Origin of the sequence: Parvibaculum sp. (assembly GCF_049671045.1) — a bacterium.
Lineage (GTDB): Bacteria > Pseudomonadota > Alphaproteobacteria > Parvibaculales > Parvibaculaceae > Parvibaculum.
Genome location: NZ_JBATUH010000001.1, coordinates 1 through 45,637 on the forward strand (window position 1 = coordinate 1; position 45,637 = coordinate 45,637).

Genomic DNA, 45,637 nt, shown 5'->3' on the forward strand with positions numbered 1-45,637 from the left:
GTGAGCGCGGGCACGGGCGCGAAGGCGATGATGTTGATGCCGCCGAACCAGCGCTCCGCGACCGCTGGCGACATGAGTGGCGTGAGGATGCTGACCGCGCCCATCGCCACGATGACGCCGCCGCCCGTCACCATCGCCGCGCGCCGCGCCCATGTCTGCGTCGCATTCTCCGTCTTCAGCACGAGCCATGTCGCGCCGAGCAGCGCATAGCCGCAGACGACGCCGATGCCCGTCAGGACCGAGAAGGGCGTGAGCCAGTCGAAAAGACCGCCCACGAAGCGCTGGTCCTCGACGCGCACGCCCTGAATGAGCCCGCCGAGCAGCAGCCCCTGCATGAAGGCCGAAACGATCGAGCCGCCGAAGAAGGCGCGGTCCCATATGTATTTGCTCGTCGTCGCGCCATGCCGGAACTCGAAGGCGACGCCCCGGAAGATGAGGGCGAAGAGAAGTCCCATGATCGGCATGTAGAAGGCGGGGAGCGCCACCGCATAGGCGGTGGGGAAGAAGACCATGAGCCCGCCGCCGCCGAGCACGAGCCATGTCTCGTTGCCGTCCCAGACGGGGGCGACGGAATTCATCATGGTCGAGCGCGCCGTGTCGTCGGGCGCGAAGGGAAAGAGGATGCCGACGCCGAGATCGAAGCCGTCGAGCACCACGTAGAAAAGGATGGCGAGCGCCATCACGCCGGCGGCGATGAGAGGCAGGTCGATCATGGCGTCACCTCCGCGCCCGTTCTTTCCGCTGGCGGCAGGACGAGGCCGGGCCGCGCGCCCTGAATGGCCTCGGGTTCGTTCTCCGGCCGCTCGGGCGGACGCGGGCCGATGCGGACCAGCTTGGTGAAGTAGTAGAGATAGGCGCCGAAAAGCCCGCCATAGACGATGAGGAAGATGGCGAGGCTCGTTGTCACCGCGCCCGCATCGACCACGGGCGACACGCTGTCGGATGTGCGAAGGAAGCCATAGACGGTGTAGGGCTGGCGGCCAATTTCGGCGACGAACCATCCCGCGAGAATGGCGACGACACCCAGCGGCGTCGCTGCTGCCGAAAGCCGCATCAGCCATTTGTCCGTATCGAGACGGCCACGCGAGCGCGCCACGGCGCTCCAGAGGCCGACCAGCAGGAAGAGAAGGCCGAGCGCCACCATGACGCGGAACGACCAGAACACGATGCCGACCGGCGGCCGGTCTTCTCTCGGCACGTCGCGCAGGCCCGGCACGATGCCGTCCATGTCATGAGTGAGGATGAGGCTCGCTATGCCCGGAATGCCGACTTCGAGATGGTTCATCTCCCGCTTCGCGTCGGGAATGGCGAAGAAGAGGATGGGCGCGCGCGCCTGCCGCTCCCAGTTTCCTTCCATCGCCGCGACCTTGGTCGGCTGGTGTTCGAGCACATCGAGCCCGTGCTGGTCGCCGATGAGGATTTGCAGCGGGGCGAGCACGAGCACGGCCCAGAGCGCGATCGAATAGCTCGTGCGCGCGAGCAATGTGTGCTTGCCGCCAAGGAGATAGATGGCCGAGATGCCGGCGATGAAAAGCGCAGACGCGAGATAGGCCGCCGCCACCATGTGCAGGAAGCGATAGGCGAAGGACGGATTGAAGATGATCTCAGCCCAGTCGTCGGGCACGAAATGTCCGGCGGCCATGTCGAGATGCGCGCCCGCGGGCGTCTGCATCCAGCTATTGGCGGAGATGATCCAGAAGGCCGAGACGACCGTGCCCGCGCCGACGAGGCAGGTGGCGAGGAAGTGCAGGCGCGGCCCCACCTTGTCCCAGCCGAAAAGCATGATGCCGAGAAAGCCCGCTTCCATGAAGAAGGCGGTGAGCACCTCATAGGCCATGAGGGGGCCGATGACCGGCCCGACGATGCGCGAGAATGTCGCCCAGTTGGTGCCGAACTCATAGGAAAGCATGATGCCCGAGACGACGCCCATGCCGAAGGTAAGGGCGAAGAGGCGCACCCAGAACTGGTAGAGCCGCTTGTAGATGTCCTCTCCCGTCCTGAGCCAGAGCGCCTCGACGAGAATGAGGAACCCTGAAACGCCGATCGTCAGGGAAGGGAAAATAATGTGGAACGAGATGGTGAAGGCGAACTGAAGGCGCGAAAGGACGACGACGTCGAGTTCCGGCATGGCCTGTCTCCGAACCCACTTCGAGCCTCATGAATATACATGAGGCAGGTCCGCAAGTCACAGCGCCAATCGCCTGTTTTTAAACGCCGACTATTCGGGTTCAGCGGATCACGCGGTCGGCCGGGAAGCTCAGCATGATCGTCATTGGCTGGGCGGCGCTTCCGATATCGAGTGTGCCGCCATGAAGCTCCATCACCTTGCGGGTGAGGGAGAGGGCGAGCCCTTCCTCGCGGGCGGCGCCGCTGTCCTCCGAGCTCACGAAGGGATCGTCATGGCGCTCCAGCGCATAGGGGAGCGGCGTCTGGGCGTCGGTTTCGTCTTTCTGCGGAACTTCCGCGACGGTGAGGACGAGGCGTCCGTCTTCCTCGCGCGCTGAAAGCCGCAGCGTGGCGCCCCGGCGCGCGCAATGGATCGCCTCGGAGATCAGCCGGAAAAGCCCCTGTCGCAGCCGCCGCGCATCGCCGCGAAGGCCGGGCAGCCTCGGCGGGCAGTCGATCTCGAGCCGCACGCCCTCCTTGCCTGCGAGGAATTTCTGGCTGGCGGCGGCGATCTCGACGAGCTGGCCGATATTGCAGATCTCGTTGGTGAGATCGAGTTCTTCCGTCTCCGCCTCCGCGATGCCGAGCAGATCCTCGATCATGTCGAGAAGCATGGCGCCGCTCGAATGAATGTCGCGCGCATAGTCGCGATAGCGCGGCTGGCCGATGGGGCCGAACTGCTCGTTCTTCATCAGCTCCGAAAAGCCGATGATATGCGTGAGCGGCGTTCTGAGATCGTGATTGACGTTGGAAAAGAAGCTGCGGCTGCGCTTCAAGGTCTCGCGGCTCTGCGCTTCTGCGGCCTGCATCGTTCGCTCGAGCTTGCGGCGCACCGTCGTGTCGTTGAGTGCGGCGACGCGCGCGGGCACGCCGCCCCATTGCGTGTCGACGATCCGCATCTCCGCGAAGCGATTGTCGCCATCGGGCCTGATGACCGCGACTTCGTGCTCGCCGGGCTCGGTCGGCAGGCCGAAGGGCTTGCCGAGGATGTCCGATGCCCTGCGGCCGAGAAGCTCCTCGGCGCCGCCATTGACGAAGCGGACATTGCCCTGGCTGTCGAGGATGACGATGGCCTCGGGTGTCTCCTGGACGAGCGTGACCTGGGGTTCCGCTGCCGGGCGGACGCTTGCCGTGCACTGCGCTTCCCGCGCCGCGCGCCGCACGGCGGCCCTGCGAATGGCGAGGGTGAGGCCGCGCAGCGAGCTGCCGTCGCACTCGATGCAATCCTCCGCTCCCGCCTCGATCGCGGCCGTTTGAAGGCTGGCATCGTCATTGCCGATGGCGACGACCGGCGCATCGGGGCCAAGCGCGATGGCGCGCTTGAGGAAGCCCATTTCCTTCGATCCGCCCGCGCCGACATCGATCAGCACGACATCGAGGCCGGGCGAGAGCAGCGGGTCGATGCCCTCGCAGGGGCGCGAGAAACTGAAAGTGATGGGGCCGGCGAGGTTCGCCGAATCGAGGCCGCGCAGAGCCTCGCGCAACGGCACATCGTCGCTCACGACGTGTGCGGAAAGCGGCTGCAGGCGCTCTTCGCCTTGATATTGACGCGTTGCTGGCGCGGAAGCGGCTGCTGACGTCTCCTTGGGTTGGCGCATCATAGGCTAGCCCTTCGCCCCCCGCCCTGGATCGATACGATCACTGTTCCACCCGTCACGCGATCGATCCCGCCCCCGGTTAAGCTTCCTTTCCGGCCCGGCCGGAAAGCTCTTCGGAAGCCGTCAGCCGGATGCGGCCCGTCTTCCGAATCGATCTGTCCCCACGATCCGCCCAATTGGTAAATGCTTGGTAAAGATACCGCGTATCTGGTGGACGGGCTGTGGGTAAGCCACAAGTGGTACGTCGCCCCGTGGCGGAAAAACCAGGAATTTCAAGTCTCTGGGCGACCTTCGGCAGGGCGCGGCAGGGTAAATGGAATTGCCGTTTCCGGCTGCCCGGCGCCCGGATCCGGGCGTGGCGCGGCGGTCAGGGGCCCCGGTCCGCCGTCATCGTTAAAAATGTGCTGATTCGCGGCCACGCGCCGGCGCGGGCAACCTTGTTCCCGTGGATGCAATGGGTTAGGTATGCGCCCGCGCTTTTCCGAAGCGCTTCCAGGGCTCCGGACGATCATGGCCAAGCAGGAAAAGACCTTTCGCCCCAAGGCGCGCGTGCCGAAGGGGCTGCGCGATGTCGCCGCGCCGCTCGTGCGGGCGGAGGCGCGCATGATCGCGCGCATTCGCGAGGTCTATGAGCGCTATGGCTTCGATCCGCTCGAAACCTCGGCTCTCGAATATGCCGATGCGCTCGGCAAGTTCCTGCCCGATGAGGACCGGCCGAACGAGGGCGTCTTTTCCTTTCAGGACGATGACGAGCAGTGGCTCGCGCTGCGCTACGATCTGACGGCGCCGCTCGCCCGCTATGTCGCGGAGCATTTCGACGCCCTGCCGAAGCCCTTCCGCCGCTACCAGACGGGTCCCGTCTGGCGCAACGAGAAGCCGGGGCCGGGCCGCTTCCGCCAGTTCACCCAGTTCGACGCCGATACGGTCGGCGCGCCCGGCGTCGCGGCCGATGCCGAGATGTGCATGATGGCCTGCGACACGATGGAGGCGCTGGGCCTTGCGCGCGGGCAGTATCGTCTCCGCGTCAACAATCGCAAGGTGCTCGACGGTCTCCTTGAGCAGATCGGCCTCGGTAGCGATGCGGGCGACCGCACGCATATGACCGTGCTGCGCTCGATCGACAAGTTCGACAAGCTCGGCCGCAAGGGCGTCGAGCTTCTGCTTGGCGCGGGCCGCAAGGATGAATCCGGCGACTTCACCAAGGGTGCGGGCCTCGCGCCGGAGCAGATCGCGCGCGTGCTCGACTATGTGGAATCGGGCCTCAACGAAGCCTCCGCCGATCGCGGGCTCGTGCTTGAGGGCTGGCGCAAGGTCGTCGGCGACAGCGCCATCGGCCGCGAGGGGATCGACGAGCTTGCCGACATGGACGCGCTCTTCACCGCCGCGGGCTATGGCGCAGATCGCATCGAGTTCAACAGCTGGATCGTGCGCGGCCTCGGCTACTACACGGGCCCTGTCTTCGAGTCGGAGCTTCTCTTCGACGTGAAGGATGAGGACGGCAACACAGTCCGCTTCGGCTCGGTGGGCTCGGGCGGGCGCTATGACGGCCTTGTCGAGCGCTTCAAGGGCGTGAAGGTTCCGGCGACGGGCTTTTCCGTCGGTGTGAGCCGCCTTCAGGCGGCGCTAGAGGCGCTGGGCCGCGTCGAGGAGGATGCCATCGCCGCGCCGGTCGTCGTGCTGACGCTCGATGCCGCGAACATGGCCGGCTATCAGGCCATGGTGAGCGATCTTCGCGCGGCGGGCCTGCGCGCGGAAATGTATCTCGGCGGCTCCGGCATGCGCGCTCAGATGAAATATGCCGACAAGCGCGGCGCGCCTGTTGCCGTGATCGAGGGCGAGGACGAGCGCGCCAGGGGCGTCATCACGCTCAAGGATCTGATCCTCGGCGCGGAAGTCTCGCGCGAGATTACGGACAATGCCGAGTGGCGTCAGGGCGCCGCCGCCCAGATCGAGGTCGAGCGGGCGGGGCTCGTCGAGGGCGTGCGCGAAATTCTTGCCCGGCACGGTCTGCATTCGGGGCCGCATCGCCGCTAGGCGATCCTTCTCAGCATTCCCGAAATTAACGAAATTCATGCTAAACAGGGCGCGTCCGGAGGATAGGGCGCGCGAAAGGTCAAATCCATGTCATCGACGCCAGCCACCATGAGCGAGCCGCGCCGCGCCCGCGAGGGCATGGCGGCGGCCATGCGCGCCGTCTTCGAGAAGTCGGGCTTCGCCTATGTCGAGCCGCCGCTTCTGCAGCCTGCGGAGGTTTTTCTCGATCGCTCGGGCGAAGATATCCGCCGCCGCCTCTATGTCTTCAGCGATCCGGGCGGCCGCGAGCTTTGCCTGCGGCCCGACCTCACCATCCCGACCTGCCGCCTCTATCTCGAGGATGGGGGCGCGGGCGAGGCGAGGCTGTGCTATTCCGGCCCGGTCTTCCGCTTCGAGCCGAGCGCCTCGTCGAAATCGGCCGAATTCGTGCAGACGGGAGCCGAATTCTTCGGCGGCGCGGACGCCGAAGCGGCGGACGCCGAGATGCTGGCGCTGACGGCGGACGCCGTTCGCGCGGGCGGGCTTGGCGACTTCGACATCGAGATGGGCGATCTTGCGCTTTTCGATGCGCTGGTCGACGCGCTCGACATTCCCGCGGGCTGGCGCTCGCGCCTCAAGCGGCACTTCTGGCGGCCCGCCTATTTCAAGGAATTGGTGACGCGGCTCACGACCAATGGCGCCTCGTCGGCCGGCGATGCGCAGGCCGGGCTCCTTGCCGCGCTGGGCGCGCTCGACGAGGCGAGCGCCAAGAGGGTCATTGCCGATGTGCTCGACCTTGCAGGTATCGCGCCGGTGGGCGGCCGCAGCATCGCCGAAATCGCCGAGCGGTTTCTGGAGCGCGCGGCCGACGCCAATACCGCGCCGCTCTCAAGGGAGACGGCCGATCTCATCGGCGCCTTCCTTTCGCTCTCTCTCGCGCCGAAGGATGCGGCGAAAGCGATCCGTGATCTGACGGAAGCGGCGGGCATTTCGATCGGCCGGGAACTTGCGGCTCTCGAACGGCGCTTCGAACTCATCGAGAAGAAGGGCGTCGATCTTTCGCGCGCCCGCTTCCAGACGGGCTTCGGCCGCACGCTCGAATATTACACGGGCTTCGTCTTCGAGCTGCGCGCGGCCGGAAAGGGTCCCGAGGGCGCAGTTGCGGGCGGCGGGCGCTATGACGGCTTGCTGCAAAGCCTCGGCGCATCCGCGCGCATTCCGGCGGTCGGCTGCGCCATCACGCTCGAGCGGCTGGCGGGCGCAACGGGGGAGGTTCGCTGATGGACGACGCATTGATCATCGGCATTCCCTCCAAGGGCCGCCTGCAGGAGAACGCCAACGCCTTCTTCGCCCGTGCGGGGCTCGCCGTGAAGCAGGCGGGCGGGGGACGCGAATATGTGGGCCGCATTTCCGGCGTGAAGGATGTTGGCGTCGCCTTTCTGTCGGCGTCCGAGATCGCAAGCCGGCTCGAAGACGGCTCCATCCATTTTGGCGTGACGGGCGAGGACCTCATCCGCGAACAGCTCGCCGATGCCGACAGTTCCGTCGAGCTTCTGCTGCCGCTCGGCTTCGGCCATGCCGATGTCGTCGTCGCCGTGCCGCAGAGCTGGATCGACGTTTCCACCATGGCCGATCTCGACGATGTGGCGCTCGCCTTTCATCGCCGGCACGGCCGCAGGCTCCGCATCGCCACCAAATACCTCAATCTCACGCGCGAATTCTTCGCCGCGCATGGGCTTGTCGATTACCGCATCGTCGAAAGCAGCGGCGCGACCGAAGGCGCGCCCGCGGCCGGAACGGCGGAAGCCATCGTCGATATCACGACGACGGGTTCGACGCTCGCCGCGAACAATCTCAAGGTTCTCGACGATGGCGTGATGCTGAAGAGCCAGGCGAATCTCGTGGCGAGCCTTCGTGCGGATTGGGGTGAGCGCGCGCTTGCCGCCGCGAGCGCCATACTCGACCGGATCGACGCCAAGCGCTTCGCCGACAGCCATGCAGTCGTGACGGCGGGAGGCGGCCTCTCCGATGCGGCAGCGGCACTCGCCATGCTCGGGCGCGATTTCGGCTGCCTGGACGGCGGAAAGGAGAATTCCGTTCTCTGTCCGCGCGAGCACATTCACGCCGCCGCGACGAAGCTGCGCGAGCTTGGCTGCGAAACGGTCACCGTGTCGGCGGCGGAATATATATTCCGTGCAAGGAGCGATCTTCTGCCCCGGCTCAAGGCGCGTCTTGTCAAGGTGCGGCCGGGGCTCTGATGCCCCGGGCCGGTTGCCGCGCCAGGGCCCGGCGCGGAGTCGTGCCTCATAATTTTACAATCATCACAATCGGACAGATCGGGTCCGGCGCAAGCTGTCAATAACTGACATTAATAAAATCAATGGGTTATTGATCGAGCAGCCGTTCGAGCGCAGATATGTGTCAATGAAGTAAATGTCTTCGTCAGCCCCTCTGGCCGGAGATGCCTCCTATGACGCCTCTGCTTGCCGCCGCCATCGGCGCCGTCGTTTTTCTCACTTCGGCCATTTCCGGCATCTTCGGCATGTCGGGCGGCATGATCCTGATGGGCTTTCTGGCCTGGGTTCTGCCGGTGAGCGCGGCCATGATGCTGCATGGCGCGACGCAGGCCGCCGCCAATGGCTATCGCGCCGTGCTCAACCGGACCGATATCGACTGGCGCATTTTCGGCCGTTACATCGTCGGCTCCATGCTCGGCCTCGCGCTGCTGACGGCCGTCGCCTATGTGCCGGACAAGGTGACGATGTATCTCCTTCTTGGTCTGGTGCCGTTTGCTGCCGCCGCCGTGCCCCAGCGCTGGGCGCTCGATGTGACGAAGCGCGGCGCTGCCGAGATCTGCGGCTTTCTCGTCACGCTTCTCAACCTGTCGGCGGGCGTCGCGGGCGCGCTGCTCGATGTGTTCTTCGTCCGCACCACGCTCACGCGCCATCAGGTCGTCGCAACCAAGGCGGTGACGCAGACGCTGAGCCATATCCTGAAGCTCGTCTATTTCGGTCTCATCCTGCGCATGGCGGCGGATGACGCGGCCGGCGCCGGCGCGGCCAGCGTTCTGCCCTGGTGGATCTTCCTTGCCGTCATCCCGCTTTCCATGGCCGGCACGACGGCGGGCAAGAAGGTGCTCGATCGCATGACCGACAGCAATTTCCGCGTCTGGAGCCAGCGCATCACGCTCGCCATAGGCGCCGTGCTGCTCTGGCGGGGCCTCAGCCTCCTTGTCGCCTGAGCGTCAGCGCTCGATCGTGAGATTGCGCTCGGCGAGGAATTTGATCCGTCCCTTCTCGCCCGAAGCCTCGAAGCACGGCAGCACCTTCTCGATCGCCCAGGGAATGGCCGCCATCACGCGGGCCATCACGCTGTCGCTGTAGGGCACATAGGTTTCGAGGCGTCCGCTGTCGAGCGCCGCCATGCAGGCGTCCGCGACTTCGGCGGCGGTGAGCACCTTGCCCATGAAATTGAGCGGCGAGCCGCCATGCGTCGCTTCGTAGCGCAGCATCGGCGTGTCGACGCCGCTCGGAAAGACGCCCATCACGCGAACGCCATCGCCCGCGAGTTCCGCCCGCACCGAGGTGAGGAAACCGCGCAGGCCGAATTTCGACGCGGCATAGGCGGCGCTGCCCTTGAGAGCCATGATCCCGCCCATGGAGACGATGGAAACCATGTCGCCCGATCCGCGGAGACGCATGACCCGCGCCGCCGCGCTTGTGAGCTGCATGGGAGCGATGAGGTTGATGAAGATATGCCGGTCGAGCACCTCGGGCGCCAGCCGGTCGGCATGGCCGGGCTCGATGAAGCCCGCATTGTTGACGAGGAGATCGAGGTCGGGATGTTCCGCCTCGATGGCAGCCGCGAGCGCAGCGATACCTTCGGTCGTCGAAAGATCGGCGCGGAGGGCGAGCGCGGGGCGGGAGAGGCGCTTCGCCACCGCGCCCATGCGCGCCTCGTCGATATCGGCGAGGATGAGGCTGTAGCCGCGCTTGTCGAGACGAAGCGCGATTTCCTCCGCGATGGCGCCGCCGCCGCCCGTAATGAGTGCCTTCTTCATCATGCGGCCTCCCTGGCGGAGGTGTTGCGCAGCCGCTCGAAGCAGCCGTCCGCGAGAGCGGGCCAGCCGAGACGCCTGCGCAGGCGCTTCATCTGCTTGCGATAGGCATTGATCTCCACATAGGTCGCGTGCCGCGCGGAACCGACGAAGCGGATGCCGCCGCTGAGATCGGGCCGGTCGTTCGTGATGAGCCTGTTTATGCCGTCGGCCTCCGCGCCACCATTCGCCCGGGCGAGGATCGTGCGCGCGATGAGATCGGCCATCTCGTCGAAGAGCTTGTAGGCGCCGCCATTCGTCTCCATGAAGCCGAGCGCGTAGAGCGCGCCGTCCTCGCGGCTGAAGAGGTTCATGTAGAGGTCCGGCCGCCCGTGCTTCCAGACAAAGGCGTCCGGTTGAAGATAGGGCACTTTCCACTGATAGCCCGTCGCGCAGAGCACGAGGTCGATTTCCTCCGCGCTTCCATCGATGAAATGCACGGTCCTGCCCTCGAAGCGCGCCACATCGGGCTTCGCCTTGATGTCGCCATGGGCGAGGAAATGCAGAAGCTGGGTGTTGACGATCGGATGCGTCTCGAAGACGCGATGATCGGGCTTCCTGAGGCCGAGGCGCGTGAGATCGCCATTGAGGACGCGCAGCACCGCGCCGAAGACGCGCTGTTCGAGCCACATCGGAAGCTGCGGGCCCGATGCGGCGAAGGCGTCGGCCGGAATGCCGAAAATATGCTTCGGGATGAAATGATAGCCGCGCCTCATGCTGATGAAGGCCTTGTCCGCGCTCTGCGCCGCGTCGCAGGCGATGTCGCAGCCCGAATTGCCGGCGCCGATCACGAGCACGCGCTTGCCCTTGAACCCGTCCATGGAGCGATAGCTCTGCGCGTGGCGCATCTCGCCCGCAAAGCTGCCCGGATATTGGGGCAGCGAGGCGTGCCAGTTGGTGCCGTTGGCGCAGACGAGCGAGGCGTAATCCTTCGTCTCGCCGGTCGAGAGCGTGACGCGCCATCCCGCCTTCTCGCGGCGCGCCTCCTTCACCTCCGTGTTGAAGCGGATATGCGGCCGAAGTCCATAGGCATCGGCGAAGGCATGCATATAAGCGAGGATCTGCCGGTTGGAAGGATAGTCCGGATAGTCCTCCGGCATGTCGAAGTCGTGATAATGCGATTGCGTTTTCGACGAGATGAAATGCGCGGAATTGTAAACGGGCGAGCCCGGATTGGATGGGTCCCACAATCCGCCCACATCGGCGTGCCGCTCATAGACATCGAATGGAATGCCGAGGGCGAGAAAGCTCCTCGCCAGCGCCAGCCCCGCCGGTCCTCCGCCCACCACACAGACACGCCCCGCTTGCGTCATCGATCGGCTCCTTGCAAAATGTGAGGAATCCTCATATTATGAAAATGATAATCCCTCACATTCTATCGGCGCAAGAGGATTCGAGATGACGGTCGAGACGGCCCGCCGGAAGCCCACACAGGCCCGCGCCCGCGAAAGGGTGGAGCGCATCCTCGCGGCGGCGGCGGACATCATTTCGGAAACGGGCAGCGAGCCCATGCGCATGTCGGAGATCGCCGAGCGCGCGGGCGTGCCGATAGGGTCGCTCTATCAGTATTTTCCGGACAAGGCGGCGATCCTGCGGACGCTTGCGATCCGCGTCATGGAGCGTGTGCGGCAGGGCCTCGTCGCGGGCTTTGCCGAGATCCGCTCGGCGGGAGACGCGATTGCGCGCGTCGACGCATCGCTCATGGATTATTACCGGCTTTTCCTCGACGAGCCGGTCGTGCGTGACATCTGGTCGGGCACGCAGTCCGACAAGACGCTTCAGGATCTCGACATCGAGGACAGCCGCGAGAATGCGCGCATCTTCTTTGCCTCCTTGAAGCATCTGGTGGCGAAGCGCGATCAGGCGCGGTTCGAGGCGGCGGCCTTTCTGCTCATGCAGCTCACGGGCACGGCCGTCCGCCTCGCCATCGCCGTCGACCGCAGGGAAGGCGACAGGCTCATGAAGGAATATCGCGCGCTGATGCGCCGTGAACTCGAAAGCCTGCTTCATCCGCGTGGCTGACCGGCCCCACGCCCCGATGGGCGCAGAGCCGGGCGGAACGGTGCGGGATCAGAGCCCCGGCACGGGGAAGCGCGCGGTGAGGGCGCGGGTGCGGCTCGCGAACTCCGCCTCCGCTGCGCTGTCGCCCCTTGCGGCGAGCGTGCCTGCGATGATGGCAGCGATTTCCTCCATCTCATCCGCACCCATGCCGCGCGCCGTCGCGGCGGGCGTGCCAAGGCGCAGGCCGGAAGGCCGCATCGGCGGATTGGGGTCGTCGGGGATCACCTGCTTGTTGCTGGTGAGGCCGACGCGGTCGAGCGCCTCCTGCGCCTCGGCGCCGTTGAGGCTGAAACTTGCCACCGTGTCGATGACCATGAGGTGATTGTCGGTGCCGCCGGTGACGAGCTTCGTCTGCCGCTTCACGAGCGCCGCGGCGAGCGCCTTCGCATTGGCGAGCACGGTCCTCGCGTAATCCTGAAAGGCGGGCATGGCGGCGAGGCGGAAGGTCGTTGCCGCCGCCGCAACCTGGTTCATATGCGGCCCGCCCTGAAGCCCCGGAAAGACCGAGGCGTCGATCTTCTTCGCGAAACGCTCCTTGCACAGAATGAGTCCGCCGCGCGGGCCCCGCAGCGATTTGTGCGTCGTCGTCGTCATGATGTCGAAGCCGGCATCGAGCGGATTTCGCATGACATTGGCGGCGATGAGCCCACCGATATGGCTCACATCGGCCATGGTGAGCGCGTCCACCTCGTCGGCCACGCGCTTGAAGTCGGCATAGTCATAGTCGCGCGGATAGGAGGAATAGCCGCAGACGACGAGCTTCGGTCTCGTCTCGCGTGCCACCTTTCGGAGCGCCTCGAAGTCGATCGCGCCCGTCGCCGGATCGGTTTTGTAGCGCACGAAATTGAAGAGCCGCCCCATATGCGAGACGGGCGCGCCATGGGTGAGATGCCCGCCATGGCTGAGGTCCATGGCGAGGATCGTCTCGCCTGGCTCGAGAAGGCCGAGATAGACCGCCTGATTCATGGGCGAGCCCGAAAGCGGCTGCACATTCGCATGTTCGGCGCGGAATAGCGCCCTGGCGCGGTCGCGCGCCAGCGTCTCGATGCGGTCGGTATATTCCTGCCCGCCATAGTAGCGACGGCCCGGATAGCCCTCCGCATATTTGTTGGTGAAGGCGGAGCCGAGCAGTGTCAGCACTTCGGGGAAGGCGTAATTCTCAGATGGTATGAGTTCGAGCCCGGCGCGCTGGCGCGCTTCCTCGCCCTTGAGCGCGAGGAAAATGTCTGGATCGGATTGGGCGAGGCGGGTTCGGCCTGCGGTGTCGGTCATCTGTCGTCCTTTCGATGCCAAAACAAAAAACGCCCGGCCAGCATTCTCAAGTGCTGCCCAGGCGATCGGCTCGAAATCCAGTCTCCGCGCTCCCCGATGGTTGCCCATCTCATATCGCCAGTCGCGCGGAGGATATGTGCGACCGGTAACGCGGTGACGTTAGGCTGGGCCTCTTCGCGGGTCAAATGGAGTCTCGGCCGGGCGGGTGAATGCCTTGCCACAAGCTCCGCTGTCACCCCGGGCTCGACCCGGAGTCCAGCTTTGTCGCCGCGTAGCGCCATTGCGGGCATCCACCTGTGCGAAATCCGCGAAAAGACGCTGGATCGTTGCCACGCCGAGGCCAGTGAGCGAGGTCTTCGTGAACTGAACCGTCATGGCGTTCTCAGCGTTGCCTCGATCTCGGCATTTGTCATCGGGTGTGCGATCTTTCCGGCCATATAGGCGAGAGAGACACGGGCGTGTTCCTCATCATAGGAGTCGATGCAGTCGGTCGCCAGAATGACCTTGAGGTCCCTCTGATATGCGTCGATCGCCGCCATTCGTATGCAGGCATGTGTGTTGACGCCGCTGAGGACCAACTCGTCGCTGCCGATCTCTTTGAGGGTGATGTCGAGATTCGTCCCGAAGAATGCGCTGTACCGCTTCTTGACGATCACCCGGTCGCGGGCCTGCCGGTCGAGATCGTCGTGAATTTGCGCACCCCGCGTGCCTTCGATCGTAATCGACACGCATTTTTCGCGCATTTCGGCGAACGCGTCGGAGAGATCGGCCTTGAAGGCCTGCCGAACCCAGATGATCGGAAACCCTGCGCCGCGGAAGGCGCCGATCAGCTCGTTCGTGTTCCGAATGAGCCGCGCTCTCCGTTCCGCCTCCATCGTATCGAGAAAGTCATTGAGCAGATCGATGACGATGAGGCAGCGTTTGGTCATGGGCCGAAGCCTTGTTTGAGGGAAGAGATGCGCGGCTAAGTTTGAACTCCGCTCAAGGCAGGCCGAGCACGCGCTTTGCCAGAATGTTCTTCTGGATCTCGTTCGAGCCGCCATAGATCGACTGCGCCCGCGCGCCGAGATAGCGCGCGACGGCCGGTGCCGCATCGGCAGGGAGCGGCGTGTTGCCCGCCCATCCGGGCGCCACCGAATCCGGGAAGGCAGGCATGGCATAGGGGCCATGGGCTTCCATGCCGAGTTCGGTGATGTCTTGCGCGAGTTCGGTCGCGATCACTTTCAGGATCGAGGCTTCGTGGCCCGGCGCGCCTCCTTCGGCGACGGTTGCGAGCACGCGCAGCACGGTGAGTTCGAGCGCGTCGAGCCGCGCCTCGAGGCTTGCGAGCTTCGCGCGGAAGGCCGCGTCGTCGATGAGCCGCGCGCCGCCAGCATCGGCCGCCTCCGCCGTCGCGCGGATATCCGCAAGCTGCTTCCGCTTGCCCGCGACATGGGCATAGGACGTGCGCTCATGGCCGAGGAGGTAGTTGGCATAGGTCCAGCCCTTGCCTTCCTCGCCGATGCGGTTTTCGACCGGCACGCGGACATTCTCGAATGTGACGCTGTTCAGCGAGTGCTTGCCGTCGATGGTGATGATCGGCTGCACGGTGATGCCGGGCGAGGTCATGTCGATGCAGAGGAAGGTGATGCCTTCCTGCTTTCTGCCGGAATTGTCGGTGCGCAGGAGGCAGAAGATCCAGTCCGCATGCTGCGCGAGGCTCGTCCAGATCTTCGTGCCGTTGACGACATATTCGTCGCCGTCCCGCGCGGCGGCGCATTGGAGAGAGGCAAGGTCCGAGCCCGATCCCGGCTCCGAATAGCCCTGCGCCCAGAAGACAGTGCTGTCGAGAATGCCGGGGAGCCAACGCTTCTTCTGCTCCTCCGTGCCGAATGTGTAGATGACGGGCCCGACATAGAGGAGGCCCATCGGTACGACATTGAGCGCGCCCGCGCGTTCAAGCTCCTCGTCGAAGATGTATTTCTGGTTGGCCGTCCAGCCCGTGCCGCCATCCGCCTTCGGCCAGTTGACGGCGAGCCAGCCCTTCGCGGCAAGCGCGCGTTCCGAGTGCTGATAATCCTCCTTCGCGGGCGAGTGGCCGCGCGCCATCTTCTCCACGATCTCGCGAGGGTACTCGTTCTCGAAGAAGTCCCGCACCATCATGCGGAACTTTTCGTCAGCCTCCGAAAAGGAAAAATCCATCGTCCCGTCCCCATCGAATATGTCGTTGGCACGAGACTATCGGCTCGGCGCCCGGCCTTGCACCTCAATTCGCCGTGACGGTCATGCAAAAGGGCCGGTGTTTCCACCGGCCCTTCCGTTTCCGTAGCGTCGGGTGTGGGCTTCTTAGAAGTCCATTCCACCCATGCCGCCCATGCCGCCCATGCCGCCGGGCATGGCAGGCGCGCCGGTGTCCTTCTTCGGCGCATCGGCGATCATGGCTTCCGTCGTGATCAGGAGGCTCGCGACCGAAGCTGCGTTCTGCAGCGCGGTGCGCACGACCTTGGTCGGGTCGACGATGCCGGTGGCGACGAGGTCGCAGTACTCTTCGTTCTGCGCATCGAAGCCCCAGTTGGGCTGCTTCGCTTCGAGAACCTTCTGCACCACGATCGAGCCTTCGATCCCCGCATTCTCGACGACCTGACGGATCGGCGCCTCGAGAGCCTTGCGGATGATGTTGATGCCCGCCTGGATGTCGGTGTTGTCGCTCGTGAGCTTCGCGACAGCCTTGGTGGCCATGAGAAGCGCCGTGCCGCCACCCGGGACGATGCCTTCCTCGACGGCAGCGCGGGTCGCGTTGAGCGCGTCGTCGACGCGGTCCTTGCGCTCCTTCACTTCGACTTCCGTCGAGCCGCCGACCTTGATCACCGCAACGCCGCCCGCGAGCTTCGCCAGGCGCTCCTGCAGCTTCTCCTTGTCGTAGTCGGACGTCGTCTCTTCGATCTGCCGCTTGATCTGCGTGACGCGAGCCTCGATGTCCTTCTTCTTGCCGACGCCGTCGATGATCGTCGTGTCGTCCTTCGTGATGTGGACGCGCTTGGCCTTGCCGAGCATGTCGGGCGTCACGTTCTCGAGCTTGATGCCCAGTTCTTCGGAGATGACCTGGCCGCCCGTGAGGATCGCGATGTCCTCGAGCATGGCCTTGCGGCGGTCACCGAAGCCCGGCGCCTTGACGGCCGCGACCTTGAGGCCGCCACGGAGCTTGTTGACGACGAGCGTGGCCAGCGCCTCGCCCTCGATGTCCTCGGCGATGATGAGGAGCGGACGGCCCGACTGCACAACCGCTTCGAGGATCGGCAGCATCGGCTGCAGGCTCGTCAGCTTCTTCTCGTGCAGGAGGATGAGCGGCTCTTCAAGCTCGGCCACCATCTTGTCGGCATTGGTGATGAAATAGGGCGAGAGATAGCCGCGGTCGAACTGCATGCCCTCGACGACTTCGAGTTCGCTGTCGAGCGACTTGGCTTCCTCGACCGTGATCACGCCTTCATTGCCGACCTTCGACATCGCTTCGGCGATCATGTCGCCGATGGCGCGCTCGCCATTGGCCGAAATCGTGCCGACCTGCGCGATCTCGTCGTTCGACTTGACCTTCTTGGAGCGCTTGTTGAGGTCCTCGATGGCGGTGCGGACGGCAAGCTCGACGCCGCGCTTCAGGTCCATCGGGTTGAGGCCGGCGGCCACCGCCTTGGCGCCTTCGCGCACGATCGCCTGGGTGAGAACGGTCGCCGTCGTGGTGCCGTCGCCAGCGACGTCGTTCGTCTTCGAGGCGACTTCCTTCACCATCTGGGCGCCCATGTTCTCGAACTTGTCTTCAAGCTCGATCTCCTTGGCCACCGTCACGCCGTCCTTCGTGGTGCGGGGGGCACCGAAGGACTTGTCGATCACGACGTTGCGGCCCTTCGGGCCGAGCGTCACCTTCACCGCATCGGCGAGAATGTCGACGCCACGCAGCATCTTCTCGCGTGCGGTACGGCCGAATTTGACTTCCTTAGCCATGGTCTCTTGTTCCTCTTGAGTTCAGATCTGATCGCGGTGCGGGCACGAAAAAAGCCCGCCAACCGTTCGCCGGTTTGCGAGCCTTACTCGGCGGCTGCCTTCTTCTTGGCGCCTTCGACGATGCCCATGATGTCGGACTCTTTCATGATCAGCAGCTCCTGGCCGTCGATCTTGACCTCCGTGCCCGACCACTTGCCGAAGATGACCCGGTCGCCGACCTTGACGTCGAGCGGGAGGATCTTGCCTTCGTCCGTGCGGGCGCCCGGGCCGACCGCGAGCACTTCACCCTGGGAGGGCTTCTCCTGGGCCGTCTCGGGAATGATGATGCCACCGGCGGTCTTGGTGTCTTCCTCGACGCGCTTGACGACAACGCGGTCATGCAGAGGACGGAATTTCATTTCTGTCTGCTCCTGTTTCGGAACCGCGAATTTCGCGGGAAACTTTTGTGGATTATGGATTGTTAGCACTCGCTAGGGGTGAGTGCTAACAACCGGGAAAACAGATAGGCGTGCCCCTGGGGCATGTCAAGATTGCGAGACCGGCTTAGAGGCAGATCGCGGGGGCTATTTTCGCTCGCGCGGGAGCGGGCGCAGGCCCCGGAGGGCGAGCCGGACGATGCGCTGCAGCCGGTCGCGGAAATCGGCCTCGTCCCGCGCCCCCCATTCGGCGCCATGGGCGGCCGCCACGAGCGTGTCGACGGCGGCATCGAGGCTGAAACCGGCGGCTTTGGGGTCGAACTCGCCCCACCTGACCCCTTCCTTCAGGGCCTTGGCCAGCGCGGAGCGGAAGCTGCGGTCCACCGGTTCGAAGACGTCGCCGGAGAGCTTGTGCTTCGAATCGATGAATTCCGCCGCATGAGGGCTCGACAGCACCCAGCGGTAGATGAAGCCGAGCTTGGCGTCGAGAAGGGCGAAAATCTTGTCCTCTGCGCCCGTGTCGCGCGTCGCCGCCGCCTTCAGATTCGCCTCGATGCGCTCGCCGAGCTGGCGAGCCAGCGCTTCGAAAAGCTCGTCCTTGCTCTTGAAATAGAGATAGAGCGTGCCCTTGGCGACATTCGCGGCCTGGGCGATGTCCTCCATCGAGGTGCGCCTGTAGCCGTAATGGCGAAAGAGGTCGAAGGCGGAATCGAGAATGAGCGTCCGCTTGTCCGCGGCCGGGCCCTTCTGCTGCGACGCTTCGTTTACCTTCGCTGCCATTCCGAGCGGGCCGGGTGGTGTGTTTCGCCCGGCCGTCCCCCTGTCCGGTCGACGATCCCTATTCGCATACACCAGGCCCGGCGCAAAGTCATGGCCGCCGCTGTCGCACCGTTTGCGTAACTCGCGCCGCCCGCTAGGATGACGCCTCTTTCGCAGATGGGCAGGGGGAGGATGATCATGGCCGGCCGTTTCGTGAATGAAGGGCTGATCGGCAAACCGGGCTCGCGCGACAGGCTTCAGACGCCCGCACTCGTCCTCGATCTCGACCGCTTCGAGCGAAATGTCGCGGCCATGGCCGAGCATTGCCGCCGCAACGGGCTGGCGCTCCGTCCGCATGCGAAGACGCACAAGAGCGTGGCGATCGCGAAGGCGCAGATGAAGGCCGGTGCCGTCGGCCAGTGCTGCGCCAAGCTCGGCGAGGCCGAGTCGATGGCCGAAGGGGGCATCGGGAGCCTTCTCCTCACCTCGCCGGTGGTGAGCGAGGGCGGCATCGCCCGCCTCATGGCGCTGAACGCGAAGGTCTCCGACCTGATGGTGGCGGTGGACAATCCGCTCAATGCCGAAGCGCTCGCTGCCGCGGCCGCCGCTGCCGGCAGAAAGCTCAAGGTGCTCGTCGATCTCGATCCGGGCCTGCACCGCACGGGCATCGCGCCCGGCGCGCCCGCTCTCGCGCTTGGCGAGCAGATCCATGGCTCGGAATGGCTCGAGCTTCGCGGCATCCAGTGCTATGCGGGCCATGTCATGCATATCGAGGATTTCGCCGACCGCCGCGAAAAGTCGCTCGCCGCGATGAAGCTCCTCGCCGAAACGCGCGATGCCTTTCGCGCCAGGGGGCTGCCGGTCGATATCGTCTCGGGCGGCGGCACGGGGAGCTACAATATCGACCCCGAGGCGCACGTCCTCACCGAGCTTCAGGGCGGCTCCTATGTCTTCATGGACAAGCAGTATAATGACGTGCCGATAGCGAACGGCGCGCCCATGCCCTTCGAGACATCGCTCTTTGTACAGATGAGCGTCGTTTCCAACAACACGCCGAACCTCGCGACGACCGATGCGGGCTTCAAGGCGTTCTCGACCGACGCCGCGCCGCCCGTGCTTTCATCCGGCGCGCCGGAAGGTTCGGTCTATTTCTTCTTCGGCGACGAGCAGGGCGGCATCGCGCTGCCCAAGGGCGCATCCCTGCCGCTCGGCGCGGCCCTGACCGCGATCACGCCGCATTGCGACCCCACGGTCAATCTCTACGATTGCTACCATGTCGTGCGCGGCGACACGCTCGTTGACATCTGGCCGATCGAGGCGCGCGGGAAAAGCGCCTGAGGCTGCCCTAGCGTCCCATCTCCCGGTCGAGCCGTTCCCAGAGCGGGCGGCAATCGACGACCGAGCCTTCCCGCATCGCCCGGTCGATCGCCATGACGGTGAGGCCGGCCACCATCGCGTCATGCGCGTTGACGGGGAAGGGCTTGCCCTCGAGGAGATGGGCGGCGAGGTCGCGGCCCATGGCGGGGTCCATGCCGGCATGGCCGCCCGAGCCCTCTTCGACGGCGATCGTCTCGGCGGGGGCAAGGCCCAGCGCGTCGCGATACTGCACCCGGTCGCTCACGAGGTCGGCTTCGAGCGCGCCATTGGTGCCCATGAAGAGCCATCGCCGCTGCGGCAGCCCCGCATGCGTGTTCGCGCTGAAGGAAAGCCGCACGCCATTCTCATATTCGACGATGGCGACCTGATGGTCGGTGACGTCGGCATCGGAGGAGAAGGTCTCTGCCGATGTGTTCCAGCCCGGCCGCCACACCGAATAGGCCGAAGCGCCGTCGGCGTATCGCCGTTCCGTCATTTCCTCATGGCCCGGCGTGAAGATCGCGCGCCCGCCGAAACTTGCGACGCGCGCCGGATTGGCGCCGATGAACATGCGGTAGATGTCGAAGTCGTGGCAGCATTTGTCGAGAAGGAACGAGCCGCCATATTGCTGCCGCCGCCGCCAGTCGCGCATGAGGAAGGCCCCATGCTCGGGGTGCAGATGTTCGTTTCCTTCCATGCTGATGAGCGTGCCGAGCCGGCCGTCGGCGAGCGCCGCCGCGACGGCGCGGGTAAGGGGCGATGAGCGCATGACGAGGCCGACGAGTATGGCCTCCTCGCCATGGGCGCGCAGAAGCCGCGCCAGCGCCCAGCTTTCCTCCTCGGTACGCACGATGGGCTTTTCGGTGAAGACGCGCACGCCCGCCGCGAGCCCGGCCGAAATATGCCCGAGATGAAGGTGATTGGGCGAGCCCACCATAAGGAGGTCGGGCTTCGTCCGTGCAAGCATCGTCTCGACATCGGCGAATTGCGGCCCGGCCTCGATGCCGCGCTTCGCGAGCGAGGGCAGGCCGTAGGGCTCCGGATCCACATAGCCGACAAGGCGCGCTCCCGGCGCCGCGGCGAGGAGGTTGCGGATGACGACCGAAATGCGCTGGCCGAGGCCCGCGACCGCGATTCTGATTTCGCCTGAAGTGTTCATGACCGGATGCGCATGGCGGATGGAAGATAGGCGATCCGAAGTCTAGCCGACGGGCGGCGCCATGTCGCCCATGCTCGTGAAGGGGAGGGGCCTCGGCCCCTCACCGCAGAAGCTGCATCGTCGCCGCCGCTTCCTCGCCCTGGAGCGTGGTGAAGCCGATCCGCTCGTAAAGGACCTGAGCGTCCCTCGTGTTGAGCATGATCCGGCGGACCTTCTCTATGGCGGGGTCGGCGAGGACGGTGTCGACGAGCCATTTGCCAAGGCCCCGCCCGCGATGGACGGGCAGCACATAGACGTCGCTCAGCCAGGCAAATCGCGTCGTGTCGGTGACGAGCCTTGCGAATCCGGCCTGCTCGCCATCGGGGGAATACATGCCATAGGCGCGCGAATTCACGATGCTCGTCCACAGATCCTCGGGCGGAACTTCGCTTGCCCAATAGGTGGCGCGGAGCATTCGCAAGATCGACTCTCGGTCCAGCTTCGATTTGTCCGTGTTGATCTCGAAGCCATGACGCAACCAACTCATCTTTGTACTGATCCTTTACTGCTACCGGGCGCCCGCGCGCTGGGCGTATTTCCATGCTTCCTGCGCAAGGGGACGGACATTCTGCGACATCTGCTTTGCGTGCTCGCTCGATGCCGTGCCGTCGCGAACGCGTCCGGCAATGCCTTGCAGAATTCCCGCGAGGCGGAAGAAATTATAGGCGAAGTAGAAATCGAGATTGTCGATGCCCGAACGGTTCGTCCGCTCGCAATACATGCGGATATATTCCTCGAGCGTCGGAATGCCGAGGCTCTTGAGGTCGGCAGTGGCGATGGAGCCCGTGCCGCCGCCCGTGCCCTGGCCGGGCATCACCCATTGCATGCAGCTATAGGTGAAATCGCCGAGCGGATGGCCGAGCGTCGAAAGCTCCCAGTCGAGCACGGCGATGACGCGCGGCTCCGTCGGATGCAGGATCGTGTTGTCGAGCCGATAGTCGCCATGAACGATGGAGGTCGAATCGTCCTGTGGCACGTTCTCCGGCAGCCATTCCATCAGCCGGTTCATCTCGACGATGGTTTCCGTCTCGGATGCGACATATTGCTTCGACCAGCGCGAAATCTGGCGCATGAAGTAATTGCCGGGCTTGCCGAAGTCGCCAAGGCCGATGGCCTCGTAATCGACCATGTGAAGACGCGCCATCGTCTCGTTGAGCGAATCGTAGATCTTCCAGCGCGTCGCCGGGTCCTGAGCGGGGAGCAGCGGCTCCCAGAGCACGCGGCCCTCCACCATGTCCATGATGTAGAAGGCCGTGCCGATGACGCTGTCATCCTCGCAGAGGCAATAGGTGCGCGGAACCGGGAAGCCGACGCTGTTGAGCGCCGTGATGACCTTGTATTCGCGATCGACCGCATGGGCGGAGGGCAGGAGCTTGCCCGGCGGCTTGCGGCGCAGCACATATTTGCGCGCAGGCGTCACGAGCTGATAGGTCGGGTTGGACTGGCCGCCCTTGAACTGGTTGACCGTCAGCGGGCCCTTGAAGCCCTCGACATGCGCGGCCATGTAGGCTTCGAGCCGGGCGACGTCGAAGCGGTGACTTTCGGCCACTTCCTTCGTGCCGGAAAACTGTTCCTGCCGGCTCGGCTGTGCGCCATTGTCGCTGGCGGCCCCGTTACTCATGGCCTCATCCTCCCTGTCAGTGACATTATTCGTATGCTGAATGCAATTCAAGAATCCATCGTCAGGCCGTCTGCCGTTCGCGTTCTATCGCGCGCCAGCCGATGTCGCTGCGGCAAAAGCCGTCCGGCCACTGAATGAGGGCGATGGCCCGGTAGGCTGATTCCTGCGCCGCCGCCACCGTCGCGCCCGTCGCGGTGACATTGAGGACGCGTCCGCCGGTCGAAAGTATGCGCCCGTTCTCGACGCACGTGCCCGCATGGAAGATATTCACATTCGGCACCCGGCCCGCGGCATCGAGGCCGCCGATCTCGGTATTCTTCCGATAATCGCCCGGATAGCCGTTCGCCGCCATGACGACGGTGAGCGCCGCGTCGTCCTTCCATTCGAGAGCGACCCTGTCGAGCGTGCCGTCATGCGTGGCGATGAGCGCGGGCAGAATGTCGGAGTTGAGCCGCGTCATCAGCACCTGCGTCTCGGGGTCGCCGAAGCGCGCATTATATTCGATCAGCTGCGGGCCCTTTTCCGTAATCATCAGCCCGGCGAAGAGGACGCCCTTGAAGGGCGTGCCGCGCTTCTTCATGGCCTGGACGGTGGGCTCGATGATCTCGCGCATGACGCGCTCGACGAGATCGGGCGTGAGAACCGGTGCTGGCGAATAAGCGCCCATGCCGCCCGTATTCGGCCCCTGATCCCCGTCATGGACGCGCTTGTGATCCTGTGCGGTGGCAAGCGCCAGCGCATGTTCCCCGTCGCAGAGCGCGAAGAAGCTCGCTTCCTCGCCTTCGAGGAATTCCTCGATCACGACCTCGGCGCCCGCCGCGCCGAAGCGCCCGCTGAAAATCTCGTCGATCGCGGCTTCGGCATCGGCCGCCGTCTCCGCGATGATGACGCCCTTGCCGGCGGCGAGCCCGTCCGCCTTGACGACGATGGGCGCGCCCTTCTCGCGCGCAAAGGCCTTCGCGGCCGCGGCATCCGAAAAGCGGCCATAGGCGGCGGTCGGAATCCCGAACTCCGCGCAGAGATCCTTGGTGAAGCCCTTCGAGCCTTCAAGCCGCGCGGCGGCCGCGCTCGGCCCGAAGGACTTGATTCCCTCCCGCTCCAGCCGGTCCACAAGGCCGTTGACGAGCGGGTCTTCCGGCCCGACGACCACGAAATCGATCTTCGCCTCGCGGCAGAAGCGGACGATGGCGTCGAAGTCGAGAGGCTTCAGGTCGATACATTCCGCGATTTCGGCGATGCCGCCATTTCCCGGCGCGCAGTAAAGGCGCGATACGAGCGGGCTTGCCGCGATCTTCCAGGCCAGCGCGTGTTCGCGGCCCCCGGAGCCGATAACGAGTACATTCATCGAGCGCTTCGGACCTCTTGCCTGCCGGAAACGAGCCGCCCCGTCCAGGGTGGGCTTTGAGGGTTTTCCTTGTAACATGTGCGCGGGGTGAGGCAACCCTGACCCATGTTGCAAACCCAGATCAGAACGAGTCCAGAAAAGAGCATGGCCGGAACGGCAAAAGGCAGAACCAGAACGTCGCAATCCGGCGAGGAGGGCGGCAATGTGCATGAGTTCTCGGTCAGCGAGATTTCCTTCGCGCTGAAGCGGACGGTCGAGGAAACCTTCGGACATGTGCGCGTGCGCGGCGAGATCACGGGCTTTCGCGGGGTTCATTCCTCGGGCCATGCCTATTTCGCGCTCAAGGACGAGGGCGCGCGCCTCGAGGCGGTGATCTGGAAGGGCGTCTATGGGAAACTCCGCTTCAAGCCCGCCGAAGGGCTCGAAGTGATCGCGATCGGCAAGCTCACCACCTATCCCGGCAGTTCCAAATATCAGATCGTCATCGAGCAGCTCGAGCCAGCCGGCATCGGCGCGCTGATGGCGCTTCTGGAAGAGCGCAAGAAGAAGCTCGCGGCCGAAGGGCTCTTCGCCGCCGAGCGCAAGCGGCCGCTGCCCTATCTTCCCGATGTCATCGGCGTCATCACGAGCCCGACGGGCGCGGTCATCCGCGACATATTGCACAGGCTCTCGGATCGCTTTCCGCGCCGCGTCATCGTCTGGCCAGTGCGCGTGCAGGGGGAGACGGCCGCCGCCGAGGTCGCGAATGCGATTGCGGGCTTCAACCGGCTTGCGCCGGGCGGGCCGATCCCGCGTCCCGATCTTCTGATCGTCGCGCGCGGCGGCGGCTCGATCGAGGATCTCTGGTCCTTCAACGAGGAAATCGTCGTGCGCGCGGCGGCGGCAAGCGAGATTCCGCTGATCGCCGCGGTGGGCCACGAAACGGATGTGACGCTGATCGACCATGCCGCCGACAGGCGCGCGCCGACGCCGACAGCGGCCGCCGAGATGGCGGTCCCCGTGCGCGCCGAATGTCTCGCATCGGTCTATGACCTTGCGCGCAGGCTCATCCGCGCCGAAGGACGACTTGTCGAGGAAAGCCGCGCCGGCTTGAAAGGCGTCGCGCGCGGTCTGCCGCGCCTCCAGGATCTCATCGCGCTGCCCCGCCAGCGCTTCGACCATATCGGCGAAAGGCTCGCGCTGGCGCTCCGCCGCGCGGCCGAGGTCAAGCGCGCCGCTCTTCACCGCATCGAGGGCAGGCTTTCCATGCATGTCCTGCGGTTCCGGATGGAGGAGGGCCGCAAGCGCCTCGAACAGCTCGACGCGCGCGCCCGCGTGGCGGAGCGGCGGCAACTCGTCGATCTGGCGAGGCGGCTGGAGAGCGCAGGAAAACTCCTCGATTCCTATTCCTATGAGCGTGTGCTCGATCGCGGCTTCGCGCTCGTCCGCACCGCCGAGGGCGTGCCCGTCCGCGGTTCCGCTGGCCGCAAGCCCGGCGAGGCGCTGGAGATCGAATTCTCGGGCAAGGATCGCCTCGGCGTCGTAGTCGGTGGCGCCGGCGCGCCCGAAGCGCCGAAGCCCGCTCCGCGCCGGAAAGCGCATGCGGGCGAAGACCCGCAAGGCAGCCTTCTCTAGAGCCGCTTTGAAAGCACGGCCGGGCGCGCTAAAGTGCGCCGCATGAACAGGATCGACAGGATGAACAGCGGTGGCGAGGCTGAAATCGTCTATGGCGACGGCGAATATCATGTCGTGCGCCCCGGCGCCTATGTGACTTGCGCCGTGACCGGCAATCGCATTCTGCTCGACGATCTGCGCTACTGGAGCGTCGACCTGCAGGAGGCTTACGAAAGTCCCGAGGCTTCGCTCACGCGCTACCGCCAGAAGCATCCGGACAAATGAGGCTCGGCCGCGCCCTTCTGCTCGTCTCGGCAATTCTCGCCGCGGCCTCGTCGGCGCGCGCCGAAACAACGTTGAAGGGAGCGATCGAGCAGGGCTCGCTCGTGATCGGCCGGACGGAGCCCGGCGCCAGGGTCGCGCTCGACGGCAAGGCGCTACCGGTATCGTCGGGCGGGCTCTTCGCCATCGGCTTCGACCGGGATCATGGGCCGCGCGCGACGCTCGCCGTCACCGCGCCCGGCGGCAAGACCGAGACGATGGAACTCGCGGTCGCGCCGCGTGACTGGAACATCCAGCGCATCGAGGGCATCGCGCCCGCGCTGGTCACGCCGCCGCCGGAGGCCATGGCGCGCATCAGGCGCGAGGTCGCGCTCAAGGCGGCTTCGCGGCCGGTCGATACCGACGAGGAATGGTTTGCCGGAAGTTTCATCTGGCCCGCAAAGGGCACGATCTCCGGCGTTTTCGGCAGCCAGCGCGTCTATAACGGCCAACCGAAAAATCCGCATTACGGCGTCGATGTCGCGGCACCGACAGGCGCTGCCATCGTGGCGCCCGCCGATGGCATCGTGCGCCTTGCCGAACCGGACATGTATTTCGAGGGCGGCCTCGTCTTCATCGACCACGGGCAGGGCGTCATCAGCATGATGATGCACATGTCGCGCATCGATGTGAAACAGGGCGAGCATGTGCGGCAGGGCCAGACCATCGGCGCCGTCGGCAAGACGGGAAGGGCGACGGGCCCGCATCTTCACTGGGGCATGGTGTGGCGCGACGCGCGCGTCGATCCCTCGCTGCTCGTGAAGGGCGTGGCCGCGCGGGGCGCCGTACCTGGAACCGCCGTCGGCGGCGATTGAGCCTCGCCTCTCCGCCCGGGCGCGGCCTCAGTTCGTCCAGCGATTATGCAGCCAGAACCAGTTTTCCGGCTTTTCGCGGATGCGGGCCTCCAGAAAATCATTGAGCGCCTGCGTGATCCGCACGACCTCCGAATTCATCTCGGCGTCCTGCTTCACCTCGATCCGGTCGAAGACGGTGAGGCGGAAATTGGCGCCATGCATGCGCTCGATGATGGCGGGAAAGATCGGCGTGCCATAGCGCACAGCGAGGCCCGCGGGCGAGGGCGTCGTCATGGCGGGAAGGCCGAACAGCCGTACCTCGATGCCATCATTGAGCTTCTGGTCGATGAGCATGCCGATGAAGCGATGTTCGCGCACAGCCTTGATGAGTTGCCTCGTGCCCTTCGGGCCCTTGGCGATCTGCTCCGGCACGATGAGTTCGCGCCGCATGGCGACCATCCACTCGTTGACATAAGGATTGTTCGCGGCGCGGTAGACCCCGCTTCCATCGAGGCCCTTGAGCCGCATGGCGAGCGGCATCAGCTCCCAATTGCCGAAATGGCCGGAAACGACGAGCGCGCCCTGACCGGCCCTGGCCAGTTCGAGCAGCGGTTCGGCGCCGATGATCTCTATCCGCGCGCGCTCCTCAGGCCGGCTGAACTTGTCGAGATGCGCATATTCGAAGGCCGTGCGTCCGAGATTGTCCCACATGCCGACGACGATGCGCTCGATCGCCTCGGGCGAAAGCTCCGGCATGGCGCGCGCGATATTGCCCCTGGCGCGCCGCGAGATGCCGAGCCGCGGCCCCAGCGTGCGCCCGAGCCAGCCGCCGAGTGCGGATGATCGATCTAGACCGAGGATGCGGCAGAAGGCGAGCATCACCCGCAGCGCCACCGCTTCGAGGCGGTATTGAATGTTCTTGTTCATGCCAGTGTCGGCGCCGGTCTTTTCTATGCGTTTGCCTGCTTATATCAGGCGGTCCGCCGCCGTGCGATCCTGATCTGTTCAGCAAGCAACGCCTCGAGGCTCTGGAAGTCATCGATCAGCGCACCGATGGTAACGGTTTTCACCGCATCGCGAAGCTGCGCCCTTGCGCTGCCTTCCGGCGCGCCGAGAAGCCGGACGCGGTCCTTCTCCGTGGTGACGAGGGCGGCCTTGAGGTCGCGCGCGCGTTGCAGCAGGGCCGCCGCCTCCCGCTCGCTATACATGTGATGGTCGGCATGGCTTTCGCTTGCGACGATCTCGGCGTGAAGTTCGCGCAGCGTCGCGAAGAATTTCTCCGGCCGCCCGATGCCCGCAAAGGCGACCACCGGCAAGCCGTCGAGTTCCGGCGCCGGCGCGGGCCGCAGGATGGCCTTGAAGACCGGGATCGCGTGAGCGCGGGCGCGCGCGGCAAGACCGTCCGCGGCATGGCCGCGCCCGATCTTGATGACCGCATTGGCGCGCGCAAGCGCATCGTCCATTCGCTCGCGCAAGGGGCCGGCCGGAATGAGCCTGCCATTGCCGAGCCCGGTCGCCGCGTCGACGATGAGGATCGAGAAATCCTTTTCGAGCGCCGGGTTCTGGAACCCGTCATCCATGATGATGAGCTTGGCACCGGCCTTCACAGCGGCGGCTGCGCCCTGAACGCGGTCGGCCGAAACCCATGTGGGCGCGACGGCGGCAAGGAGCAGGGGCTCGTCGCCCACCCGCGCGGCACCGTCCGTCAACGGATCGACGCGATGCGGCCCCTTCTCGCGCCCGCCATAGCCGCGCGTCAGAAAGTGGACAGCCTCGCCCTTCGCGATGAGATGGGTTGCGAGCGCGAGCGCGACCGGCGTTTTTCCCGTGCCGCCCGCCGAGATATTGCCGATGCAGATGACGGGCGCGCCCGCGCGTTCGGCGCGGGTGAACTGGCGGCGCATGCGCCCGGCAAGCCCGTAGACATAGGCCGCGGGTGCAAGAAGGCGCGGCAATATCGGAAGGGTGCCGGCAGGTGCGTGCCGCCAGAAGCGCGGTTCATGCATGGGCGAGTGCGCCTCCGCTCCGCGCGGGCGCCTGCGGAGGAAGGAGCGAAAGCAGCGCCTCCGCCGTCCGCTCGACCGCGCCATTGGAACGGGCCGCGATGCGCTCGGCCGCCGCGGCGCGGCGCTCGCATTCCTCCTCATCGGTGAGGAGCCTTTCCACGGCGCTGGCGAGCATGGGCGCATCGGCGGCGCGGATCATCGCGTCGGCCTGCTCGAAGGCCGAATAGGCTTCGTCGAAATTGAAGCTCACCGGCCCGGCGATGAGCGCGCAATGGAGCCTCGCCGCCTCGAAGGGGTTGTGCCCGCCAATATCGGCCATGGTTCCGCCGATGAAGGCGATCCGGGCGAGGCGGTAGAAAAGCCCGAGTTCGCCCAGCGTGTCGGCGATGTAGACATGCGTCGATGCCGTGATCGCGTCGCCTTCGGCGCGGCGCGCGACATTGAGCCCGCGTTTTTTCAGCATCGCCGCGATGGCGCCGCCGCGCGCCGGGTGACGCGGCACGACGAGGGTGAGGAGATCGGGCCGCGCAAGAGAGAGGCGCTCATGGACTTCGGCGGCAATCGCTTCCTCGCCGTCATGCGTGTTCGAGGCAAGCCAGAGCGGGCGGGTGCCGATGGCGGCGCGGAGGCGCTGCAACTCCGTCTCGTCGGCGGCGAGCGGCGCGGCATCGTGCTTCAGATTGCCGGGGGTACCGATTTCGGCCGCGCCGAGGGCGCGGAGCCGCCTGGCGCTCGCGGCATCCTGCGCGAGGACGAGGGAGAAGCGGCCGAGGAGATCGGCGATCATGGCGGGGAAACGCTGCCAGCCCCGAAAGGATTTCTCCGTGATGCGCGCATTGACGAGCGCGAGCGGAATGTGGCGCTCATGCGTGGCGACGATGAGATTGGGCCAGAACTCGGACTCGACCCAGACCGCGAGGTCGGGCTTCCAGTAATCGAGGAAACGGGCCGTGTATTCCGGGTGATCGAGCACGGCGAACTGGTGCAGCACCTCTTCCGGCAGGCGCTCGGCCATGAGGCGGGCGGATGTGACCGTGCCCGTGGTCAGCAGCACATGAAGATCGTCGCGCGCTGTCGTGAGCTTCCCGATGAGCGGCAGCACGGAAAGGGATTCGCCGACGCTTGCCGCATGAATCCAGACGAGCCTGCCATGCGGCCGCTCGCGCGAGGCGATGCCGCAGCGTTCAGCGAGGCGGTGCGCATCCTCCTTGCCGCGCCGCATGCGCGCCGCAAGGAGCAGCGGAATCGCGGGGCGCACCGCGCGCGTCACGAGCCTGTATGCGGCAAGGCCGAACGAGGCGTGGCGGGAGGAACTGCGCGGCGCCGGGGACGTCAATGCACTGCCGCTCCGTTGGCTGTCCTTCGCGGCGCGCGGCCGACGATCTGATCGGCCTCCGCCGTGACGGCGTTGAGCCCTTCCTCGACGCGGCGGCGCGCCTCTTCGAGCGTTTCGGGATCGGCGTCGCGCGCGACATAGATGGGCTCGCCCCAGACGAGCGCGCCCTTGGAGAAGGGCAGATTGATCGTGAACTTGTCCCAGTTGTTGAGCTGCACGCGGGCGCGTGTCGTCGCCGCAACGGGCACGATGGGGCAGCCTGAAAGCCGCGCCAGCATGACGATCCCGTCGCCAGCGCGCCGCGCCGGTCCGGGCGGGAGATCGGCCGTCATGCCGACGGAAATGTTCTCGCCGAGCGCGCGGACCATCGCTCTCAATGCGCCCGCGCCGCCCTTGCCCTTGAACTTCTCGCGCCGCTCCTCGCCCTTCGGCACGCCCGAGCCGCGGATCGTGCCGACGCCGAGAAAATGCATGATCTTCGAGACGATCTCGCCGTCGCCGTGGCGGGAGACGAGAATGCGCATCTCGCGCCAGTTGTGCCAGAAGGTCGGCAGGATCAGATTCTGCCCGTGCCACGTCGCGCCGATGAAGGGCTCGTCGCCCGTCCAGAAGCGTGCGGCGATGTCGCCGCGGCGGACCTCGAAGCGGCTGGTGCGGCGCACGAGCTTGATGAGCATGGCGGCGACAAAGGCGATCGCCGTCTGAACCGTTTCACTCTTCAGTATGCGCTTACCCAACGACATCTCGCTGCTCATTCTCCGGCAATGGCAATCTGCGCGGCGCTTTCGTCCGCCGCTTCCTCATCGGGCTCGTCCTGCTCGAACTGCGATCTGGAAAGCTCGGCATAGAGCCCGCCCTGCGCGACGAGCGAGGCGTGCGTTCCCTGTTCGACGACGCGGCCGCCATCGATGACATAGATCGCGTCGGCATGCTTGATGGTGGAGAGGCGATGGGCGATGACGAGCGTCGTGCGGCCCTTCATCAATGCGCGAAGCGCCGACTGCACCTGAAGCTCCGAGGCGGTGTCGAGCGCGGAAGTGGCCTCGTCGAGAAGCAGGATCGGCGCGTTCTTGAGCATGGCGCGGGCGATGGCGATGCGCTGGCGCTGGCCGCCGGAAAGCCGGAAGCCCGCCTCGCCGACCCGCGTGTCATAGCCGCTGGGCAGCGCCACGATGAACTCATGCGCGGCCGCATTGCGCGCCGCTTCCTCGATCTCGGCGTCGGTCGCATCCGGCCGTCCATAGGCGATGTTCGCGCGGATGGTGTCGTCGAAAAGGAAGGGCTCCTGGGTGACGAGCGAGCTTGCCTGCCGGAGTGAATCGATCGTGACGTCGCGAATGTCCTGCCCGTCTATGGTGACGCGGCCGCTCGTCGGATCGTAGAAACGCGGCACGAGGTTGAGCGTCGTGCTCTTGCCGCCGCCCGACGGGCCGACCAGCGCGACCGTGTGGCCCTTCGGCACGTCGATGCTGATGTTCTTGAGCGCGGGCGTTCCGTCGCCATAGACGAAGCTCACATCCTCAAAGCGGATCGCGCCATCGATGACATGAAGCGGCTTTGCGTCCGGGTTGGCGACGATGGAGGGCTCGATGTCGAGAATGGGGAAGACGCGTGCCGCGGCCGCAACGCCTTCCTGCATGACCGTCTGTGTGTTGGCGACGGCCTTGAGCGGCTGATAGGCGAGCATCATGGCGGAGATGAAGGCCATGAGTTCGCCCTTGGTCAGATGGGCGTCGATGACGGCAAGACCGCCGAAATAGATCACGCCCGCAATGCCGACGCCGGAGAGCGATTCCGTCAGCGGGCTCGCCTTCGCCTTGGCGCGGAAGCCCGCCATCATGTGATGGAGGACACTGCGGATCGTCTGCGTCACCCGCGCGATCTCGCGCTCTTCCTGCCCATAGGCCTTGACGACGCGAATGCCGCCAAGCGCCTCGGCGATGTTCGCCGACAGGTCGCTCGTTCCCGCGAGCCCCTTGCGCGTCGCCTTGCGCGTCTTCCGGCCGAGCTTGCGCATGTAGAGGATGCCGAAGGGAACGACCGACGTGCCGAGAAGCGCGAGCTTCCAGTTCATGAAGAACATGCTGCTCATCAGCGCGATGACGGTCAGCAGGTTCTGCGTGAAGTCGATGACCGACATCGTCACCGTGTCGCGCACGCGCGTCGCATCCGTCATGAAGCTCGAAATGAAGCGTCCCGTATGCGTGCCCGAGATCCAGGCAAGGTCGGCCCGCATGATGCGCGTGAACATGCGCGTCTGGATCGAGGAGATGATGCGCTGGCCGATCTCGTTCTTGGTAACGTTGGCCGTATAGGATGCAAGCCCCTTGAAAGCCGAAACCGCGATCGTGCCGACCGCGATCAGGACCAGCATGCGCAGGTCCTTCTGATCGAGCACGGCGTCGAAGACTTGCTTGATGAGATAGGGCAGGACGCCCGTCGTCGCCGCGACGATGGCGCTCGAGCCCAGCGCCAGCGCGACAAGGCGCCAGTTGGGCAGGAGGTATTCGCGCGTCGTCCGCCTGAGAACGTCCGCCGTGCGCAACCGGTCCGCCGGATCGCCCGCAGGCGTTGGGCGCTGCGCCATGTCCTCGCCGGTTTGCCCTTCCGGTGCGGTTGTCTCACTCAAATGCGGCCTCGTCATGTGGGATGCGGCGCGCGCTCATCGGAAAACGATTGTCCCGAAATCGGCCCCGCTGCCGGAAAACATAACATGAAGCCGGGGGACCCGCCACCGCTGCGGCCATGCCGCAATATTGGTAAACGCCGGAGATGATTGGCTTTTTTCACGCGGGCCGTGACCGGCCATCAGCGGTTGAGAAGCCAGACGGCAGTCGTGAGATAGGTGGCAAAGAGCGTCCAGGCAAGATAGGGCAGCAATAATGCCGCGGCGAGCGCGCTGATCCGCCAGAAGGCGACGATGGTGGCGACGATCGCCAGCACGAGAAAAAGGACCTCGATGACGGCGGCTCCGAGGCTGTGCAGGCCGAAGAAAAGGACGCTCCAGGCGAAGTTGAACATCATCTGCGCGGCAAAGAGCGCCATGGCGGGCCCCGCCGCCGTGAAGCCTCCCGCCGTCCGCCAGACGAGCCAGCCCGAGATCGCTATGAGCAGATAGAGAAAATTCCAGACGACGGGAAAGACCCAGTTGGCGGGCGTCAGGGCGGGCTTTGCAAGGCCCGCATACCAGCCGCCGAGATTGGCGGTGGTTATCCCGCCCGATATCGCCGCGAAGAGGAAAACGAAGGCGAGAAAACCGAAGAGAAGAAGGATGGAGATGGCGACGCCGGGCGTCCTCATGTAGGGCTCCGTGCCCTGGGCGGTGCGGGTCATTCGGATTCTTTCTCTTCAGTTCCGGGCTCTTCTGCTCCGGGCCCTTCCGCTCCGGGGTTCAGCAGGCGGTGCAGATGCACGATGAAGTAGCGCATATGGGCGTTGTCGACGCTGCGCTGCGAGGCGGCCTTCCATGCACCATAGGCGCTCGCATAGTCGGGAAAGATTCCGACGATGTCGAGCTTGCTCGTATCCCGGAAATCCGTTCGTTCGAGATCTTCGAGCTCACCGCCGAAAACGAGATGCAGGAGTTGCCGGGGCACGGGTAGTTGCCTCGCAGGAACATCGGGTTCGGTGCGCGGATTCTAGACGGTTTCAACGGTCGATGAAACGCCGAATGAACCGCTCCGGTTGGGTGAAACGGAGAAATTTTCCGCCATGCGAACAGCTCGGCGCCTGGCCCCGCGCGGGCGCTTGCGGGACGCCGCCCTCAGGATGGAAGCGCCAGCCCTCCGACGCGGGCAAAGAGCGCCTCGTGGAGCCGGGGGCCCGCGGCGATGAGGCTCCTGTGCCGGGGCAGTTCGCGATTATAGACGAGCGGCCTTCCGTCATGGCTGGTCATCCGCCCGCCCGCCTCGCGGACGATGAGATCGGCGGCGGCGAGATCCCAGTCGTTCTTGGTCGAGAGCGCCATCGCGGCATCGGCCGCGCCGCAGGCGACGAGCGCGATCCGGTAGGCGACCGAATTGCGTTCGATCATCTCCATTTCGGGCCAGGGTTCCTTCCAGGCCGGATGACGGAAGAGCGTGAGGTGCGATGCCATGCGGCAGCCCGCGATCGACGCCCTGTCGGTGACGTGAATGGGCGCTCCGTTCAGCCGCGCGCCGCCGCCCGCGCTCGCCTCGAAAAATTCATCCGTAGCCGGATTGAAAAGCGCACCGAGCACGGGCGCCCCGTTCTCGACCAGCGCAACCGAAATGACGAAATGCGGCTTGCCCTTGGCGAAGGCGCGCGTGCCGTCTATCGGATCGACAACCCAGACGCGCGAACGGGTGAGGCGGAGGCGGTCGTCCTCCGTTTCCTCCGAGAGCCAGCCATAGTCGGGGCGCTCGGCGGCGAGCCGCTTCTGGAGCAGTTCGTTGACCGCGATATCGGCCTCGGTGACGATGCTGTCGCCGCCCTTGATCCATTTCTTGAGGTCGGTCCGGTAGAAGCCGAGCGCCAGAGTTCCGGCCTCGCGCACCGCGGCAAGCATGGCGGCGCGATCTTCTTCGCGTGACGGGGACGAAACCTCACATGCCTGCAACGGTCATTCCTTCGACGAGGATAGTGGGCGCGTTGGTCGCGTAGCGGAAGACGAGATCGTTCGCGGGCGTCATGTGCAGGAACATCTCCTTGAGGTTGCCCGCGACCGTGATCTCGCTCACCGGGAAGCCGATCTTGCCGTTCTCGATCCAGAAGCCCGAGGCGCCGCGGCTGTAATCGCCGGTGACGCCATTGACGCCCATGCCGATGAGTTCGGTCACATAGAGCCCTTGCGGGATGTCGGCGATGAGCGCTTCGGGCGAAAGCGCGCCCGGCGCCATGTAGAGATTGGTGGTCGAGGGCGAGGGCGGTCCGCCCGCGCCCCGCGCCGCGTGCCCCGTCGATCTGAGGCCGAGCTGGCGGGCCGAGGCCGTGTCGAGAAGCCAGGTCGTGAGCGTGCCGTCCTCGATGAGCTTCATGGCGCGGTTCCTGACCCCCTCGCCATCGAAAGGCTTGGAACGCAGGCCGCGCTTGCGGTGCGGATCGTCCACGATCTCGATGCCGGGCGCAAAGACCGGCTTGCCCATGGCGTGCTGGAGGAAGCTCGTCTTGCGCGTGATGGCCGCGCCGGATATGGCACCCGCGAAATGGCCGACGAGCCCTGCCGAGACGCGCGGATCGTAAACGATGGGAACGGCCTGCGACCTGACCTTGCGCGGATCAAGGCGCCGGACGGCGCGCTCGCCCGCCGAGCGGCCGATCCGAGCGGGGGCGTCGAGATCGGCAAGATGGCGCGCCGACGAATAGTCGTAGTCGCGCTCCATTCGCGTGCCTTCGCCGGCAAGCACCGAGCAGGAGACGGAGAAGGACGTGCCCGAATAGGCGCCCGAAAAGCCGCCGCTGGTGACGAGCGCCATGCCCGAGCGGCCCCATTGCGCGCCCGCGCCGCCGGAATTGGTGACACCCTTGACGGCGAGCGCCGCTTCCTCGGCTTCGGCCGCGCTGGCGGCCAGCGCCTCGGCCGTCGGCGGGGCCACGGGATCGTCGATTTCGAGGTCGGGCCATGAGCTTGCGAGCAGATCGGGATCGGCGAGCCCTGCATAAGGGTCTTCCGGCGCGACCCGCGCCATGGCCACGGCGCGCTCGACGAGCGGCCCGAGCGAGCGCTCCGAAAGATCGGTCGTCGAGACGACGGCCTGCCGGTTTCCGATGAAGACGCGAAGTCCGACATCGCGCCCTTCCGAGCGCTCGACATCCTCGAGCTTGCCGAGCCGCCAGGAGACGCCGAGCGACTGGCCCTCGAAGACGATGGCTTCGGCGGCTTCCGCGCCCGCCTTCAGCGCGCGCTCGACCAGCATCGCGGCGGCATCGACGACGCTGCCTGCGATTTCGGAAGGCGGCTTGGTCCCGGTTCTGGCCATTTCGGTACTCTGCTGGATGGAAAGGCCCGAATGAAAAGGGCTCCGACCCTTATACAGATCGGAGCCCGTTCGGAAAAGGCAGGCGGGTGGCTTACATCACCGCATAATAGAGGCAGGCGATGCCGGCGACGAGCTGGCCGAGCCAGGTGAGCACGGTGCCGATGAGGCGCGGCGGCGTCGAGATGCGCGCGGCCTGGCTGAGCCCGATCGCGTGCAGAATGCGGCCGACGGTCAGGCAGATGCCGGCGATGTGGATGATGTAGATCGAGGATGAAAGCAGGTGCAGCGCGACGAGGCCGATGAGGCCGATCGGCGTATACTCCACATTGACGATATGGGCGCGATTGGCGTTGTAGAGCCTTTCGTCCTCGCCCGTGCCCGTCATCACATTGCTCCGCACCCGGTTCGCCGAGACGCGATAGGCAAGGAACAGATTGATCAGCAGGTTGAGACCGACATAGACGCCGACGATCTCAAGTGAATAGTTCAGCATGAGGCCCTCCGGGGATGATCGCGCTTGGGCGTTCGGTAGGGCCCGGGCGTGATTCGTTTTCTGTGCGGCAGAACGCTAGCACGGCGAGGTAATTATGACACGGGTTCCAGGTATCGAACTTCATGTCGGAGACATCACCAGGCTCGATGTCACCGCAATCGCGAATGCGGCCAATGAGGCGCTGGCGCCGGGCGGTGGCGTCTGCGGCGCGATTTTCCGCGCGGCGGGGCCGGAGCTTGCGGGCGAGTGCCGGGCGCTTGGCAGCTGCCCCACGGGCGAGTGCAGGTTGACGCAGGGGCACGGGCTCAAGGCGCGCTGGATTCTGCACTGCGTGGGCCCGGTCTGGCATGGCGGCGGGCGGGGAGAGGCGGCGCTTCTCGCCTCCTGCTACCGCAGCGCGCTCGAAATCGCCGACCGGCGGCAATTCGAAAGCGTCGCCTTCCCCGCGATCTCGACCGGCATTTTCGGCTATCCGCCGGCAGAGGCCGCCCGCATCGCCGTCGGCGCCGCGCGCGAGCATCTCGCTGCGCATGACTGGCCGAAGCGCGTTATCCTCGTCGCATATGACGAAGGGGCCGCGAGGCCCCTTCGAGCGGCACTTGCCGCAGCAACACCGAGTGGCTGAGCGGCATCAGGCCGCCCGCACCCGCTCCACGAAGCCCGCGACCTCGCTCCGCAGGCGGTCGGCCTGACGGGTCAGCTCGGTCGCCGAGCCGAGCACCTGCGTGGCGGCCGTTCCCGTTTCGGTCGCGGCCTCGGTGACGCTGGAAATGCTGTCCGAGACTTCCGCCGTTCCCTGCGATGCCTGCTGAACGCTGCGCGAAATTTCCTGCGTCGCGGCGCCCTGTTCCTCCACGGCCGAGGCGATGGCCGAAGAGATCTCGTTGATCGAGGTGATCGTCTTGCCGATGTCCTGAATGGCGCCGACCGAATTGGCCGTGGCCGACTGGATGGCCGCGATCTGCTGGCTGATCTCGTCGGTCGCCTTCGCCGTCTGGTTCGCGAGCGTCTTCACTTCGGCGGCGACGACCGCGAAGCCCTTGCCGCTCTCGCCCGCCCGCGCCGCCTCGATGGTGGCGTTGAGCGCGAGAAGGTTCGTCTGGCCCGCGATGTCGTTGATGAGGTTCACCACATCGCCGATCCGGCGCGCCGCGTCGGCAAGTCCCTGCACCATGGCATTGGTCGTCTCCGCGCTCCGCACCGCATCGCTGCAGACGCGCGTCGATTCCTGAACCTGGCGGCTGATCTCCTGGATCGAGGAGCTGAGTTCCTCGGCCGAGGTGGCGACGCTGTTGACGTTGCTGGCGGCGAGTTCGGACGCGGTGGCGACGCTCGATGCGCGTTCGCTCGTATGTTCCGCCGTGCGGTTCATCGACTGCGCGGTCGCCTCCATCTCGACGGCGGCGGAAGAAAGCATGTCCACCACGCCGCCCACGCTGGCGAGGAAGGAGTCGGCTAGCTCGTTGAGCGCGCGCTTCTTCTCTTCCTCGGTACGGCGGGCGAGTTCCGCCTGCTCGGCTTCCATGCGCTCGATTTCGAGCGCGTTGCGACGGAAGACCTCGACCGCTGCCGCCATGGCGCCGATCTCGTCCTTGCGGCCCGCGCCCGGAACTTCCGATTGCTTGTCGCCTGCGGCAAGCGCCGTCATGCGCTCGCTCATCGCGCCGAGCGGACGGGTGACGCGGGCGAGAACGGTCCAGAAGGCAACGATGATGACGCCGCCGGCCGCGCAGAGAAGAACGAGCGCGAGAACGAAGGAGCGGAGGCCCTCATTCGCGGATTGCTCCGTCAGTGTCGCGATATTCTCGCCCGTCGAGTTGCTGAGCGCGAGAATGGTGTTGATGGCGTCGGTTGCCTGCGCGACCCATTCGGCGGCGCTCACCGGATAGGCGGTGCCGTCGAAGCTCGCCTCATAGACCGACTTCCGCGTCGCGCCGAAGCGGTCGAAGAAGACCGTCGAGACAGTGGAGATCGCGGCGCGCACATCCTGCGGGGTCGAAGGCTTGGAGGCGATCATCTGGATCGTTTCCCAGGCAAGCTCCACCCGTCCGCGATACTGCGACAGGAGCTGCATCTGTTCGCTGGAAAGCGGCTGTCCCTGCGCGATGGCGGCACCGAAGGCGGCGCGCTCGCGGCCGCTGAACTCGCTCATCACCCAGATCGAATCCTTCATCTGCTGGAGATGCGCCATGCGCGCCTCTGCCGTGTCGAGTTCAATCTCGAGCTTGCGGCGGAGCGACTGCGCCTTCTCGATCAGCGATGTGATGTTCGCCGGAAACGCATTCGCGAGATTGTGGTCGCGCGCGGATTTGGGTCTGGAAAGATCGCCATCGGCGCTGCGGCGCAGCGCCTCGACACTGGCAAAGCTCTGTTCGGCCGTGCCGATCAGTTGCGCATATGCCGCCGCGTCATGGTTCCTGATCCGCTCGATTGCGGCCTTGAAACTCTCATCGGCCGTCCGGCGCTGCGCCTCGATCGTCGTGCGAAGCCCCTCATCGGCGGGGTTTTCGCCATTGAGGCCGGTCGAAGTCGCGCCGCGCTCGACGGCCCAGGCCCCGGCGCTCTTCAGCAGCATATCGCTGATCTCGTTGATTTCCCGCCCGGCATCGGCGAGCTGGCGCTGATGCAGCATGCGCAGCGCCATGTCCCCCGCGAGTGTGATCACCGTAATGCCGAGAATGCCCGTGATGGCGAGCAGAATGTTGCGCAGGCTGAACAGGTGCATGTGGTCCCCTACAAGAAAGATGCGAGAGCCCTCATGACGCAGGGTCCCGGTTTCGAGGGACGCAGAATGGCTAACGAACACTGAAAGTGACGTAAAGCATTGTGAGCGATCGGTGAAAGGAAGCGTAAAGAATTGGGTACGCGGGATGAACGCCGCGCGGCCGGGGAGGGTGGAATTTCCCGGTTGCCGCGCCTGATCCGGGATACCACCTTACGAAGTTGTGAGGAGCGCGAAGGCGAGGAAAGGTTGCCGCGAATTTTCCGATCGCGCATTCTGCCGGACATATGCGAGGGGACGACGCCAACCATGCAGCTTCGCAACGACGAAAACCGCTTCGGACTGATTGCCGTTTCGTTTCATTGGCTGGTCGCGCTGCTCTTCTTCGCGATGGTGGCGATCGGCCTTGCGATGACGAACCTGCCGCTGACGCATCCGCTCACATTTCCGCTCTATCAGCTCCACAAGTCGATCGGGGCGACGATCTTCGTGCTCGTCGCCTTGCGCCTTGCATGGCGGCTCGCGGGCCCCGTTCCGCCGCTGCCGTCGGAAATGCCGGTCTGGGAGCGGCGCGCGGCGCAACTTGCCCATTGGGGTCTCTATGCCCTGCTTCTCCTGCTGCCGCTCGTGGGCTGGGTCATCGTTTCGGCCTCGCCGCTCGGCATCCCCACGGTCCTTTACGGCGTGGTCAGGCTGCCTCATATCGGCTTCATCGCCGCCAGCCCCGACAAGGAAGCGATCGGGAAGGTGGCATCGACGGTTCACGCCACCCTCGCATGGAGCGCGGTGGGGCTGGTGACGCTTCATGCCGGAGCGGCGCTCCGGCACCACTTCTGGCTGAAGGACGGTATCCTCGGACGCATGCTACCGTCGCGCGCTCTCTTTCTTCGCGGCCATGACCGGAAAGGCGGATGACGTTCCATGATGCAGTTCCTGCGCTCTCTTGTTCTCGTGACGATGGTGACGAGCCTTGCCGCGAGCGAAGCCCGCGCCGCCGTGCCGGGCTGGTCGGTCGCTAAGACGCCCGACACCATCACCTGGGACGGAACGGAAGGCGGCGGCAAGGCGTTCACGGGCCGCTGTGAGGCCTTCGATGCCGAGATCACCTTCGATCCCGGCGATCTCGAACATTCGTCGGTCAAGGTCGTCATCGACATGGCGTCATGCCTCACCGGCGATACGCAGAAGGACGCCTATCTGCCGCAGGAAGGCTGGTTCGACGTGGCGGCCTTTCCCAAGGCCGTCTTCGAGGCTGTGAAGTTCCGCCATGAGGGGGGCAACAAATATGTGGCCGACGGCACGCTGACGCTGCGTGGCGTGACGAAGCCCGTCAGCCTTCCCTTCGCTCTCGATATCGACGGTGCGAAGGCGCATGTCGTCGGCGAGACGACGCTCAAGCGGCTCATTTTCGGCGTCGGTGCAAGCAGCCAGCTTGCATCGAGCGATGTGGCCGGCCCCGATGTGCGCGTGAAGATCGACCTTCGCGCCACGAGGAATGGCGGGTGAGCGGGCGCTGGCCCGTCGTCATCGCGGCCGGGCTCGCCGCCGCGGCGCTTGCATCCTGCTCGGCATTCCGCGTCGTCACGCATGAGGTGAATGACGATCCGGCGAAGGCGCCCGCGGGCATCTACACGCTCGATCCCCGCCATTCGAGCCTCATCTTCGATGTCGATCATTTCGGCTATTCGCGCTTCGTCGCGCGCTTCGACGAGATTTCGGCGACGCTCGATGCCAAGCCCTCGGCGCCCGCGACGAGCCGCCTGAACGTGACCGTCAAGGCAGCGAGCGTCGACACCAACGTCCCCGAGCTCGACCGGATGATCGCGGGCAAGGACCTCCTCGACGCGGCGAAATATCCGGACATCCGCTTCGAGACGACGACGCTCAGGCGCACGGGACGAAATTCGGGCGAAATGACGGGCGATCTCACCATGCACGGCCGGACGAGGCCGGTGACGCTCGCCGTGACTTTCAATGGCGCAGCGCCCGATCCGTTGACTGGCGAGGACACGCTCGGCTTTTCCGCCACCGGGCATTTCAATCGTGCCGACTGGGGGTTAAGCGCCTGGTGGCCTGCCGTCGGCAACGATGTGAAGGTGAGCATCCAGGCCGAGTTCGTCCGCGAACGGGGTTGAGGCCGGGCGGTGCATTGCGGGATTTTCTTGAATCCGGCCATGCCTTCCCTTATTTCAAGCGATATGAGCGGGTCCGGGCCCCTCTGGCGGTGGAGGCGTCTGCCGCGATGTCGGACCTTGAGGATCGTCTGCGCTGGCGCGGCGCGTCGTGGTCTGGTGTTTCATGGAACTGCTCGGCACCCCTCTCTGGGCCTGGGGAGCCTTTGGCGCAATCGTCGTCGCGCTGCTCGCCTTCGATCTCGGCGTGCTCCACAAAGAGGACAGGGAAATCGGCGTGCGCGAAAGCCTCTGGCTTTCGGCCGGCTATATCGCCATGGCCTGTCTTTTCGGGGCGGGCGTGTGGTGGGCCTTCGGCGCCGAGCACGGCATCGACTTCTACACCGGCTTTTTCGTCGAGAAATCCCTCTCGCTCGACAATGTGTTCGTGATCTCGCTGATCTTCGGCGCCTTCGCGATCCCGCGCATCTATCAGCACCGCGTTCTCTTCTGGGGCATCATGGGCGTCATCGTGATGCGCGGCACAATGATCGGCGTCGGCGCGGCGCTCATCGCGAAATTCCACTGGATCCTCTATTTCTTCGGCCTCTTCCTCGTCGTCACCGGCATCCGCATGCTCTTTGCGAAGGAGCAGCACGACAAGAAGATCGAGGATCACCCTCTGGTGAAATTCCTGCGCCGCCACATCCGCATTTCGGACCGGCTCCACGGCCACAATTTCACCGTGAAACTTCCCGATGCGAAAACGGGCCGCGTCGTCTGGCATGCGACGCCGTTGCTCCTCGCGCTCATTCTCATCGAAGGCGCCGACGTCGTTTTCGCCGTCGACAGCGTGCCCGCCGTCTTCGCGATCACGCAGGACCCGTTCATCGTCTATACGAGCAACATCTTCGCGATCCTCGGCCTGCGCGCGCTCTATTTCGCGCTCGCCGCCATCATCCATCGCTTCGCCTATCTGAAATATGCGCTCGCCGCCGTCCTCATCTTCATCGGCGCCAAGATCTTCTATGCCGAATTCGTGGAGAAGGTGCCGGCGCTGCTCTCGCTCGGCGTCACCTTCGGCCTCCTCGCCGTGGGCGTGATCGTCTCGATGGTGAAGACGCGCAAGGAAGCGGCCTGAGGTCGGGTTGACGCGACGGGTATATTGCTCCGCGCAGCCGTGCGAAACAGCGAGGGGGTTGATCTAACCCTTGAACACGTGTTGGCGATGGTAACTGAGAAACTGGGGGTGTGGGTAAGCGTTGGTTGAGGCAGGTAGCAAGAGCTTGCCGCTCTCAACCAGCAGACGGTTGACCGTGTCAGGTATCCTGTCTTTGGCCGTGAGGATTGTGTAATCGTCGTCCACCGAGACAAGGCCGCGGTCGAACATCCAATGCATTGTGCCAGATAACGCTATGCCGTTTCGAATACTATCCGGCCCTTGATTAGCTACCGGGCGAATATGCGCGGCTTGGACTTCGGAACGGCCTCCACCATTTATGATTTTGATGCCCGTCATGGCGCATGTGTCGCGATATGCGGCTTTGACGCTGGTTGCGAATGCCCGTTCGCGGAACGGCCTTGCGATAAGCCGCTCGATAACGGGTCTGTTCGTCGCCAGTTCTAAGTTTGGCCCCTGCCACGGAGTGTGTGACTCGGCGAAGCCGGGCTCTAGGGGTTGAGGTTCCTCTGGTACATCTGGGGCGGGGCGTGTACGAGGTTCTTCGCCCAATATGTGCGCAAATCCGGCTTGGAGTATCCGATCGTACTCGGTATCGGATAGGTTCCGCACGGCGCGCCCAAAAGCCCCTCTGTTGGTGGAACCATCGCCTTTTTTCAGAATCCGTTCGTAATAAAAGCCGCCTTCGGCAAAAGGGACAGGTTTGTCGAACTCGATGTAATCCGAGACGAATGCGTAATAGTGATCCGGCTGATTAGCGTCTCTTTGGATGTGCGTTATTCGTGCTGTCGCAAAGTAAGCCTGCCTGCCGCCGCTACTTGAGAGATCGCCGCTTGATCGACGTGGTTCATAATAGACGATCCAATCGTGTAGGGCGGCCTCGATCTGGCGCAAATATGTTTTCGGAAAGTGGTATCGCTCCTCAGGTAGATCGTCATACGTCGGAGTAATTTTTGAAGTGAGAACGGCTTTAGTCATGGCTGGGCCGGGTGGCTTGTTTTGACGTTCTCCAATTCGCTCACTCTATTTTGCGCGTGGCAGCTCATCACTTCCAGATCGGGCGGCCGGTTCCGGGCAGGCCGAGCGAGCTCCATTTGCGCGTCACCTCGTCGATGACGTTCTGGTCCATGCGGATCTGCTGGCCCCATTCGCGCTTCGTCTCGGGCGGCCATTTGTTCGTGGCGTCGAGGCCGATCTTGCCGCCGAGGCCGGATTCGGGGCTTGCGAAATCGAGATAGTCGATCGGCGTGCTCTCGATAAGCGTCACATCGCGCACGGGGTCCATGCGCGTCGAGATCGCCCACATCACATCCTTCCAGTCGCGCGCGTCGATGTCGTCATCCACGACGATGAGCCATTTCGTGTACATGAACTGGCGCAGGAACGACCAGGCGCCCATCATCACGCGCTTGGCATGGCCGGGATAGGCCTTCTTCATCGAGATGACGGCGATGCGGTAGGAGCAGCCCTCGGGCGGCAGCCAGAAATCGACGATCTCGGGGAATTGCTGCTGGAGCAGCGGAATGAAGACCTCGTTGAGCGCTTCTCCGAGGACGGAGGGCTCGTCCGGCGGTCGGCCGGTGAAGGTCGAGAGATAGATCGGGTTCCGGCGCATGGTGATCGCCGAAACGGTGAAGACGGGGAATTTCTCGACCGAGTTGTAATAGCCCGTATGGTCGCCGTAAGGGCCTTCATCGGCATATTCGTCGAGCGAGACATGCCCCTCGAGCACGATTTCCGCTTCGGCGGGAACCTTGAGCGGCACGGTCTTGCAGTCGACAAGCTCGACCTTCTGCCCGCGAAGGAGGCCCGCGAACTGATATTCGCTGAGCGTGTCGGGAACCGGCGTCACGGCGGCGAGGATCGTGCCCGGATCGGCGCCGATGACGGCGGCGACGGGCAGCGGCTCGGATTTCTCGCCCTTCCAGCGGCGATGGTGCTGCGCCCCGCCTCGATGCGCGAGCCAGCGCATGATGGTCTTGTCGCGGCCGAGCACCTGCATGCGGTAGATGCCGAGATTGTAGTCGTCCTCGCGCGAGGTGGAGGGGCCCCTGGTCACGACGAGGGGCCAGGTGATGAGAGGCGCGGGCTCGCCCGGCCAGCAGGTCTGGATCGGGAGCGCGCCGAGATCGATGTCGGAGCCCTTGAGCACGACCTCCTGACAGGGCGCGGCCGAAAGCGTCTTCGGCTTCATCGCCAGCACCGTCTTGAGGATCGGCAGCATGGAGAAGGCCTCGCGCAAGCCGCCCGGCGGCTCCGGTTGGCGCAGAAAGGCGAGAAGCTCGCCCACCTCGCGCAGGTCCTTCGCGGAGCGCCGCTCGATACCGTCCATGGTGACGGCGAGCGCCACACGCTCGACCGTGCCGAAGAGATTGACGAGAACCGGCATGGGCGAGGGGCGCCCATCGGCCATCACGGCCTGCTCGAACAGCGCCGCCGGGCCCTTTTCCGCCAGGAGCCGCGTCTGGATTTCCGTCATTTCGAGCACGGTCGAAACCGGCGCCTTGACGCGGGCGAGATCGCCCGTCGTGTCGAGCCGGTCGAGGAAATCTCTGAGGGAGGCGTAGGACATGGGGTCTCTCGGGGCATTTCTGGCGAAGTGGGCCTGCTTCGGGCCGGAGAATGCCGGAAAGCTGAGGCCAAGCCAAATCGGATGGATCGGGGCCCCGGGGACGGGCGCCGGACGCAGTTTCCCGCCTCCGCGTTAATGGGTTGCCAACCTTGGGCCACTAGCCTCGTTTCGGGACATTCGCACAGGCTGAAGAGGGCACCCATGGGGAAGGCTCATCATACCCCGCAAACAGGACGGCGCTGGAACGGCGGCGAGATCGACGCCGACCCCTTCGTGCTGCCGCAGCGCGTGACCATCCCTGCAAGCAAGTGGTGGGCCCGCGCTTTCGGGTTCATCCGCTATGCGGTGATCTACCGGGATGCGGTCAAGGCGACCGATTCCTCGCCCATTCTCGGGCCTTTCGTCTGGTCGGAACCGATTTCCGCCTATCGCGGCGTCGCACTCTGCGTGGCGCGCCGGCGCGGGCGGGGCACGAAGCCCGCGATCCTCATCGAGCTTCTGCATGCGCATGATCCGCGCCGCTCGGTGGTGCTTCACGCTTCCTTCGATGGCGCCGATGTCGCCGCGCGCTGGCGGAGCTGGGGGCGTGTCCTTGGCCTGCCGCTCCTCGTCGAGGACCGCGAGGGGATGCTGCGCGATGCCGAGCGGCGCCTTGGCGCGCTCCGCATCGAAACGCCCCAGCCCCATGCTGGCG

General features: G+C 65.2%; 43 protein-coding genes and 1 riboswitch. Of the genes, 15 read left to right on the forward strand and 28 right to left on the reverse strand.

What is annotated here, in order from left to right:
* The 3 genes from cydB to WBG82_RS00015 form a co-directional block, all read right to left on the reverse strand.
* Positions 1 to 713, reverse strand: a 713-nt coding sequence (gene cydB / locus WBG82_RS00005; protein WP_424419902.1) for a cytochrome d ubiquinol oxidase subunit II, incomplete at its 3' end; no start/stop codon positions are given.
* On the reverse strand, positions 710 to 2,128 hold the full coding sequence (locus tag WBG82_RS00010; protein WP_424419904.1) for a cytochrome ubiquinol oxidase subunit I: 1,419 nt from the start codon (positions 2,126 to 2,128) through the stop codon (positions 710 to 712). The genes WBG82_RS00010 and cydB, both read right to left, overlap by 4 nt.
* A gap of 100 nt (positions 2,129 to 2,228) precedes the next feature.
* Positions 2,229 to 3,668 carry a histidine kinase dimerization/phospho-acceptor domain-containing protein gene (locus WBG82_RS00015; RefSeq protein WP_424419906.1) on the reverse strand — a complete coding sequence of 480 codons (1,440 nt, stop codon included), beginning with the start codon at positions 3,666 to 3,668 and terminating at the stop codon, positions 2,229 to 2,231.
* A gap of 606 nt (positions 3,669 to 4,274) precedes the next feature.
* On the opposite strand from WBG82_RS00015, the gene hisS reads away from it, so the two are divergent.
* The 4 genes from hisS (at position 4,275) to WBG82_RS00035 (ending at position 9,018) form a co-directional block, all read left to right on the forward strand.
* A complete protein-coding gene (gene hisS / locus WBG82_RS00020; protein ID WP_424419908.1) occupies positions 4,275 to 5,798 on the forward strand; it encodes a histidine--tRNA ligase in 1,524 nt (507 codons plus the stop codon).
* An 87-nt stretch (positions 5,799 to 5,885) separates the two neighbouring features.
* Positions 5,886 to 7,058 carry an ATP phosphoribosyltransferase regulatory subunit gene (locus WBG82_RS00025; protein ID WP_424419910.1) on the forward strand — a complete coding sequence of 391 codons (1,173 nt, stop codon included), beginning with the start codon at positions 5,886 to 5,888 and terminating at the stop codon, positions 7,056 to 7,058.
* On the forward strand, positions 7,058 to 8,035 hold the full coding sequence (gene hisG, locus WBG82_RS00030) for an ATP phosphoribosyltransferase (protein WP_424419912.1): 978 nt from the start codon (positions 7,058 to 7,060) through the stop codon (positions 8,033 to 8,035). The genes WBG82_RS00025 and hisG overlap by 1 nt, the downstream gene beginning before the upstream one ends.
* A 212-nt stretch (positions 8,036 to 8,247) precedes the next feature.
* Positions 8,248 to 9,018, forward strand: coding sequence for a TSUP family transporter (locus WBG82_RS00035; protein WP_424419914.1), 771 nt, complete (start codon positions 8,248 to 8,250; stop codon positions 9,016 to 9,018).
* Between the two features lie 3 nt (positions 9,019 to 9,021).
* Here the strand turns inward: WBG82_RS00035 and WBG82_RS00040 are convergent, their stop codons facing one another.
* On the reverse strand, positions 9,022 to 9,840 hold the full coding sequence (locus tag WBG82_RS00040) for an SDR family NAD(P)-dependent oxidoreductase (protein ID WP_424419916.1): 819 nt from the start codon (positions 9,838 to 9,840) through the stop codon (positions 9,022 to 9,024).
* Positions 9,837 to 11,186, reverse strand: coding sequence for a flavin-containing monooxygenase (locus tag WBG82_RS00045; RefSeq protein WP_424419918.1), 1,350 nt, complete (start codon positions 11,184 to 11,186; stop codon positions 9,837 to 9,839). The genes WBG82_RS00040 and WBG82_RS00045 overlap by 4 nt, the downstream gene beginning before the upstream one ends.
* 85 nt (positions 11,187 to 11,271) lie before the next feature.
* Here WBG82_RS00045 and WBG82_RS00050 point away from each other — a divergent pair, with 85 nt between their 5' ends.
* A complete protein-coding gene (locus WBG82_RS00050) occupies positions 11,272 to 11,895 on the forward strand; it encodes a TetR family transcriptional regulator (RefSeq protein WP_424419920.1) in 624 nt (207 codons plus the stop codon).
* 48 nt (positions 11,896 to 11,943) lie between these two features.
* Here WBG82_RS00050 and glyA read toward each other — a convergent pair whose 3' ends face one another.
* From glyA to WBG82_RS00080, 6 genes are all read right to left on the reverse strand, one after another.
* Positions 11,944 to 13,206, reverse strand: a complete 1,263-nt coding sequence (gene glyA, locus WBG82_RS00055; protein WP_424419922.1) for a serine hydroxymethyltransferase — start codon at positions 13,204 to 13,206, stop codon at positions 11,944 to 11,946.
* A 48-nt stretch (positions 13,207 to 13,254) separates the two neighbouring features.
* Positions 13,255 to 13,341, reverse strand: a riboswitch (ZMP/ZTP riboswitch).
* 236 nt (positions 13,342 to 13,577) lie between these two features.
* Positions 13,578 to 14,135 (reverse strand): cysteine hydrolase family protein, encoded by a 558-nt coding sequence (locus WBG82_RS00060; protein WP_424419924.1) that lies wholly within the window; start codon positions 14,133 to 14,135, stop codon positions 13,578 to 13,580.
* A 52-nt stretch (positions 14,136 to 14,187) separates the two neighbouring features.
* Positions 14,188 to 15,387, reverse strand: coding sequence for an acyl-CoA dehydrogenase family protein (locus tag WBG82_RS00065; RefSeq protein WP_424419926.1), 1,200 nt, complete (start codon positions 15,385 to 15,387; stop codon positions 14,188 to 14,190).
* A gap of 144 nt (positions 15,388 to 15,531) precedes the next feature.
* Positions 15,532 to 17,181: a chaperonin GroEL gene (groL, locus tag WBG82_RS00070; protein ID WP_424419928.1), complete on the reverse strand. Its 1,650-nt coding sequence runs from the start codon at positions 17,179 to 17,181 to the stop codon at positions 15,532 to 15,534.
* A gap of 83 nt (positions 17,182 to 17,264) precedes the next feature.
* Positions 17,265 to 17,579 (reverse strand): co-chaperone GroES, encoded by a 315-nt coding sequence (gene groES, locus WBG82_RS00075; protein WP_324297195.1) that lies wholly within the window; start codon positions 17,577 to 17,579, stop codon positions 17,265 to 17,267.
* A 165-nt stretch (positions 17,580 to 17,744) separates the two neighbouring features.
* Positions 17,745 to 18,377 carry a TetR/AcrR family transcriptional regulator gene (locus tag WBG82_RS00080; RefSeq protein ID WP_424419930.1) on the reverse strand — a complete coding sequence of 211 codons (633 nt, stop codon included), beginning with the start codon at positions 18,375 to 18,377 and terminating at the stop codon, positions 17,745 to 17,747.
* Between the two features lie 177 nt (positions 18,378 to 18,554).
* Here WBG82_RS00080 and WBG82_RS00085 point away from each other — a divergent pair, with 177 nt between their 5' ends.
* Positions 18,555 to 19,694 carry a DSD1 family PLP-dependent enzyme gene (locus WBG82_RS00085; protein ID WP_424419932.1) on the forward strand — a complete coding sequence of 380 codons (1,140 nt, stop codon included), beginning with the start codon at positions 18,555 to 18,557 and terminating at the stop codon, positions 19,692 to 19,694.
* Between the two features lie 7 nt (positions 19,695 to 19,701).
* Here WBG82_RS00085 and WBG82_RS00090 read toward each other — a convergent pair whose 3' ends face one another.
* From WBG82_RS00090 to purD, 4 genes are all read right to left on the reverse strand, one after another.
* Positions 19,702 to 20,871: a Gfo/Idh/MocA family protein gene (locus WBG82_RS00090; protein WP_424419934.1), complete on the reverse strand. Its 1,170-nt coding sequence runs from the start codon at positions 20,869 to 20,871 to the stop codon at positions 19,702 to 19,704.
* A gap of 100 nt (positions 20,872 to 20,971) precedes the next feature.
* Positions 20,972 to 21,397 carry a GNAT family N-acetyltransferase gene (locus WBG82_RS00095; protein WP_424419936.1) on the reverse strand — a complete coding sequence of 142 codons (426 nt, stop codon included), beginning with the start codon at positions 21,395 to 21,397 and terminating at the stop codon, positions 20,972 to 20,974.
* Between the two features lie 21 nt (positions 21,398 to 21,418).
* Entirely contained in the window at positions 21,419 to 22,531 is a 1,113-nt protein-coding gene (locus WBG82_RS00100; protein ID WP_424419938.1) for a phosphotransferase, read from the reverse strand.
* Between the two features lie 61 nt (positions 22,532 to 22,592).
* Complete coding sequence (purD, locus tag WBG82_RS00105; protein ID WP_424419940.1) at positions 22,593 to 23,876, reverse strand: phosphoribosylamine--glycine ligase; 1,284 nt, start codon at positions 23,874 to 23,876, stop codon at positions 22,593 to 22,595.
* Positions 23,877 to 24,020: 144 nt separating this feature from the next.
* On the opposite strand from purD, the gene xseA reads away from it, so the two are divergent.
* Genes xseA through WBG82_RS00120 form a run of 3 tightly spaced genes read left to right on the forward strand, consistent with a single transcriptional unit; the run spans position 24,021 to position 26,605 of the window.
* Entirely contained in the window at positions 24,021 to 25,490 is a 1,470-nt protein-coding gene (xseA, locus tag WBG82_RS00110; RefSeq protein ID WP_424419942.1) for an exodeoxyribonuclease VII large subunit, read from the forward strand.
* 42 nt (positions 25,491 to 25,532) lie between these two features.
* Positions 25,533 to 25,754: a DUF2093 domain-containing protein gene (locus tag WBG82_RS00115; RefSeq protein ID WP_424419944.1), complete on the forward strand. Its 222-nt coding sequence runs from the start codon at positions 25,533 to 25,535 to the stop codon at positions 25,752 to 25,754.
* On the forward strand, positions 25,751 to 26,605 hold the full coding sequence (locus WBG82_RS00120; protein ID WP_424419946.1) for a M23 family metallopeptidase: 855 nt from the start codon (positions 25,751 to 25,753) through the stop codon (positions 26,603 to 26,605). Before WBG82_RS00115 ends, WBG82_RS00120 begins: the two co-directional genes overlap by 4 nt.
* Before the next feature lie 27 nt (positions 26,606 to 26,632).
* Here WBG82_RS00120 and WBG82_RS00125 read toward each other — a convergent pair whose 3' ends face one another.
* The 10 genes from WBG82_RS00125 to WBG82_RS00170 all read right to left on the reverse strand — a co-directional run bounded on the left by WBG82_RS00125 (position 26,633) and on the right by WBG82_RS00170 (position 36,358).
* Complete coding sequence (locus tag WBG82_RS00125) at positions 26,633 to 27,511, reverse strand: lysophospholipid acyltransferase family protein (protein WP_424419949.1); 879 nt, start codon at positions 27,509 to 27,511, stop codon at positions 26,633 to 26,635.
* Positions 27,512 to 27,555: 44 nt separating this feature from the next.
* Entirely contained in the window at positions 27,556 to 28,590 is a 1,035-nt protein-coding gene (gene lpxK, locus WBG82_RS00130) for a tetraacyldisaccharide 4'-kinase (protein ID WP_424419951.1), read from the reverse strand.
* Positions 28,583 to 29,926, reverse strand: coding sequence for a 3-deoxy-D-manno-octulosonic acid transferase (locus WBG82_RS00135; RefSeq protein WP_424419953.1), 1,344 nt, complete (start codon positions 29,924 to 29,926; stop codon positions 28,583 to 28,585). The genes lpxK and WBG82_RS00135 overlap by 8 nt, the downstream gene beginning before the upstream one ends.
* Complete coding sequence (locus tag WBG82_RS00140) at positions 29,923 to 30,669, reverse strand: lysophospholipid acyltransferase family protein (RefSeq protein WP_424419955.1); 747 nt, start codon at positions 30,667 to 30,669, stop codon at positions 29,923 to 29,925. The genes WBG82_RS00135 and WBG82_RS00140 overlap by 4 nt, the downstream gene beginning before the upstream one ends.
* A gap of 8 nt (positions 30,670 to 30,677) precedes the next feature.
* The gene (locus WBG82_RS00145; RefSeq protein WP_424419957.1) at positions 30,678 to 32,555 is read right to left on the reverse strand and encodes an ABC transporter ATP-binding protein; all 1,878 of its coding nucleotides are present in this window, start codon (positions 32,553 to 32,555) and stop codon (positions 30,678 to 30,680) included.
* Positions 32,556 to 32,734: 179 nt separating this feature from the next.
* Complete coding sequence (locus tag WBG82_RS00150) at positions 32,735 to 33,259, reverse strand: TspO/MBR family protein (RefSeq protein ID WP_424419959.1); 525 nt, start codon at positions 33,257 to 33,259, stop codon at positions 32,735 to 32,737.
* Positions 33,256 to 33,522, reverse strand: coding sequence for a DUF4170 domain-containing protein (locus tag WBG82_RS00155; protein WP_424419961.1), 267 nt, complete (start codon positions 33,520 to 33,522; stop codon positions 33,256 to 33,258). Before WBG82_RS00155 ends, WBG82_RS00150 begins: the two co-directional genes overlap by 4 nt.
* Before the next feature lie 167 nt (positions 33,523 to 33,689).
* Entirely contained in the window at positions 33,690 to 34,454 is a 765-nt protein-coding gene (locus WBG82_RS00160; protein ID WP_424419963.1) for a 3'(2'),5'-bisphosphate nucleotidase CysQ, read from the reverse strand.
* Positions 34,455 to 34,491: 37 nt separating this feature from the next.
* Positions 34,492 to 35,865 carry a TldD/PmbA family protein gene (locus WBG82_RS00165; protein WP_424419965.1) on the reverse strand — a complete coding sequence of 458 codons (1,374 nt, stop codon included), beginning with the start codon at positions 35,863 to 35,865 and terminating at the stop codon, positions 34,492 to 34,494.
* 91 nt (positions 35,866 to 35,956) lie between these two features.
* Positions 35,957 to 36,358, reverse strand: a complete 402-nt coding sequence (locus WBG82_RS00170) for an MAPEG family protein (RefSeq protein WP_324297177.1) — start codon at positions 36,356 to 36,358, stop codon at positions 35,957 to 35,959.
* A gap of 94 nt (positions 36,359 to 36,452) precedes the next feature.
* Here WBG82_RS00170 and WBG82_RS00175 point away from each other — a divergent pair, with 94 nt between their 5' ends.
* Positions 36,453 to 36,983, forward strand: a complete 531-nt coding sequence (locus WBG82_RS00175; protein WP_424419968.1) for a macro domain-containing protein — start codon at positions 36,453 to 36,455, stop codon at positions 36,981 to 36,983.
* A gap of 6 nt (positions 36,984 to 36,989) precedes the next feature.
* Here WBG82_RS00175 and WBG82_RS00180 read toward each other — a convergent pair whose 3' ends face one another.
* Positions 36,990 to 39,083, reverse strand: a complete 2,094-nt coding sequence (locus WBG82_RS00180) for a methyl-accepting chemotaxis protein (protein ID WP_424419970.1) — start codon at positions 39,081 to 39,083, stop codon at positions 36,990 to 36,992.
* A gap of 306 nt (positions 39,084 to 39,389) precedes the next feature.
* On the opposite strand from WBG82_RS00180, the gene WBG82_RS00185 reads away from it, so the two are divergent.
* From WBG82_RS00185 to WBG82_RS00200, 4 genes are all read left to right on the forward strand, one after another.
* Entirely contained in the window at positions 39,390 to 39,995 is a 606-nt protein-coding gene (locus WBG82_RS00185; RefSeq protein ID WP_424419972.1) for a cytochrome b, read from the forward strand.
* Positions 39,996 to 40,001: 6 nt separating this feature from the next.
* Positions 40,002 to 40,586, forward strand: a complete 585-nt coding sequence (locus WBG82_RS00190) for a YceI family protein (RefSeq protein WP_424419974.1) — start codon at positions 40,002 to 40,004, stop codon at positions 40,584 to 40,586.
* On the forward strand, positions 40,583 to 41,215 hold the full coding sequence (locus WBG82_RS00195) for a YceI family protein (RefSeq protein WP_424419976.1): 633 nt from the start codon (positions 40,583 to 40,585) through the stop codon (positions 41,213 to 41,215). Before WBG82_RS00190 ends, WBG82_RS00195 begins: the two co-directional genes overlap by 4 nt.
* A 148-nt stretch (positions 41,216 to 41,363) precedes the next feature.
* Entirely contained in the window at positions 41,364 to 42,332 is a 969-nt protein-coding gene (locus WBG82_RS00200; protein WP_424419978.1) for a TerC family protein, read from the forward strand.
* A 63-nt stretch (positions 42,333 to 42,395) separates the two neighbouring features.
* Here the strand turns inward: WBG82_RS00200 and WBG82_RS00205 are convergent, their stop codons facing one another.
* Both WBG82_RS00205 and WBG82_RS00210 read right to left on the reverse strand, forming a co-directional pair.
* Positions 42,396 to 43,349: an HNH endonuclease gene (locus WBG82_RS00205; protein ID WP_424419980.1), complete on the reverse strand. Its 954-nt coding sequence runs from the start codon at positions 43,347 to 43,349 to the stop codon at positions 42,396 to 42,398.
* A gap of 67 nt (positions 43,350 to 43,416) precedes the next feature.
* The gene (locus tag WBG82_RS00210) at positions 43,417 to 44,943 is read right to left on the reverse strand and encodes a UbiD family decarboxylase (RefSeq protein ID WP_424419982.1); all 1,527 of its coding nucleotides are present in this window, start codon (positions 44,941 to 44,943) and stop codon (positions 43,417 to 43,419) included.
* Between the two features lie 201 nt (positions 44,944 to 45,144).
* On the opposite strand from WBG82_RS00210, the gene WBG82_RS00215 reads away from it, so the two are divergent.
* On the forward strand, positions 45,145 to 45,637 hold a 493-nt coding region (locus WBG82_RS00215), incomplete at its 3' end, for a DUF6101 family protein (protein WP_424419984.1).

Excerpts from the sequence above, each read along its gene's own strand:
- xseA (WP_424419942.1), top strand. The coding sequence starts at position 24,021 with ATGGCCGGAACGGCAAAAGGCAGAACCAGAACGTCGCAATCCGGCGAG.
- WBG82_RS00065 (WP_424419926.1), bottom strand. The coding sequence starts at position 15,387 with ATGGATTTTTCCTTTTCGGAGGCTGACGAAAAGTTCCGCATGATGGTG.
- WBG82_RS00160 (WP_424419963.1), bottom strand. The coding sequence starts at position 34,454 with ATGCTTGCCGCGGTGCGCGAGGCCGGAACTCTGGCGCTCGGCTTCTAC.
- WBG82_RS00095 (WP_424419936.1), bottom strand. The coding sequence starts at position 21,397 with ATGAGTTGGTTGCGTCATGGCTTCGAGATCAACACGGACAAATCGAAG.
- WBG82_RS00100 (WP_424419938.1), bottom strand. The coding sequence starts at position 22,531 with ATGAGTAACGGGGCCGCCAGCGACAATGGCGCACAGCCGAGCCGGCAG.
- hisS (WP_424419908.1), top strand. The coding sequence starts at position 4,275 with ATGGCCAAGCAGGAAAAGACCTTTCGCCCCAAGGCGCGCGTGCCGAAG.
- WBG82_RS00125 (WP_424419949.1), bottom strand. The coding sequence starts at position 27,511 with ATGAACAAGAACATTCAATACCGCCTCGAAGCGGTGGCGCTGCGGGTG.
- WBG82_RS00085 (WP_424419932.1), top strand. The coding sequence starts at position 18,555 with ATGGCCGGCCGTTTCGTGAATGAAGGGCTGATCGGCAAACCGGGCTCG.
- WBG82_RS00040 (WP_424419916.1), bottom strand. The coding sequence starts at position 9,840 with ATGATGAAGAAGGCACTCATTACGGGCGGCGGCGGCGCCATCGCGGAG.
- WBG82_RS00090 (WP_424419934.1), bottom strand. The coding sequence starts at position 20,871 with ATGAACACTTCAGGCGAAATCAGAATCGCGGTCGCGGGCCTCGGCCAG.
- WBG82_RS00175 (WP_424419968.1), top strand. The coding sequence starts at position 36,453 with ATGACACGGGTTCCAGGTATCGAACTTCATGTCGGAGACATCACCAGG.
- WBG82_RS00060 (WP_424419924.1), bottom strand. The coding sequence starts at position 14,135 with ATGACCAAACGCTGCCTCATCGTCATCGATCTGCTCAATGACTTTCTC.
- WBG82_RS00115 (WP_424419944.1), top strand. The coding sequence starts at position 25,533 with ATGAACAGGATCGACAGGATGAACAGCGGTGGCGAGGCTGAAATCGTC.
- WBG82_RS00080 (WP_424419930.1), bottom strand. The coding sequence starts at position 18,377 with ATGGCAGCGAAGGTAAACGAAGCGTCGCAGCAGAAGGGCCCGGCCGCG.
- lpxK (WP_424419951.1), bottom strand. The coding sequence starts at position 28,590 with ATGCATGAACCGCGCTTCTGGCGGCACGCACCTGCCGGCACCCTTCCG.
- WBG82_RS00140 (WP_424419955.1), bottom strand. The coding sequence starts at position 30,669 with ATGTCGTTGGGTAAGCGCATACTGAAGAGTGAAACGGTTCAGACGGCG.
- WBG82_RS00050 (WP_424419920.1), top strand. The coding sequence starts at position 11,272 with ATGACGGTCGAGACGGCCCGCCGGAAGCCCACACAGGCCCGCGCCCGC.
- WBG82_RS00210 (WP_424419982.1), bottom strand. The coding sequence starts at position 44,943 with ATGTCCTACGCCTCCCTCAGAGATTTCCTCGACCGGCTCGACACGACG.
- WBG82_RS00035 (WP_424419914.1), top strand. The coding sequence starts at position 8,248 with ATGACGCCTCTGCTTGCCGCCGCCATCGGCGCCGTCGTTTTTCTCACT.
- WBG82_RS00165 (WP_424419965.1), bottom strand. The coding sequence starts at position 35,865 with ATGGCCAGAACCGGGACCAAGCCGCCTTCCGAAATCGCAGGCAGCGTC.
- glyA (WP_424419922.1), bottom strand. The coding sequence starts at position 13,206 with ATGACCGACACCGCAGGCCGAACCCGCCTCGCCCAATCCGATCCAGAC.
- WBG82_RS00185 (WP_424419972.1), top strand. The coding sequence starts at position 39,390 with ATGCAGCTTCGCAACGACGAAAACCGCTTCGGACTGATTGCCGTTTCG.
- WBG82_RS00150 (WP_424419959.1), bottom strand. The coding sequence starts at position 33,259 with ATGACCCGCACCGCCCAGGGCACGGAGCCCTACATGAGGACGCCCGGC.
- WBG82_RS00170 (WP_324297177.1), bottom strand. The coding sequence starts at position 36,358 with ATGCTGAACTATTCACTTGAGATCGTCGGCGTCTATGTCGGTCTCAAC.
- WBG82_RS00180 (WP_424419970.1), bottom strand. The coding sequence starts at position 39,083 with ATGCACCTGTTCAGCCTGCGCAACATTCTGCTCGCCATCACGGGCATT.
- WBG82_RS00205 (WP_424419980.1), bottom strand. The coding sequence starts at position 43,349 with ATGACTAAAGCCGTTCTCACTTCAAAAATTACTCCGACGTATGACGAT.
- purD (WP_424419940.1), bottom strand. The coding sequence starts at position 23,876 with ATGAATGTACTCGTTATCGGCTCCGGGGGCCGCGAACACGCGCTGGCC.
- WBG82_RS00025 (WP_424419910.1), top strand. The coding sequence starts at position 5,886 with ATGTCATCGACGCCAGCCACCATGAGCGAGCCGCGCCGCGCCCGCGAG.
- WBG82_RS00010 (WP_424419904.1), bottom strand. The coding sequence starts at position 2,128 with ATGCCGGAACTCGACGTCGTCGTCCTTTCGCGCCTTCAGTTCGCCTTC.
- WBG82_RS00120 (WP_424419946.1), top strand. The coding sequence starts at position 25,751 with ATGAGGCTCGGCCGCGCCCTTCTGCTCGTCTCGGCAATTCTCGCCGCG.
- WBG82_RS00045 (WP_424419918.1), bottom strand. The coding sequence starts at position 11,186 with ATGACGCAAGCGGGGCGTGTCTGTGTGGTGGGCGGAGGACCGGCGGGG.
- hisG (WP_424419912.1), top strand. The coding sequence starts at position 7,058 with ATGGACGACGCATTGATCATCGGCATTCCCTCCAAGGGCCGCCTGCAG.
- WBG82_RS00190 (WP_424419974.1), top strand. The coding sequence starts at position 40,002 with ATGATGCAGTTCCTGCGCTCTCTTGTTCTCGTGACGATGGTGACGAGC.
- groES (WP_324297195.1), bottom strand. The coding sequence starts at position 17,579 with ATGAAATTCCGTCCTCTGCATGACCGCGTTGTCGTCAAGCGCGTCGAG.
- groL (WP_424419928.1), bottom strand. The coding sequence starts at position 17,181 with ATGGCTAAGGAAGTCAAATTCGGCCGTACCGCACGCGAGAAGATGCTG.